General features: G+C 55.6%; 59 protein-coding genes and 2 tRNA genes (2 of these 61 only partly in view). 44 read left to right on the plus strand and 17 right to left on the minus strand.

Features of this window, described 5'->3' with window-relative positions; translation table 11 throughout:
• From H586_RS0100570 to H586_RS0100615, 9 genes are all read right to left on the minus strand, one after another.
• Window positions 1-1,090: the 5' portion of a chemotaxis protein CheA gene (locus tag H586_RS0100570; protein WP_027181127.1), read on the minus strand. Its footprint begins 1,040 nt before the window's first position; only the first 1,090 of its 2,130 coding nucleotides appear in the window; its start codon is at window positions 1,088-1,090; its stop codon lies off the left edge, out of view.
• Window positions 1,091-1,105: 15 nt separating this feature from the next.
• On the minus strand, window positions 1,106-1,468 hold the full coding sequence (locus H586_RS0100575; protein WP_011368008.1) for a response regulator: 363 nt from the start codon (window positions 1,466-1,468) through the stop codon (window positions 1,106-1,108).
• A 46-nt stretch (window positions 1,469-1,514) separates the two neighbouring features.
• Window positions 1,515-3,233 carry a methyl-accepting chemotaxis protein gene (locus H586_RS0100580; protein WP_027181128.1) on the minus strand — a complete coding sequence of 573 codons (1,719 nt, stop codon included), beginning with the start codon at window positions 3,231-3,233 and terminating at the stop codon, window positions 1,515-1,517.
• Window positions 3,234-3,413: 180 nt separating this feature from the next.
• Window positions 3,414-4,772 carry a DNA repair protein RadA gene (gene radA / locus H586_RS0100590; protein WP_027181129.1) on the minus strand — a complete coding sequence of 453 codons (1,359 nt, stop codon included), beginning with the start codon at window positions 4,770-4,772 and terminating at the stop codon, window positions 3,414-3,416.
• 15 nt (window positions 4,773-4,787) lie between these two features.
• Window positions 4,788-5,558 carry a DUF3426 domain-containing protein gene (locus tag H586_RS0100595; RefSeq protein ID WP_027181130.1) on the minus strand — a complete coding sequence of 257 codons (771 nt, stop codon included), beginning with the start codon at window positions 5,556-5,558 and terminating at the stop codon, window positions 4,788-4,790.
• A 32-nt stretch (window positions 5,559-5,590) separates the two neighbouring features.
• Window positions 5,591-6,121, minus strand: a complete 531-nt coding sequence (gene hpt / locus H586_RS0100600) for a hypoxanthine phosphoribosyltransferase (protein WP_011368012.1) — start codon at window positions 6,119-6,121, stop codon at window positions 5,591-5,593.
• A gap of 21 nt (window positions 6,122-6,142) precedes the next feature.
• Window positions 6,143-6,604, minus strand: a complete 462-nt coding sequence (locus H586_RS0100605; protein WP_011368013.1) for an N-acetyltransferase — start codon at window positions 6,602-6,604, stop codon at window positions 6,143-6,145.
• A 10-nt stretch (window positions 6,605-6,614) separates the two neighbouring features.
• On the minus strand, window positions 6,615-7,094 hold the full coding sequence (locus H586_RS0100610) for a TlpA family protein disulfide reductase (protein WP_011368014.1): 480 nt from the start codon (window positions 7,092-7,094) through the stop codon (window positions 6,615-6,617).
• A 12-nt stretch (window positions 7,095-7,106) separates the two neighbouring features.
• Window positions 7,107-9,539 (minus strand): homocysteine S-methyltransferase family protein, encoded by a 2,433-nt coding sequence (locus tag H586_RS0100615; RefSeq protein ID WP_027181131.1) that lies wholly within the window; start codon window positions 9,537-9,539, stop codon window positions 7,107-7,109.
• A 214-nt stretch (window positions 9,540-9,753) separates the two neighbouring features.
• On the opposite strand from H586_RS0100615, the gene H586_RS0100620 reads away from it, so the two are divergent.
• From H586_RS0100620 to H586_RS17715, 42 genes are all read left to right on the plus strand, one after another.
• A complete protein-coding gene (locus H586_RS0100620) occupies window positions 9,754-10,836 on the plus strand; it encodes a sigma-70 family RNA polymerase sigma factor (RefSeq protein ID WP_011368016.1) in 1,083 nt (360 codons plus the stop codon).
• A 27-nt stretch (window positions 10,837-10,863) separates the two neighbouring features.
• Window positions 10,864-12,564 carry a tetratricopeptide repeat protein gene (locus H586_RS17695; RefSeq protein WP_011368017.1) on the plus strand — a complete coding sequence of 567 codons (1,701 nt, stop codon included), beginning with the start codon at window positions 10,864-10,866 and terminating at the stop codon, window positions 12,562-12,564.
• On the plus strand, window positions 12,561-13,394 hold the full coding sequence (locus tag H586_RS0100630; RefSeq protein WP_027181132.1) for a hypothetical protein: 834 nt from the start codon (window positions 12,561-12,563) through the stop codon (window positions 13,392-13,394). The genes H586_RS17695 and H586_RS0100630 overlap by 4 nt, the downstream gene beginning before the upstream one ends.
• Window positions 13,395-13,428: 34 nt before the next feature.
• Complete coding sequence (locus H586_RS0100635) at window positions 13,429-13,842, plus strand: hypothetical protein (protein ID WP_155891327.1); 414 nt, start codon at window positions 13,429-13,431, stop codon at window positions 13,840-13,842.
• 15 nt (window positions 13,843-13,857) lie between these two features.
• Window positions 13,858-14,298 carry a ribose 5-phosphate isomerase B gene (gene rpiB / locus H586_RS0100640; RefSeq protein WP_011368020.1) on the plus strand — a complete coding sequence of 147 codons (441 nt, stop codon included), beginning with the start codon at window positions 13,858-13,860 and terminating at the stop codon, window positions 14,296-14,298.
• 32 nt (window positions 14,299-14,330) lie between these two features.
• On the plus strand, window positions 14,331-15,788 hold the full coding sequence (gene cysS / locus H586_RS0100645) for a cysteine--tRNA ligase (RefSeq protein WP_027181134.1): 1,458 nt from the start codon (window positions 14,331-14,333) through the stop codon (window positions 15,786-15,788).
• A gap of 1 nt (window position 15,789) precedes the next feature.
• Complete coding sequence (locus tag H586_RS0100650) at window positions 15,790-17,241, plus strand: M48 family metallopeptidase (RefSeq protein WP_011368022.1); 1,452 nt, start codon at window positions 15,790-15,792, stop codon at window positions 17,239-17,241.
• Between the two features lie 11 nt (window positions 17,242-17,252).
• Window positions 17,253-17,804 (plus strand): macro domain-containing protein, encoded by a 552-nt coding sequence (locus H586_RS0100655; RefSeq protein WP_011368023.1) that lies wholly within the window; start codon window positions 17,253-17,255, stop codon window positions 17,802-17,804.
• Window positions 17,805-17,816: 12 nt separating this feature from the next.
• Complete coding sequence (gene hslV, locus H586_RS17700; RefSeq protein ID WP_011368024.1) at window positions 17,817-18,359, plus strand: ATP-dependent protease subunit HslV; 543 nt, start codon at window positions 17,817-17,819, stop codon at window positions 18,357-18,359.
• Complete coding sequence (gene ispE, locus H586_RS17705) at window positions 18,360-19,343, plus strand: 4-(cytidine 5'-diphospho)-2-C-methyl-D-erythritol kinase (RefSeq protein ID WP_034618397.1); 984 nt, start codon at window positions 18,360-18,362, stop codon at window positions 19,341-19,343.
• Window positions 19,344-19,346: 3 nt separating this feature from the next.
• A tRNA-Gln gene (locus tag H586_RS0100670) sits at window positions 19,347-19,422 on the plus strand.
• Between the two features lie 42 nt (window positions 19,423-19,464).
• Entirely contained in the window at window positions 19,465-20,406 is a 942-nt protein-coding gene (locus tag H586_RS0100675) for a ribose-phosphate diphosphokinase (RefSeq protein ID WP_011368026.1), read from the plus strand.
• 63 nt (window positions 20,407-20,469) lie between these two features.
• Window positions 20,470-21,051: a 50S ribosomal protein L25/general stress protein Ctc gene (locus H586_RS0100680; protein WP_011368027.1), complete on the plus strand. Its 582-nt coding sequence runs from the start codon at window positions 20,470-20,472 to the stop codon at window positions 21,049-21,051.
• Between the two features lie 136 nt (window positions 21,052-21,187).
• Window positions 21,188-21,793 carry an aminoacyl-tRNA hydrolase gene (pth, locus tag H586_RS0100685; protein ID WP_011368028.1) on the plus strand — a complete coding sequence of 202 codons (606 nt, stop codon included), beginning with the start codon at window positions 21,188-21,190 and terminating at the stop codon, window positions 21,791-21,793.
• A 91-nt stretch (window positions 21,794-21,884) separates the two neighbouring features.
• Window positions 21,885-22,400 carry a CarD family transcriptional regulator gene (locus H586_RS0100690; RefSeq protein ID WP_011368029.1) on the plus strand — a complete coding sequence of 172 codons (516 nt, stop codon included), beginning with the start codon at window positions 21,885-21,887 and terminating at the stop codon, window positions 22,398-22,400.
• A 347-nt stretch (window positions 22,401-22,747) separates the two neighbouring features.
• The gene (gene rho / locus H586_RS0100695) at window positions 22,748-23,998 is read left to right on the plus strand and encodes a transcription termination factor Rho (RefSeq protein ID WP_027181135.1); all 1,251 of its coding nucleotides are present in this window, start codon (window positions 22,748-22,750) and stop codon (window positions 23,996-23,998) included.
• A gap of 1,383 nt (window positions 23,999-25,381) precedes the next feature.
• Window positions 25,382-26,350, plus strand: a complete 969-nt coding sequence (hysB, locus tag H586_RS0100715; protein WP_267878609.1) for a NiFeSe hydrogenase small subunit — start codon at window positions 25,382-25,384, stop codon at window positions 26,348-26,350.
• A gap of 32 nt (window positions 26,351-26,382) precedes the next feature.
• Window positions 26,383-27,849, plus strand: coding sequence for a NiFeSe hydrogenase large subunit HysA (gene hysA / locus H586_RS0100720; protein WP_011368032.1), 1,467 nt, complete (start codon window positions 26,383-26,385; stop codon window positions 27,847-27,849).
• Window positions 27,850-28,042: 193 nt separating this feature from the next.
• A complete protein-coding gene (gene hysD / locus H586_RS0100725; protein ID WP_011368033.1) occupies window positions 28,043-28,513 on the plus strand; it encodes a NiFeSe hydrogenase maturation protease in 471 nt (156 codons plus the stop codon).
• A gap of 375 nt (window positions 28,514-28,888) precedes the next feature.
• Window positions 28,889-29,842 (plus strand): hydrogenase small subunit, encoded by a 954-nt coding sequence (locus H586_RS0100730; protein ID WP_011368034.1) that lies wholly within the window; start codon window positions 28,889-28,891, stop codon window positions 29,840-29,842.
• 56 nt (window positions 29,843-29,898) lie between these two features.
• The gene (locus H586_RS0100735) at window positions 29,899-31,605 is read left to right on the plus strand and encodes a nickel-dependent hydrogenase large subunit (protein ID WP_027181137.1); all 1,707 of its coding nucleotides are present in this window, start codon (window positions 29,899-29,901) and stop codon (window positions 31,603-31,605) included.
• Between the two features lie 76 nt (window positions 31,606-31,681).
• On the plus strand, window positions 31,682-32,173 hold the full coding sequence (locus tag H586_RS0100740) for a HyaD/HybD family hydrogenase maturation endopeptidase (RefSeq protein WP_011368036.1): 492 nt from the start codon (window positions 31,682-31,684) through the stop codon (window positions 32,171-32,173).
• An 18-nt stretch (window positions 32,174-32,191) separates the two neighbouring features.
• Window positions 32,192-32,443, plus strand: coding sequence for a HypC/HybG/HupF family hydrogenase formation chaperone (locus H586_RS0100745; protein WP_011368037.1), 252 nt, complete (start codon window positions 32,192-32,194; stop codon window positions 32,441-32,443).
• 2 nt (window positions 32,444-32,445) lie between these two features.
• Complete coding sequence (locus H586_RS0100750; protein ID WP_027181138.1) at window positions 32,446-33,024, plus strand: arylesterase; 579 nt, start codon at window positions 32,446-32,448, stop codon at window positions 33,022-33,024.
• 109 nt (window positions 33,025-33,133) lie between these two features.
• Entirely contained in the window at window positions 33,134-35,938 is a 2,805-nt protein-coding gene (ileS, locus tag H586_RS0100755; RefSeq protein ID WP_027181139.1) for an isoleucine--tRNA ligase, read from the plus strand.
• A 60-nt stretch (window positions 35,939-35,998) separates the two neighbouring features.
• Complete coding sequence (lspA, locus tag H586_RS0100760; protein WP_011368040.1) at window positions 35,999-36,469, plus strand: signal peptidase II; 471 nt, start codon at window positions 35,999-36,001, stop codon at window positions 36,467-36,469.
• Between the two features lie 23 nt (window positions 36,470-36,492).
• Entirely contained in the window at window positions 36,493-36,741 is a 249-nt protein-coding gene (locus H586_RS0100765) for a PLD nuclease N-terminal domain-containing protein (RefSeq protein ID WP_051363801.1), read from the plus strand.
• Window positions 36,731-37,237 carry a hypothetical protein gene (locus H586_RS0100770; RefSeq protein ID WP_027181141.1) on the plus strand — a complete coding sequence of 169 codons (507 nt, stop codon included), beginning with the start codon at window positions 36,731-36,733 and terminating at the stop codon, window positions 37,235-37,237. Before H586_RS0100765 ends, H586_RS0100770 begins: the two co-directional genes overlap by 11 nt.
• 104 nt (window positions 37,238-37,341) lie before the next feature.
• Window positions 37,342-38,349, plus strand: a complete 1,008-nt coding sequence (ybgF, locus tag H586_RS19800; RefSeq protein WP_051363802.1) for a tol-pal system protein YbgF — start codon at window positions 37,342-37,344, stop codon at window positions 38,347-38,349.
• 32 nt (window positions 38,350-38,381) lie between these two features.
• Window positions 38,382-38,822, plus strand: a complete 441-nt coding sequence (locus H586_RS0100780; RefSeq protein ID WP_011368044.1) for an NIL domain-containing protein — start codon at window positions 38,382-38,384, stop codon at window positions 38,820-38,822.
• A gap of 9 nt (window positions 38,823-38,831) precedes the next feature.
• Entirely contained in the window at window positions 38,832-39,371 is a 540-nt protein-coding gene (locus tag H586_RS0100785; RefSeq protein ID WP_027181142.1) for a PilZ domain-containing protein, read from the plus strand.
• A gap of 37 nt (window positions 39,372-39,408) precedes the next feature.
• Window positions 39,409-40,137 (plus strand): protein phosphatase CheZ, encoded by a 729-nt coding sequence (locus tag H586_RS0100790; RefSeq protein WP_011368046.1) that lies wholly within the window; start codon window positions 39,409-39,411, stop codon window positions 40,135-40,137.
• Between the two features lie 526 nt (window positions 40,138-40,663).
• Window positions 40,664-41,557, plus strand: a complete 894-nt coding sequence (locus H586_RS0100795; RefSeq protein WP_027181143.1) for an NAD(P)/FAD-dependent oxidoreductase — start codon at window positions 40,664-40,666, stop codon at window positions 41,555-41,557.
• 74 nt (window positions 41,558-41,631) lie between these two features.
• A tRNA-Ile gene (locus H586_RS0100800) sits at window positions 41,632-41,707 on the plus strand.
• Between the two features lie 535 nt (window positions 41,708-42,242).
• Entirely contained in the window at window positions 42,243-43,001 is a 759-nt protein-coding gene (locus tag H586_RS0100805) for a DUF3450 domain-containing protein (protein ID WP_234702921.1), read from the plus strand.
• Complete coding sequence (locus H586_RS0100810) at window positions 42,998-44,422, plus strand: MotA/TolQ/ExbB proton channel family protein (protein ID WP_027181145.1); 1,425 nt, start codon at window positions 42,998-43,000, stop codon at window positions 44,420-44,422. The genes H586_RS0100805 and H586_RS0100810 overlap by 4 nt, the downstream gene beginning before the upstream one ends.
• A complete protein-coding gene (locus tag H586_RS0100815) occupies window positions 44,409-45,035 on the plus strand; it encodes a MotA/TolQ/ExbB proton channel family protein (RefSeq protein ID WP_011368050.1) in 627 nt (208 codons plus the stop codon). Before H586_RS0100810 ends, H586_RS0100815 begins: the two co-directional genes overlap by 14 nt.
• A 2-nt stretch (window positions 45,036-45,037) precedes the next feature.
• On the plus strand, window positions 45,038-45,448 hold the full coding sequence (locus H586_RS0100820) for an ExbD/TolR family protein (RefSeq protein ID WP_011368051.1): 411 nt from the start codon (window positions 45,038-45,040) through the stop codon (window positions 45,446-45,448).
• A complete protein-coding gene (locus H586_RS0100825; protein ID WP_027181146.1) occupies window positions 45,445-46,104 on the plus strand; it encodes an energy transducer TonB in 660 nt (219 codons plus the stop codon). Before H586_RS0100820 ends, H586_RS0100825 begins: the two co-directional genes overlap by 4 nt.
• Window positions 46,101-47,270 carry a tetratricopeptide repeat protein gene (locus H586_RS0100830; RefSeq protein WP_027181147.1) on the plus strand — a complete coding sequence of 390 codons (1,170 nt, stop codon included), beginning with the start codon at window positions 46,101-46,103 and terminating at the stop codon, window positions 47,268-47,270. The genes H586_RS0100825 and H586_RS0100830 overlap by 4 nt, the downstream gene beginning before the upstream one ends.
• A gap of 346 nt (window positions 47,271-47,616) precedes the next feature.
• Window positions 47,617-49,302 (plus strand): methyl-accepting chemotaxis protein, encoded by a 1,686-nt coding sequence (locus tag H586_RS0100835; protein WP_011368054.1) that lies wholly within the window; start codon window positions 47,617-47,619, stop codon window positions 49,300-49,302.
• A 62-nt stretch (window positions 49,303-49,364) separates the two neighbouring features.
• Window positions 49,365-49,808, plus strand: coding sequence for a DUF1499 domain-containing protein (locus H586_RS17715; protein ID WP_049753826.1), 444 nt, complete (start codon window positions 49,365-49,367; stop codon window positions 49,806-49,808).
• A 14-nt stretch (window positions 49,809-49,822) separates the two neighbouring features.
• Here the strand turns inward: H586_RS17715 and H586_RS0100845 are convergent, their stop codons facing one another.
• On the minus strand, window positions 49,823-50,782 hold the full coding sequence (locus H586_RS0100845; protein ID WP_027181148.1) for a zinc metalloprotease HtpX: 960 nt from the start codon (window positions 50,780-50,782) through the stop codon (window positions 49,823-49,825).
• Window positions 50,783-50,935: 153 nt separating this feature from the next.
• On the opposite strand from H586_RS0100845, the gene H586_RS0100850 reads away from it, so the two are divergent.
• Window positions 50,936-52,297, plus strand: a complete 1,362-nt coding sequence (locus tag H586_RS0100850) for an MATE family efflux transporter (RefSeq protein ID WP_027181149.1) — start codon at window positions 50,936-50,938, stop codon at window positions 52,295-52,297.
• Window positions 52,298-52,601: 304 nt separating this feature from the next.
• Here H586_RS0100850 and H586_RS0100860 read toward each other — a convergent pair whose 3' ends face one another.
• Window positions 52,602-52,871, minus strand: a complete 270-nt coding sequence (locus H586_RS0100860; protein WP_011368058.1) for an acylphosphatase — start codon at window positions 52,869-52,871, stop codon at window positions 52,602-52,604.
• Window positions 52,872-53,095: 224 nt separating this feature from the next.
• Here H586_RS0100860 and H586_RS0100865 point away from each other — a divergent pair, with 224 nt between their 5' ends.
• The gene (locus H586_RS0100865; RefSeq protein ID WP_155891328.1) at window positions 53,096-53,290 is read left to right on the plus strand and encodes a hypothetical protein; all 195 of its coding nucleotides are present in this window, start codon (window positions 53,096-53,098) and stop codon (window positions 53,288-53,290) included.
• Between the two features lie 60 nt (window positions 53,291-53,350).
• On the opposite strand, the gene ilvC is transcribed toward H586_RS0100865, so the two are convergent.
• The 6 genes from ilvC to H586_RS0100895 form a co-directional block, all read right to left on the minus strand.
• Complete coding sequence (gene ilvC, locus H586_RS0100870; protein ID WP_027181152.1) at window positions 53,351-54,340, minus strand: ketol-acid reductoisomerase; 990 nt, start codon at window positions 54,338-54,340, stop codon at window positions 53,351-53,353.
• A gap of 111 nt (window positions 54,341-54,451) precedes the next feature.
• Window positions 54,452-54,943 carry an acetolactate synthase small subunit gene (gene ilvN / locus H586_RS0100875; RefSeq protein ID WP_011368061.1) on the minus strand — a complete coding sequence of 164 codons (492 nt, stop codon included), beginning with the start codon at window positions 54,941-54,943 and terminating at the stop codon, window positions 54,452-54,454.
• A gap of 9 nt (window positions 54,944-54,952) precedes the next feature.
• Window positions 54,953-56,641 (minus strand): biosynthetic-type acetolactate synthase large subunit, encoded by a 1,689-nt coding sequence (gene ilvB / locus H586_RS0100880; protein WP_011368062.1) that lies wholly within the window; start codon window positions 56,639-56,641, stop codon window positions 54,953-54,955.
• Window positions 56,642-56,872, minus strand: a complete 231-nt coding sequence (locus H586_RS0100885; protein ID WP_011368063.1) for a DUF465 domain-containing protein — start codon at window positions 56,870-56,872, stop codon at window positions 56,642-56,644.
• Window positions 56,853-57,209, minus strand: a complete 357-nt coding sequence (locus H586_RS0100890) for a DUF167 domain-containing protein (RefSeq protein ID WP_027181153.1) — start codon at window positions 57,207-57,209, stop codon at window positions 56,853-56,855. The genes H586_RS0100885 and H586_RS0100890 overlap by 20 nt, the downstream gene beginning before the upstream one ends.
• On the minus strand, window positions 57,202-57,321 hold the final stretch of the coding sequence (locus H586_RS0100895; RefSeq protein WP_011368065.1) for a DivIVA domain-containing protein. Its footprint extends 387 nt past the window's final position; 120 of the gene's 507 nt are visible here — the last part of the coding sequence; its start codon lies off the right edge, out of view; it ends in the stop codon at window positions 57,202-57,204. The genes H586_RS0100890 and H586_RS0100895 overlap by 8 nt, the downstream gene beginning before the upstream one ends.

Consider the following 57,321-nt stretch of genomic DNA (forward strand, 5'->3'; position numbering starts at 1 on the left):
CACGCTCATGCACCATCTGCGCTATCTGAGACTGCACAATAACAAGTTCACCTACAAGATCGACAAGATAGTCAAGCTTGCTTGCGGCAACGCGGATGCTGGAAGCGGCTTCCGAGGAAGCCTCCCGCTTCTGCTGCATGTCCCGCACTGTCTGCTGTTCCTGCAGCGCCGACTCAACACTGTCTTCACTCACCACTCCGGCCTGCTGCAGCAGCTTGCCCATCGGCTGTCTGCTGCTGAGCACCCGCTGCAGGTCTTCAGGCTTCAGGTCACCCCGCTCGACAAGAATTTCACCTATCAGCTTGTACTTCTCGTCGGAATCAATCCTGTCACCGCTGTCCACAACCTGCACGCTCAGCTCGCATTCATCTTCCACAAACATGAACACATCGCGCACTTCCTGCTCTCCGGCAGAGGTATGCAGCAGCATGTCCCACCACAGATAGCAGGATTCCGGATTAAGTTCGGCCAGAGAAGGCAATGCGGAAGTATGTACATATGTGGTCAGCATACCCATATCGCGCAGCTCTTCTATGAGATGCAGCGGATTGTTGCCGGTAAGAAAGATATCGGGGGCTGGTTTGAAGCGTATTCGGTAAGTAAACCTGCGGCTGCCGTCTTCTTCATCAAAGCTGCTGTCTGCAGACTGGGCGGTCTGAGCCGGAGCCGCGTCTGCAGGCTCTTGCTGGTCACCTGCGCCCAGCATCAGCCGGACCTTGGCGGTAAGCGCACTGCCTTTTTCCAGATCCACCTGTGTGCCGCTGCTGGCGCATTGCAGCAGATATGCAATGTGATCGCGGCAGGCCAGCGTCAGATCAAGAATTTCTCTGGACAGCTGCAGTTCATTGTTACGCACTCTGTCGAACATGTTTTCCACGTCGTGCGTGAAGGCGGCTATATCGTCAAAGCCGAACATAGCGCCGGAGCCTTTGATAGTGTGCATGGCACGGAACACCCGGTCCACCAGTTCGGTATCTCCGGGCTGTTCTTCCAGCTCCAGCAGCGCAGACTCAAGTTCTGTCAACAGATCCTGAGCCTCTTCCATAAAAGCCTGACTGTTCACGTCCAGCTGCACACCATCCTCCTGCATGAACTCTGCCGCTGCCTAGCGCAGAACTTTTTTTACCACGGCGAGCAACTGTTCAGGCTTAAAAGGCTTCACAATCCATCCGGTAGCCCCCGCAGCCTTCCCGTCCTGTTTTTTAGCCGCCTGCGATTCGGTGGTAAGCATGATGATGGGAATAAACTTAAACCCTGATTTGGCCCTGATGTTCCTGATCAGTTCTATCCCGTCCATGTTGGGCATGTTCAGGTCGGTAATCACCATCTTCACATCGGGCCTTATTTTGGCGAGCGCATCTTTACCGTCTGAAGCCTCAATAACTTCATACCCTTCATTGCGCAGTGTAAAGCTGACCATCTGCCGCACACTGGCAGAATCATCTACGGTCATGATTGTCGGTGCCATTCTTTTCCCCCTTTTCTCCGGTTCTGTTCTTGCGGCGTGTCACTTTTCAGAACAACTCGATATTGTCGTCATCAGCTTCGTCTGATTGTCCGCCGAAAGCCTTCAGGTGGATATCGCGTTCCTGCTTCATGGTATATCTGTTCATCATCTGATCAAGCTGCGCAGGTCTGCGGACAGATTTCGCGTCCGGCACGGCAGCTTCAATTCTGCGTACCAGCCCCTGCAGCCGTTCCTGCGCTGCAGACAGTTCCTTGCCCACTGTTTTTTCAAACGTGATTCCGCGGACAACGGATGATATGCTGTCAGCAATATCGCCGGCTTCACTGCTTAATGCCGCGGCAAGGTTTTCCGCCTGCATTCCCAGTGCGCGCAAAGAGCCTGTGACTTCTTCCAGCTTGCCTATGGTCTCGTTGATAACCGTCGCATCATGAAATGAGCGGGCCTGACTTTTCAGGCTGTCTGCCGAAGATGAAACCGTGTCAAGCGTTGCCGCAATGACACCTGTCTGGTTGCCCGCATCCTGCGAAAGCCGCTGTATGGAAGAAGCCAGAACCCCCAGCGCCTTGCCTTTGTCACCGGTATGGGCAGCCTTGATGCTGGCATTGAGAGCGATAAGTTCTATCTCGGCGCCCACATCTTCGATGTGTTCCAGAAATCCGGCCATATCAGCCACCGTGGAAGCCACGGAAGACATGGTTTCGCCCATTTCTCCGCCTTGTGCCGCCACGCCGCGCATACGCTCCGCTGTGTCATTGATGGTCTGAGAAATGGAATCCAGAGCACTTCCGGCCACACTGTCGCCGGAAACAGCAGTGTGTGCCACATGCATGACATTGGACGCTATCTGCCCGAGACCGGCGGAAAGCTGCCCCACGGCATCGGAAAAACTGTCCCGCGAGTGCTCAAGCTGCATGGCCTGCAGACGTGCGACATCCATAATCCAGACCAGTTCTTCATCGGGAGAACTGTCCTCCTGCTTTTCAATCACCATGCGGCTCACACTTTCCAGAATCTCATCCACATGCTCCACCTGCTGACGCACGATGTCATGAAACTGCAGCGAAGAGACTATCTGCCCCATGCTGGCTGCAATATCGCTCATCAGTGCATCCACATGCTCCGACCGCTCCTTTGCAGCCTGAGCCGCGTCCTGCAGCAGGTGTACACGATCGGTCATGCCCGATGCAGCCTCAAGCGCACAGGTCTGCTGGTCGCCCAGCATTATCTGCGAACGGACGGAAGCCTCATCTGCCAGAGCATCCAGATTTTTGGCGTACTGCACTATCTGCCCGGAATATTCGACAATTTTTCCGGCAAGTTTTTCAACATCATCGGCAAGGGTATTAAACCCGCGGCCATCCGTGCCCAGGCGTGCACTTTCTATTCTTGTTGATATTCCAAGCATCTGGAGTGTCCGGACAACACGGGCATAACTCTGGATAAGCCTTATCAGCTCATGAAGATTACTGCGTACCCGTACCAGCTCGTCCAGATTACTTTCCGACCCCACACTGCACAGCTCATGCAGCCGTCCCATATCGTCGGCCAGCTGATTGATCACACTGTAAATAGCTTCGCCGGAAACAAGCTCGACAAGCTCGGCGGAACGCTGCCGCACTCCGCCCACAGCATCCGACAGAGACATAATGTTTTCGCCCAGCGCAAGAAATTCATGTTCTCTGCTGCTGATGAGCATGTTCAATTTTTTCCGCACGTCGCCGAGCAGTTGCAGACTTTCTTGGACCAGCTTGCCAGTTCCTGACATGAAAACGCCTCTCAATGCATTCGGGGGCAGCTTTGGACAAAAAACCGCCGGAAAACGACCGTTACCTGACAACTCTTAGCATGTACCAAAAAAAACAGCTGATACATGATATATAGCATACGATGCGGCAACGTGCCGGACAGGTCAAGAATATCTTGGAACAGAAGAAACGCGGAGGCATCAGGCATCCGCGGCGGGGTTGCGGAAAAGTTTTTCCTGCAGCATGCCGATGGTGGTCACACCTGTTCCCCCCTCTTCCGGGCAGAACATGGATGAATAGCCCAGCCTTTTAGCCTGCACCGAACGCACAGACTGCGCTGACACCGGGCGTATCTGACCGTTGAGATCAACCTCGCCCCAGAAGACGCTGCGTGCAGGCAGGGGCACGTCATAAAAGGAAGACAGAATAGCCGCCACAAGCGCAAGGTCCATTCCGGGGTCCTGCACACGCATCCCGCCGCCCACCTTGGCATAGATGTCCACCTGTCCGAAATTGAGGCGCAGGCGTTTTTCCAGCACGGCAAGCAACAGGTGCAGCCTGTTCACATCGAACCCCAGCGCTGTGCGTCTGGGAATGGAAAGATAGCTGCGGGTGACAAGCGCCTGCATTTCAACGGCAAAAGGTCTCTGACCATCTACGGTCATGACCACGGAAGTACCGCTGAGAGAAGGGTCGCGGGCATCCAGAAAAAAAGTTGAAGGGTCGTCCACAAGATCCAGCCCCTGCTGCACCATGCGGAAAACAAGAAGTTCCTGATTGGGGCCGAAACGGTTCTTAAGCACCCGCAGCATACGGAACTGCTGCCTGCGGTCTCCTTCCAGAGAAATAACCGTATCGACCATATGCTCCAGCAGTTTGGGCCCGGCAAGCTGTCCGTCTTTGGTCACATGGCCCACAAAGAGCACGCATGTGCCGCAGGCCCTGCATTTTTCCGCCAGTTCCGTAGAAACTGCCCGCACCTGACTGACACTGCCCGGCAACCCCTCGGCACGGGTCGAGGTAAGCGTCTGCACCGAGTCAACAATGAGCAGATCCGGTGCCGGCTGCTCTTCCAGCATGGGCAAAGCGTCTTCAACCCGTGAAGACGACACGGCCAGCATGGTGTCGTATAAAACACCGAGCCGCTCTGCCCTTCCGCGCAGCTGACCCAGCGACTCTTCCCCCGAAAGATACAGTACGGAACGGCCGGAAGCCGCCACAGCACCGGCAACCTGAAGCAGCAGGGTGGACTTGCCGATTCCCGGCTCTCCGCCCACAAGCAGCGCCGCCCCCGGCACCAGTCCCCTGCCCAGAATACGGTCCAGCTCGGCTATTCCTGTACCGAAAGGTGTATGATGCTGTTCCGTAACGTCTTTAAGCCGTACAGGACGGCTGGCTGCCACAGCGGCATGCCTGCCCGCACGTCCGGCAGGCCGGTTCTTTTCCACCACCACAGACTGCAGGGTGTTCCATTCGCCGCACCGCGGGCACTGTCCTCTCCACTGCGGGGCACCGGCCCCGCACGACGAGCAGACATACGTTTCTTTAAGCTTTACCACAGATGCCGCCTGACTCTAATTGGAAGGAGGGGGATTCTTGGCTTCCACCACCTTGACCAGAAACTCGCGCACAGTCTGGGGAGGATTGTAAAAGGCGACCATAAAAGGCACTTCGCTGCCGGGCTGCACATTGGTGTTATTGGTCAACACCTCAACCTTGTTGGTCAGCGTTGTCTCAAGCTCATTTTCGGAAAGAACCTGCAACTGAAAAAGCGAAGCAGTAACACCGCACAACTGCTGCTTGCTCATGACCGTCTGTCCTGAATCATCAAACAGCAATGCTTCTATTTTGATAAGATCTTTGGGAGAACTGAAGTTGTTGACAACTTTGCCTTCAATGACAGTTATCCGGCCGATTTTTTCATTGGTGATGGTGTACTGCCGCACGCTGCGCAGCGCGATTTTTTTAACCTGTTCCGTGGGAACCGGTTCCGGAGCAGGTTCCTGCGCAACGGGGCGGGAGTCAATGAACGACACAAGCTCCGGCGCAAACAGGTATATTCCGCCAGCCGCGCACGCAAGAAGAACAACAGCGGCCACAATGCCCAGCAACGCGCCGCCCTTCTTTTTCTTATTCACAGGGCCGGGTTCATCCAGATCAAACGATGGCAGCGACGCGGGAGAAGAATCCGTTGCGGAGTCTGAAGGTGCAGTGTCATCTTCCGGCGCATCAATAACCAGAGGAAACAACTCTTTACATACCGTGCAGCGGCATTTAGCTCCCGGTCTGACCAGTTCTTCCGCAAGATTGTATACTGTCTTGCAGTTCGGGCAGGTAACGTGCATCGTTTATCCTGTTACAAGTATATGCCCTGAGGCTAGTTTGCGACATGAGCGTCGTAAATGGCGTCAAGCTCCCTGTACTGTTCGGCGTAATCCATCCCGTACCCGATAATGTACCCTTTATCCAACGCAAATCCGGGGAAGTCCACGGTCACGTCCACCTCGCGGCGCTCGGCCTTGTCCACTATGGCGCACAGCCGGATGCTGGCGGCACCGCGCGCTGCTAGCTGACGGTACAGAAAGTCCACGGTATGGCCGGTATCCACGATGTCTTCGACCACCAGCACATGCTTGCCGTCTATGGACACTTCCAGATCCTTGGTAAAGGAAATGTTTCTGGAACGGGTTGTCGAGTTACCGTAACTTGCTACCCTTACGAAATCAATTTCCGGCCGGACTGTCAAATGCTTGAGCAGGTCGGAAAAAAACATGAAAGCGCCTTTGAGCACGCACACCACGACTAGCGGTTTGTCTTCATACTCAGCATTGATCTGAACAGCCAGTTCGCGCACACGCTCCTGCACCTGCTCGGCGGTATATACAACATCCATTCCGGTTACGGTCATCTTTTTCTGCCCTTTGTTGCGTTACAATTCAATCATCATAGCCACTTCATCGCAGTCGGGAAAGCGCGGACAATTGATGCAGTCCGCCCACACCTTCTGCGGCAGCACGTCTTTGGCCACTTCCGCAAAGCCCTGCTTGCGGAAAAAACCGGCCTGATACGTCAGAGTGAACACCTTGTAAAGCCCGAGCGTCACAGCCTCGCTGACACAGGCTTCGACCAGCCGCCGCCCCCAGCCAAGGCCCTGCATGTCGTCAGCCACCACCAGAGAACGGACTTCCGCCAGTTCATCCCATATGATGGAAAGCGCGCAGCACCCCTTGATGGGGCCTCCGTCGTCCGGGTCGACCACGTAAAATTCACGGATATGATTGTACAGCTGGCTGAGAGAACGCGGCAACAGCAACCCGCCTGCGGCATGGTGCATGAGAAGTGCGTGGATGGCCTTCACATCCTGAATACGGGCTTTACGTAAATACGTCATTGCGCAGCCTTTATTTTACAATGTTCGCGTCAATAAGCTGTCTGAGTTCTTCTTCCGTCATGTAGCCCAGGTGGTCGGAGACCAGCTTGCCCTCAGCGGAATAGACAAGAAGACGGGGAATGCCGGTAACGCCGAAAGTGCCCGCCAGTTCACGGTTGCCCCGGATAACAGGATAATTGATTCCAAAATCCTGAATCATGCGGTCCAGCGCCGAGCGGCTTTCATCCAGCGACACCCCGATAATGGCCACGTCATCCGCCGCATACTGCGAACGCAGTGAGACAAGGCCCGGAATTTCCTCTTTGCAGGGGGGGCACCAGCTGGCAAAAAAATTCACCAGTACGGGTTTTCCGCTCTGCGCGGCAATGGAGTCAAGCAACAGCGCCGACCCGCCTTCCTGCACATCCGCGGCACGGACAGCTCCGGCCCACAGGACAACAAGGCAGCATACCGTCAGCATCGTCCGCATGATCAAAAAAGAACGTCTCATATCTGTAACTCCTCACTGCACTCTGGCTGGAGCTTCCACAAGCCCCCGCGCAATTCTCACCGCTTCCACGGCATCGCGGGAGTATCCCGCTGCGCCGATGGCTTCGGCAAAAGCAGGCGTGACAACAGCCCCGCCCACAAAAACAGGAATGGAAAGCCCGCGTTCGCGCAGCAGCTGTATGGTGTCTTCCATGCGCACCATGGTAGTGGTCATCAGGGCCGAAAGCCCTATCAGCTTCGCGTTATGCTCCACTGCGGCATCTACAATATCCACCGCTTTAACATCTTTGCCCAGATCAACAACATCAAAACCATGGTTGCCCAGCATAAGACAGACAATATTCTTTCCGATGTCATGAATATCGCCTTCCACGGTGGCCATAATGATGACCGGTTTTGTCTCGCCGCCGGAAGCCTCTTCCAGCAGGGGCTTAAGCCTGCCGAAAGCTTTCTGCATGGTTTCTGCAGAACGCAGCAGCTGCGGCAGGTAATACTCCTTGCGCTCGTATTTGTCGCCCACCTCGGTAATGGCCGGAATCAACCTTTCATTAACAAGAGCATACGGTTGTGCGCCTCGGGCCAGTTCGTCTTCCACCAGTTCCAGAATGATGTCGCGTTCTCCGCGTATGACAGCCTCTTCCAGACTGACGGGGCGTTTTTTCTCTTCTCCGCCGCCGGCAATAATGCCGCCGCTGCCGCCTCCTGATGTCCAGCCGGAATAGCCGGCGATAAACCGCTCGGCATTGCTGTCGCGCGCCATAAGCACCTCGGCTGCGGCCAGAGCTTCCCGCAGTCTGACGTTGCCGGGGTGGGCGATACAGGAAGTAAGTCCGGCCCCCACGGCCATGGCAAGAAACGTGGCATTCAGCAGTTCACGCGCAGGCAGACCGAAAGAAATATTTGACAGTCCAATGGTGGTGGGCAGTCCCAGCTCTTCGTTGCAATACCGGATGGTATCGAAACAGTGCCGCGCAGCTTCCGCCTTGGAGGAAACAGCCAGAGCCAGCACATCAACCATAACCAGCCTGCGGGGAATGCCCAGATCATCGGCCTGCAGAAGCAGCTCATCGATGATGGATATACGCTCGGCGGCCGTGACGGGCAGTTTTCGGCCTTTCAGGGGCAGCAGAACAAATGGCGCCCCGTAATCTCTGCACAGCGGTCCCAGGCGTTCCATGCGTCCCGGTTCGCCGCTGATGGAATTGACCAGAGGGGACCCCGCGTATACGGCAAGCGAAGCCTCCACGGCGTCCATATCCGAGCTGTCTATGGAAAGAGGAACCCCGTGAGCTGCAGCGAGGTCAGAGATCAGCTGCGGCAGCAGCACTTTTTCGTCCACCATGGGCGCACCCACGTTCACATCCAGCAAGGGGGCTCCGGCATCAATCTGCTGCTGTGCAAACTGCATGGCCAGTGTAAAATCGCCTGCCTGCAGCTGTGCTGTCAGTTCCTTTTTGCCGGTGGGGTTTATGCGTTCCCCGATTATCCTGCAGGGCTGGTCGTGACCGATACGTAGACAAGCGGCTCTGGTCGTCAGCACAATGCCGGAGCGGCGGCGTTTTTCAACCGCCGGACGGGGCTTGCTGCGCGCCTCACGCGCCAGCGCGGCAATATGATCGGGGGTCGTACCGCAGCACCCGCCGAGACACCGCACACCGGCACGCACAAAATCCGCAGTCTGCGCGGCAAACTCTTCCGGTCCCAGCCGGAACACCGTGTTGCCGTTTTCCAGCTCGGGCAGGCCGGCATTGGGCATGACCAGTACGGGTATGTCTCCCGCGGCAGTCAGTCCGGCCACCACTCCCGCCATCTGCTCCGGTCCTGCGCTGCAGTTGGTGGCAATAAGGTCCACTCCCATGTTCTGCATGGTATGGACAAAAACTTCGGGACGTGTTCCTGTAAGACTCACGCCATCTTCAAAGGTCATGGACACGCCCACAGGCAGATTGCACTCGGCGCGCGCGGCCAGCACCACGGCACGCACTTCGGCAAGATCAAAATGCGTTTCGGCAAGCACAAGGTCTATTCCGCCCTGCACAAGCCCGCGGATCTGTTCACGAAAAATATCAACCAGCTCCGGAAATTCCAGATCGCCGAGCGGCTTTACAAAGTGTCCTGTGGGCCCCACACTGCCCGCCACAAACACGGTGCGTCCGGCCTGACCGGCGGCGGCCTTTGCGGCTCTGGCCATTTCGCGGTTGAATTCCACCACGTTCATGCCCTCGGGCAGCTTGAGGCGTGTTCCCCCGAACGTGTTGGTGGTCAGCACATCCGCCCCTGCGCGTGCGTAGTCCAGATGAACACCCTGCAGCACAGCCGGATTGGAAAGACAGAAGACTTCGGGACTCATGCCGGCGGGCAGCCCCCGCCCCTGCAGCATGGTTCCCATGGCCCCGTCGAAAAACAACAGGGTATCATCACTCAGCGCTCGTCTGAAATCGGGCACGGCGGCTATCTCCTCGCAGAAACTTTTGGTAAAAAAACGGCGCGTCCCGCCGCGGTTTGGCAGTATGAACCGCTTCGGTCTACTGAAAAACATTGAAAAGGACAAACTAAAACTATACCATTCAATGCCCAAGCCTGTTCTTAAGAGCAGGACTTCCCATCAAAGATCATATCCGGCTGATGCCGGTTAAAGCTCCGGATAACACTCTATATCTATGACTCCCGCAAAAGATACCGTAAAAAAGCATACCGCAGCCGCAGCCACGGACAGCAACGCCGCAGAAGATTCCGCGGCGGAAGTCCTGACCGGAGACGACGAAACGACCTATGATATCGAAATTGATCAGGAAGAAGACGATGAAGATATCGATATCGACGAGGGCGATGTCATCGACGTCAGCGATACGGACCTGCCTGCCCCCCTGCCCCCCGGCAACAAGCCCACGCGCGATTCGCTGCATCTGTACCTGCGCGAAATAAGCCGTTTTCCCATGCTCAAGCCCGACGAAGAGTTTGAGCTTGCACGGCGGGTACAGCTGCACAACGACAGTGATGCGGCCTTCCGGCTTGTATCATCGCATCTGCGGCTTGTGGTCAAGATTGCCATGGACTTTCAGCGCCGCTGGATGCAGAACGTGCTCGACCTGATACAGGAAGGCAACGTGGGGCTGATGCGTGCCGTCAACAAATTTGACCCGGACAAGGGCATAAAATTTTCATACTACGCCGCATTCTGGATAAAGGCATATATCCTCAAGTTCATCATGGACAACTGGCGGCTGGTCAAAATAGGCACCACGCAGGCCCAGCGGAAGCTTTTCTACAACCTTAACAAAGAACGCCAGAAGCTTATAGCGCAGGGGTACGACCCCGATGCGGCCATGCTTTCCGAGCGGCTGGACGTCACCACCGAGCAGGTGGTGGAAATGGAGCAGCGGCTTGACGCTTCGGACATGTCGCTTGATGTGCAGGTCGGCGACGAAAACGGCTCGGCTTCGCGCATGGACTTTCTGCCGGCGCTCGGTCCCGGCATTGAAGACACCCTCGCCAACAACGAAATCGCGGCAATGGTGCAGGAACGCATCCGGGATATCGTCCCCCTGCTCAATGACAAGGAGCTGGACATACTCAACTCGCGCCTGCTTTCGGAAGACCCGGTCACCCTGCGCGAAATAGGCGAAAAGTATGATATAACCCGTGAACGGGTCCGCCAGATAGAAGCCCGTTTGCTCCAGAAGATCCGTGACCACCTGTTCAAGGAAATCAAGGATTTCTCTTCGGACTGGATAACCAGATAGCAGAATACACTTACAAGAGAGACTGTCATGTTTTCCTTCAGGCACATCACGCTGGCAACAGCGTTGTGCGCGTCACTCACTGCCGGATGCGCCACAGGACGGTACAACGGCGACACAGCACCGGAACAGACTCCCGCCGGCTGGCAGATGTCTGAAAGTGCACAGCGCACCTATAATTTTCTGCTGCTTAACGAAGCCGTGCGGGAAAACGACGATGCCACGGCTTCGGCTGCCATCTCGCGCCTACTTGAGCTGAACAATTCGCCCGAAATATATCTGGCAGCGGCCAATTATTACCGCCTGCGGGGCGAAGCATCGTTCGCGCGCCCCATCCTGCAGAAAGGCATTGAGCTGCACCCCGACAATCTGGATCTGACACTGGCGCTTGTGGAAGCCTATATGCAGGAAAACAGACCGGATGCCGCTCTGGCCGCTTTGACAGACTTTGTGCACAGGCACAAGGATGACTACGAGGCGCAACAGATACTTGCCATATATCTTCTGGATGCAAAGGAATACGCACAGGCTGCCGACATGCTGGAAGCGGTCCCCGAAGACAGACGCAGCGCGCATTCCTATTACTATCTTGCCAAGGCGCATATAGGCCTGAGCAAATTTGAAGAGGCCGAAGAGGCCCTGCACACGGCGCTTAAAATGGAACCGGATTCAGCCGTCGAAGCATGGGCGGAGCTGGCATATCTTTATGAACTGCAGAAAGATTACCCCGCAGCGGAACAGACGTATGCCCGCATTCTGGAGCTTGGTGACGCCGGCCCCGAAGTATGGCTGCGTCTTGTGGATCTGAACCTCAAGCTTAACCACCCGCAGAAGGCGCTTGAATACACCCGTCAGGGCCCTGACAGCCTGGCCTTCACCCTGCAGGCCGGAACACTCTTTCTGGAGGAAGGCTTTTACGAAGAGGCAGAAGAAATTCTGCTGCCCGTGAGCAACCGCCCTGACAGCCCCGAAGAAATCTGGTTTTATCTGGGAGTGCTTTCGCTGCGCGGTCACGATGATGCCGACGCGGCCATCGCCAACTTTGCCAGAGTGCCTGTTTCAAACAGATACTACAGTCAGGCCCTGCGGTTCCGCGCCGACCTGCTGATAGAACAGGGCGATTACCCTGCGGCACAGCAGCTTATCGACGAAGGGAAACGACGTTTTCCCGACTCGCCGGAATTCTGGCTGATAGAGGCCGGAGCGGCATTTGAACGTGAAGACTTTACCAGTGCGGAACGCATCCTGCGTGAAGCGCTGGGGAACTGGCCCGGAGACCCGCAGTTTCTTTTTGCGCTGGGCAGCCTGTACGACACCCGCGGAGAAAAGCAGAAAGCGCTTGAATTTATGGAACAGGTCATTCTGGCCGACACCGACCATTACCGCGCGCTTAATTATGTGGGCTACACGCTGGCAGAACAGGGACGCGATCTGGACAGGGCGCTCGTGCTCATCGAAAGCGCGCTCAAACTGAGCCCCGGCAGCGCCTACATACTCGACTCACTGGCATGGGTACATTACAAACTCGGCAACAACGCGCTGGCGCTCAAAAATATCCGTCTTGCCGTTGCCGCCGAAGGCGGCGACGACCCGACCATGTGGGAACATTACGGAGACATCGCCGCTCGTGCCGGTCAGCGCAAACTTGCACTGGAAGCCTATCGCAAGGCCATCAGGCTGGGCTCTCCCCAAGCTGATGCCATCAGAAACAAAATCAACGGGCTGCAATGATCCGGCTGCGGCGTTCTTCTCTGCCCCGGCGCCATCACCGCCGCTCTCTGTATGCACTGACCGCACTGCTGCTGTGCTGTGCTGCGGTTTACCTTTCCGGCTGCACCGCCGCCAGAATGCCCGGCCCCGCCGACCCGGCCGAAGCCGCCCGGCGCTGGCAACGTTTCCTGGCGCAATCATCGGTCCGCCAGCAGAACGCTGGCCCCTTCAGCCTGACCGCCAGCCTGCGTTACCGTAATCAGGACTCCGGACACAGGGTGACCATGCGCATGTGGGGTAACGGCCCTGCGCCGCTCAGGCTGGATGTGGAGGCAGGCGTGGGAGCGCTCATCGCGCAGATACGCGAGGAGAAAGGGCTTTTCGTGGCGTACAGCCCGCGTGAAGCAACGGCGCTGGTGCATGAAGGTGACGGCAGCCCTGCTCTTGCTCTGGGCATACCCGTACCCTTCACCATACAGGATATGGTCGCTCTCCTGCAGGGCAGATTCGGAAATTTTTTTGCCGCGGGATACGACAGGACCGAGGTTGTCGCCGACGGAACGATAGCTTACAGTCTGCCCTCGCAAGCCGGCGGTGCTGGCACCCTGCTGCTTGATGCGCTGGCACGGCCGGTACGCTGGACCGGCGCATCCGGCTGGCACGTGGCCTTTTCTCGGTACGAAAATACACCGGATGCATTGCCGGAGCGCATCGACATGATTATCAGTGATACACGGCAGGCTACAATATTTGTAAAATCACGGCAGAAGCACGCTGCCGCCTATACTCCGGCCGAGCTGGCCCTCACGCTGCCGCCGGATACGCACATCAGACCGGTACGGCAACGTTGACGCCGTGCAGTCCTTCAGCTTTTCAGGAGACACAATGTCATCATCCGTACATACAATGGCGGAAACCGTCCGGCACATGACAGGCAATCTCGCCGCCGGCCTGGGGGTTCTTTCCGGCGAACTCCTCTGGCTGGTGCGCGGCAGCATTCATGCGCATGAAATCAGACAGATACAGCGCCGTCTGGATCAGGAACTGAAGGTACTGGGCAGCGCCTGCGAGCATGCGCTGTCTGCAGAAAATGATCTGGAACAGCAGGGTCTGTCCGACAAGACGGCATCGCCAGAAATGGACCTTGCCGCACGGCAGGTGCGCTTTCTGCGCGATGAAATAGACAGACTGAAAGAAAACGCCATGGCAGACAGGGCACGTTTTATAGAAAAACAGCGGCTGAAGTATGAAAAAAGACATCCGGCCGACAACGGGTCAGTCCCGCAGGCAAACCAGTAAAGACAAGGAAACGCAATGGCCAAGCAAGTAATCATCGGCTCCGATCATGCCGGTTTCAGCCTCAAGGAACTTCTTGTTTCTGAACTTACCAAAAGCGGGTACGATGTACACGACATGGGACCGGCAACCGCGGAAAGCTGTGACTATCCGCTTTTTGCGCAGAAAGTATGCGAACGGGTTCTGCAGCAAAAAGCACAGGGAATTCTCATCTGCGGAACCGGCATAGGCATGTCCATGGCTGCCAACCGCATTGACGGCATACGCGCCGCACTCTGTACCACCGAATTCCATGCCAGGGCCACCCGTCTGCACAACAACGCCAATGTTCTCTGTCTGGGCGAACGCGTGACCGGCCCCGGTGTTGCACTTGAGCTTGCCAGGCTTTTTCTTGAAACCGAGTTTGAAGGCGGGCGGCATCAGCGCCGCATCGACCTGTTTGATTCTGCCAGCGCCTGAAAACAGCTGGTTCCTTCCGGAGACGATACAGAATGCAGCTATATAATACACTGACCCGAAAAAAAGAAAAATTTATCCCCCAGCGTGAAGGTAAAGCCAGCGTCTACGTGTGCGGCATCACCGCCTACGACCTCTGCCATCTCGGCCATGCCAGATCTTCTGTGGCTTTTGATGTGCTGGTGCGCTACCTGCGCCATACGGGGCTTGATGTGACTTTTGTCCGCAACTTTACCGACGTGGACGATAAAATCATCAAACGGGCCGGAGAGACAGGACTGACCAGCACCGAAGTGGCGGAAAAATATATGGCGGCCTTCCATGAAGACATGGACAGGCTGGGTTGCCTGCGCGCCGACATAGAACCCCGCTGCACCCAGCACATCGGAGAAATGATAGCCCTGTGCGAAGACCTGATCAGCAAAGGCAAAGCCTACTCCACAGCCTCCGGCGATGTGTACTTCAGGGTCAGAAGCTTTGCGTCCTATGGTAAACTTTCCGGGCGCGATGTGGATGACATGCGCTCCGGAGCACGGGTGGCACCGGGCGAAGAAAAGGAAGATCCGCTGGATTTCGCTTTGTGGAAAAGTGCAAAACCCGGAGAGCCGTACTGGGAAAGCCCCTGGGGCAACGGCCGGCCCGGCTGGCATATCGAATGTTCGGCCATGAGCGAAAAACACCTGCCGCTGCCTCTTGATATCCACGGCGGCGGTCAGGACCTTGTGTTTCCGCATCACGAAAACGAAATAGCCCAGACCGAAGCCGCCACCGGTAAAGAATTTGCACGCTACTGGGTGCATAACGGCTTTGTGCAGGTCAATGCTGAAAAAATGTCAAAATCTCTCGGCAACTTCAGCACCATACGCGATATTCTGCAAGGATACCTGCCGGAAACTTTGCGCTATTTCCTGCTGACCAAGCATTACAGAAGCCCCATAGACTTCACCTTTGACGGTATGGATGAAGCGGAAAAAAACCTGAGGCGCATCTACCAGACGCTGAATCTTGTGGAAAACGAACTGCAGAAGACCAAGTGGTCCGCAGCGCCCCTGCCCGAAGAAGTACTCAGCGAAATGGATGAAACAGAACGCGCGTGGAACGAAGCCATGGAAGATGACCTGAACACAGCCGCAGCGCTGGGGCATATCTTCGGTCTCGTCCGTCTGGTAAACCGCATCATTGAAGACAAGACCATGCGCAAAAGCGCGCAGGCCCGTGATGCACTGCTGCGCATGCAGAGCATGATGGCCCGCTGGGGCGCAGTGCTCGGACTGTTTACCCGGCAGCCGGCAGAGTTTCTGCGCGAAATGAGAGACTGCCGCGCAGCCCGCAGGGACGTTGATACCGCCCGCGTTGAAACGCTGCTTCTCGAACGGCAGGAAGCACGCAAGGCCAAGGACTTTGAACGGTCGGACGCCATCCGCGAAGAGCTGGCGCGTATGGGCGTCGAAGTACAGGACACCCCCGCAGGAGCCGTCTGGGACATAGCCTGATATGGCAGCACCCGAGTTCACCATTCCGCGTTACCGGCGCCCTGTGCGGCGCCGGTACGCGGCTCTGCTAATCGCAGTGCTCTGCCTGAACCTTGTTCTGGCACCGCTTGCTGCCGCTCCGGCGCACGCCTTCGGGTTTGGTGAATTCACTGTCAAAGACGAAATCGAACTGGGCAAAAAGTTCAGAGTTCTTGTAAAATCCCGCCTGCCAATCATTGAAGATCCTGAAATAGCAGATTATGTGCGGGAACTTGTGGCCCGTCTGCAGGCCGTCATTCCGCCTCAGCCTTTTCCTTTTGAAACCAGCGTGGTGCTGGACAATAACATGAACGCATTCGCCACGCCCGGCGGATACGTTTTTGTCTACACCGGTCTGCTGCTCAATCTTGAAAACGAATCGGAAGTTGCGGGGGTGCTGGCCCACGAACTGGCGCACGTGACCCAGCGCCATGTGGCCAAACGCATCGAGGCCGCACAAAAAGTCAGTCTGCTGTCCATGGCCGGACTGCTGGCCGGTTTGCTGCTGGGCAAAGGGGAAGCCAAGGACGCCATGCTTTTCGGCACTGCCGCGGCCACTCAGGCCGCCATGCTCAACTACAGCCGCACAGATGAGCGCGAAGCCGACCAGATGGGTATGCAGTACCTGATCAAGGCGGGTTTTTCACCCTGGGGATTGCCCGGCGCCTTCAAACACATTCAGAACCAGCAGTGGCGCAGCGGCGGCGGTGTGCCGCAATATCTCAGCACACACCCCGACGTACAGCAGCGTATACAGTATCTGAGCAATCAGGTCCGCCTGCTGCCCGCTGCCCAGCGCGAAATCAAAGATGACAACACCCGCTTCCGGCGCATCCAGACCCTTATCAGGGCCCGCTTTGCCGATCAGGAAGCAGCAATGCACTATTTCAACAATTCCGGAACACTGCCGCCGGAACTGGCCCTTATGGGCAAAGGCATTGTCTACGCGCGGCAGAACAAAATCTCCACCGCAGCGGAATTTTTTGATCAGGCAGTCAGCCTTGCGCCTTCAGACGCTCTCGTCCTGCGTGAGGCCGGGCGCTTCCACTATAATAAAGGAGACAGCAAGCGCGCAGCAGGACTGCTGCAGCGGGCAGTGATGAACAACCCGCACGACCTGATGGCGCTGTTTTTCTTTGCACGGCTGCTGGCAGACAACGGACAGGTGGACAAAGCCGTGGAATACTACCGGCAGGTATTACAGAAACTGCCCGAAGATTCAGAAGTTCACTACTACTACGGGCGCATGCTCGGAGAAAACAACCGATTGTTTGAAGGTCATCTGCAGCTGGCATACAGCGCACTCTACGCCAACAACAAACGCAAAGTGGAATTTCACCGCAAGCAGGCGGAAACACTTGCCCGCACAGAGGATGACAAGGCCGAACTGGAACGGTTTGACACCCGTCATGCAGAACGTGCGGAGTTCTGGTAGAGGGCTGCGGCATGCAATGGTCTTCAGCAACAGGCTGTCTGGAAATACTGCAGGGCGATCTGACCCTTTTCAAAGCCGACGCCGTTGTCAATGCGGCCAACAGCCGTCTGGCCGGAGGCGGGGGTGTTGACGGAGCCTTACATGCAGCCGCAGGCCCCGCGCTGCTGGCTGACTGCTCGCGTTGGGTGGCCCGCCACGGACTACTGCCCGCAGGCAAGGCCATGGTCACCCCTGCCCACAGACTGCCGGCCCGCCATGTCATTCATACTGTCGGCCCCGTGTGGCGCGGCGGTAAAAACAATGAAGAGACAACCCTGCGACAGGCGTACGAATCCTGCTTCACCCTGTGCCGCAGCAACGGTTTCGCCCATGTGGCTTTTCCGGCCATAAGCTGCGGAACATACGGGTATCCGGCATCGCCGGCCGCCCGGGTGGCACTGGCGTGTGCCGCACAGGCTCTGGCCTGTCAGGGCGCCCCCGCAAAAATAACCTTCGTGCTGCATACGGCACAAATGTACACAATCTGGTTGAAAGCTGCGCAAGATGCGGCGCCAGACCTGTAAAGCGAGAGACATATGGATCTGAAAGGAACGACTATTCTGGCGGTAAAAGATGACGAAGGTGTTTCCATGGCCGGTGACGGACAGGTTACGCTCGGTCAGGCCATTGTAATGAAACATGGAGCCCGCAAAGTCAGACGCATATATAAAGATAGAATCATCGCCGGATTCGCAGGGTCAACGGCCGATGCGTTCACGTTGTTTGAACGCTTTGAAGCCAAGCTGGAAGAATTTGGCGGCAACCTGCTGCGCGCCAGCGTTGAGATGGCGAAAGACTGGAGAAAAGACAAGTTTCTGCGGAGACTTGAGGCCATGTTGCTCGTTTCGGACGGCACCACCCTGCTTATGCTGAGCGGCACCGGCGACGTCATTGAACCGGACGACGGCGTGGCAGCCATCGGCAGCGGCGGCCCTTATGCTCTGGCCGCGGCACGGGCACTGCAACGCCACACGGCCCTGAGCGCTCAGGAAATTGTGACCAAAGCCATGGCCATTGCGGGCGAGCTGTGTGTTTTCACCAATGACCACCTGACCGTGGAAAACGCGCGGCGGGCATAAATGCTTACCGTTCCGCAACAGACCATCCGCTCGGGGTGCAAGATAAACCTGTTTCTGGAGATAACGGGAGTGCGGCCTGACGGCTACCACGAACTGGTCACGCTGTTCTATCCGCTGTCAGAGCCTTTTGACCTGATGGAAATCAGCCCCGCAACGCATGGAGTGACCGTGCTGAGCGAACGGGCCGACCTGTGCGGCGACAAAAACATCATCTGCAAGGCATGGCACACGTTCGCGGCAGCAGGCGGTACTCCGCCGCCCATGCAGGTACGCCTTGCAAAAGGGGTACCCGACGGCGCCGGACTGGGCGGCGGCAGTGCCAACGCGGCCGCAGTGCTCAAGCTGCTGAACACCGCGGGAGGAGCTCCACGTTTTTCTGACACCGCTCTGGCAAAAATAGCTGCGCAGGTAGGTGCCGATGTGCCCTTTTTTCTGCATAACACGCCGTGCCTTGCAACAGGCGTAGGTGAAAAACTTGTCCCCGCGCCCCTTGACCTTTCCGGGTGGCACCTTGTACTAGTCTGCCCCGGAGTTCAGGTTTCCACTCCATGGGCTTATAACCGGTGGGACACTCTTTACCGGAGCGGGCTGCATCACCCGTGCGGGCAGTTGCCCGCCGCGCACGCACCGGCGGCCTGCGCACAGTTGCAGACAACAGGGCCGGACCGCCCGGTACGGGCCGAAACAGGCTGCGCAGGCAGGAAAAAAAATACCTGCCGCAGCTTGACAACTGAACGGCAAGCCGATAGTAAACCTGTCTCTCGTGCCCTGTGGCTCTTTAACAGCTTTGAAACGGTGGTTTTCTCGGCCTATTCCGAACTGAGACAGCACAAGAACACGCTTCTTGCGCACGGCGCTTCGGCTGCTCTGATGAGCGGCAGCGGTTCCAGTCTGTTCGGCCTTTTCAGGGACAAGGCTCAGGCCGAGGCGGCAATGCTCCACTTCTGTCAAAGAAGCATTGCAGTATACGTCCACCGACTATAATGCAGGGGTGTCGCCAAGTTGGTAAGGCAACGGGTTTTGGTCCCGTCATTCGAGGGTTCAAGTCCTTCCGCCCCTGCCATTTTTTTTGCGTGAACCATAAAAAAGTCCCGGATCTATTACCATGCATGGCGATTTAAAAATTATTACCGGCACCGCCAATCCGGAATTAGCCAGCGCCATATGCAACCACCTCGGCTGCCATCTGACCCCCACGCTGTGCGAAACATTCAGTGACGGTGAAATCAGAATCGAAATAGGCGACAATGTTCGCGGAGATGATGTTTTCATCGTCCAGCCGACTTGCGCTCCTGTCAACGACAACCTGATTCAGCTCAGCCTGATGCTTGACGCTCTGAAAAGAGCCAGTGTCGGACGTGTGACTGCGGTTGTCCCCTACTACGGGTACGCCCGTCAGGACCGCAAGGTCAGCCCGCGCGCTCCCATCAGCGCCAGACTGATGGCGGACCTGCTGGAAGCTGCGGGGATGCACCGGCTTGTCACGGTGGATCTGCACGCGGGACAGATTCAGGGATTTTTCAACTGTCCGGTGGACAACCTGTACGCCGCACCTGTCATTCTTGACTACCTGCGTCAGACTGTCACCAACGACATTGTTATCGTATCGCCCGATGCGGGCGGTGTGGAACGCGCACGCGCCTATGCCAAACGTCTGGGCGCTTCTCTTGCAATCATCGACAAACGACGCGATAAACCAAATCAGGCCGAGGCCATGAACGTTATCGGCGAAGTGAAAGGCAAAACAGCCATTGTCGTTGATGATATGATCGACACAGCCGGCACCATGGTAGCCGCAGGCAATGTTCTGCTTACCAAGGGAGCCAAGGAAGTGATGGCTTGCACAACGCACCCTGTCCTGTCCGGACCGGCCATTGAGCGGCTCTGCGAATCTTCTTTCTCGCAGGTGGTTGTCACCGACACCATTCCGCTCGGGTCCAAACTTCAGGCATGCAGCAAACTGAAGGTACTTTCCGTTGCGGGATTGCTGGCAAAGGCCATCCATAATATCCACACGGAATCGTCCGTCAGCGTGCTTTTTGTGTAGCCTGTAAACACCGTATCACACGCGCAGCCAATAAGCGCGACGTTTTTTGAAAGGAGAGAACTTATGTCCCAGCAGATGACACTGAGCGTCCAGAAGCGTGAAGGACTGGGCAAAGGTGCCAATCGCAAGCTGCGCACCGCCAAAAAGGTTCCCGGCATTTTCTACAATAGCGAGGGCAAAAACATTCCCGTAGCTATTGACGGTACCCAGCTGGAAAAGCTGTACGAAACCGCCGGCAAGACCACGGTCTTCAACCTTGATATCGAAGGCGAAACCGCTCCTTGCCTTATCTGGCAGATCGAACGCCATCCTTACAAGCCTTTCTTCACCCATGTCGATCTGTTCGGCGTGGACATGGAAAAGCCCATCAAGGCACGTATTCCGCTTAAAATCACCGGTGTGGCCAAAGGCACCAAGATCGGCGGCCGCATGGAAGTGTACCGTGACTTTGTTGATGTATTCACCAAGCCCGGTTCCATGCCCAAGGTGATCGACATTAATGTTTCCAACATGGAAATGGGCGATGCCGTTCATGTTGCCGACCTCAAGCTGGAAGACGGACACTGCATATATGACAGCAACTATGTCATCGTGCGTGTATCCGCCCCCCGCGGCGGCAAGGGAGAAGAAGGCGAAGACGCATAAGCGTTGCAGCCTCCTGCGATCAAGTTGCTACTGTGCGGCTCCGTACTACGTGCGGAGCCGCATTCCCTTTTGCCGGAGCAGTTCTGCGTTCTGCTGCTGCCCGTGTGCCTTTCTGTAGACAGTTCGGACAGACACCATGAATTTAGACGGCCTGATTGTCGGCCTTGGCAACCCCGGCAAGGAATATGAAAACACCAGACATAATCTGGGGTTCATGCTGGCGGACGCCCTACTTGATGAAGTAAGGCGCACCGCGCCCCATGCCGTCACATCACTCGGCACGGGCAAAAAAAAATACGACTTGTGGAAGTGTGCCCCGCTTACCGGCGGGTCGTCCTGGCTGGTGGCAAAGCCGCTTACGTTCATGAACAGAAGCGGTGATGCCGTTGCGCACATATGCGGATTTTATCGCATACCACCGGAAAAAATACTGGTGCTGCACGACGAGCTGGATCTGCCGCTGGGCCGCATGAAATTTAAAACGGCAGGAGGACTTGCCGGCCACAACGGGCTGAAGTCCATCGCCGAACGCACCGGAAGCAAAGATTTTCACCGCCTGCGTCTGGGCATAGGCAAGCCCCAGTCCGGTCAGACCACAGGGTATGTGCTGGGCAGGTTCGGCAAAGACGAACAGGCACTGGTGGAAAAAGTGCTGCAGGCAGGAGTGGAAGGCATACGGATTTTTGCTCAGCAGGGAGCCGTGGCCGCCACCCAGTTCATCAACGCTCAAGACATCCAGTAACGGAGCAGCAAATAGCCGTAGACTCTCTCGGCCTGTTAGGGTATTATCAAAAGTCCTTACAGCGGCTAGAGAATCCTTCAAGGAGTACCAAGTGTTTGTTCCCGATCAACTCGTCGTCTATCCTGCTCAGGGCGTGGGTAAAGTAGAACGCCTTGAATCTCAGGTTGTCGGCGGCGCAGAAGCCGAATTCTACATCGTTCGTATTTTAAGCAACAATGTGACCCTGATGGTTCCCGTAAAAAATGCGGTGAACGTCGGACTGCGCGCGCTGTGCTCGGCAGAAGAAGGGCAAAAGATACTTGATAGCCTGCAGGACCGTTCGGACTTTACCGGCTATACCGGCCAGAACTGGAACAGAAGATATCGTGAATATTCTGAAAAGCTGAAAAGCGGCAGTCTTGAGGATGTGGCATACGTGCTCAAGGAACTGCTGCTTATCGGTAAAGACAAAGAGCTTTCTTTCGGTGAACGGCGTCTGCTTGAACAGTCTATGGGGCTGATTACCCTGGAACTGGCTCATGCACTTGACACCACTCAGGAAGACGTAAAAGCGCGTATTGAGGTTTTCTTCGAAGATGTGCTCCATCCCGAGGAAAATCCCGAATAGCTTCTTGCCAAGCCCGCTGCTTTAGGCTAGGCTTTTCAGAATAGGCCATCATTTTGGCTGCCGCACTCTCCACCCGTTCAGGTGGCATGTGCACCGACTCATATTACGAGTTTCCTTTATCCTGTCCTAACCAGATACACCTTGCTTACCATACGGCTCTCCTGACGGAACGCTGTAGTTCGGGCTTTTACCTGAGCACTGCACAATGTGCGGCACTGTATCTGGTGCTTTTCTCACCTTCAGCCCCCCTGCGTCTTGCAATGGAACAGCAAGAAAACACAAAACGAAAATACACTCGCAAGAAGAACACCGTACAGCATCAACCGCCTGCAAACCCGGACAGTCATATGTATTTGTCTGAGCTGAAAACAAAAAGCATGGCGGAACTGATGGAGCTGGCAGACCAGTATAACGTCGAAAATCCGAGTAACCTGCGCAAGCAGGAACTTATTTTCGCCCTGCTGCAGAACTGTGCTTCACAAAACGGTGCCATCTACGGTGAAGGCGTTCTGGAAATTCTGCCCGACGGATTCGGTTTTTTACGCTCGCCCATGTACAGCTACATGCCGGGTCCGGACGACATTTATGTTTCTCCTTCGCAGATCAGAAGATTTACCCTACGCAAAGGTGACATAGTTTCCGGACAGATACGGCCTCCGAAAGAGGGAGAGCGATACTTCGCTCTGCTTAAAGTAACCGAAATCGGATGCCAGCCCCCCGAAAAGGCAAAAAATCTTGTCCTTTTCGACAACCTGACCCCCGTTTACCCTGACAGACAGCTTATTATGGAAAACGGGGACAAAAACTTCTCAGGCAGGGTCATAGACCTTATGGCACCCATCGGGTGCGGGCAGCGCGGCCTTATTGTCGCTCCGCCCAGAACAGGTAAAACCGTCCTGCTCCAGAACCTCGCCAACTCGATCAACGCCAACAATCCTGACGTCTACCTCATTGTCCTGCTTATAGACGAGCGCCCCGAAGAAGTTACCGACATGGAGCGCACCGTCAAAAATGCCGAAGTCATCAGCTCCACATTTGACGAACCGCCCCAGAGGCATGTTCAGGTGTGTGAAATGGTACTGGAAAAGGCAAAGCGTCTGGTCGAACGCAAACGTGACGTCGTGATTCTTCTTGATTCCATAACCCGTCTGGGGCGCGCATATAATGCTGTAACCCCCTCTTCCGGCAGGGTTCTTTCCGGCGGACTAGACGCCAACGCCCTGCAGCGTCCCAAGCGGTTTTTCGGTGCTGCGCGCAATATTGAAGAAGGCGGAAGCCTCACCATCATCGCCACAGCTCTGATCGACACCGGTTCCCGTATGGACGAAGTGATCTTTGAAGAATTCAAAGGCACAGGCAACCTTGATATTTATCTTGATCGCCACCTTTCTGAAAAACGCGTATTCCCGGCCATTGATATCAACAGAACCGGTACGCGCAAAGAAGATCTTCTGCTTTCGGATGAAGTGCTCAACAGAGTGTGGATTCTGCGCAAAATTCTGGCACCCATGAACTCTGTCGACAGTATGGAGTTTTTGCTGGACAAAATGCGGGGTACCAAAAGCAATCGGGACTTTCTTATCGGGATGAATAAATAATACCCGCCTCTTAGCCCGCTCTTATCCAGAGCGGGCTTTTTTTTGGGGTGACTCCGACCTCCGACCGGTAAACCGGCAGTTACGGTCCGGCTGAGCTGCATAACGCCCGCCGGACTTTCGCCTTCATGCCGTTTGCCCGCATCCGGCCGGCAACATAAAACCTTCCCCGCAACAAAGCTGTCCCGCCATAATGCAGGTGCTGTGCATAATCACAACGGCTTCCGCTGCACCGGTCTGCATACATGCCGGCACTTCACCTGCTAGTCTTGCGGTGTCAGGCAAAAGCAGCTTCCATGGCGGAGCATGGACTTTGAACGTAACCAATGAGTTCATAACCAGCCTGTGCCCAACCCCATCCCTGGGGCGCAGGCTGACAAAACGGTTGGCTTTGCTTCGTTGCATACACCTGACCGGACTCCCCACCCTGACCGGACTGTACGCCCTTGCCGCCGCCACTGTCACAATGGCTTCTCTCACCCGCCCGCCTGATTGAACACTTTGCGGTACCGTGCCACTGATTCCCGGACAAAGGGCGGAGGCGCTATGCAGCAGGCCACGTCTGTCATATGCCAACCATTCCGGCATACAACTCGGAAAAAACAACTCAGAGAACGCTGTACTGTGTGGTTAACAAAGCCCTGACACATAATTAATCCTTCACCTGCTCCGGGATATACCAAGTCGCCAGCTTCCTTTCTGCGCTCCGGTATCATTTTCCACGCTGCATTCAAGTTTGTGCCAAAACGTTCTGCCTCCGCCCTGCTGTGCTTTTTTGCCGGTAACGCTCATGGTAGCTGGTTAGTGTGTAAAAGCCCTCCAGAGAGTATGTGTCGCGTTCGACTGCCTGCATAACGATTACCGCCCTTTTTTTATCCGCGACAACCATAAACGCCCTTTTGCGACGGACAGCCTGAAGCATTAAAACACACTATTCCGCACAGGATTCCGGATACTCTGGGCTCCTTTCGGGCAATTGCGGCCGCCAGTGCTGCTGTAACCCGCCGGGCACGCAATATGGGCATCCTGCCGCAGCAGACGTCACACGGCCCAGAATGCCCTGCCTTGCGCTTCGCGAGCTATCTCCCTTGCATTAAAAAGTGTTTGTGCACTCAATCGCAACATATTTATCAGTTTTTCCTGCCTGCAATTCCTGTCTGATGTCACAGCGTGAATTCTTAGTGCTATGTTTTTAAATTTTCGTGCCACAAAGTGCCATGTTTGATCATTCAAACATCACACATCGGCTGACATATCAGAATTCTTGATAAATTTCGCTCTTCTTATTTGCCATTCCGTTGACACAAGTTTTGACTGGATTGTATTTTTCTATCGAATTTGACCGAAGCTATTGGTTACAGCATCGGCTTCATAAACGCCCAAAGTTTGAAGGAGGCAGGGATGAGTCTCAGCAGGCGTAATTTTGTAAAACTGTGCACAGGCACAGTGGCGGGCTTTGGGGTATCCCAGATGTTCCATCCCGCAATTCGCGACGCACTGGCTGATACGCTGAAAGGCGACCGTCCGCCCGTGCTCTGGCTGCAGGGTCAGGGCTGTACCGGGTGCTCGGTCTCGCTGCTCAACAGCGTCCACCCCAGCATCAAGGACGTTCTTCTTGATGTGATCAGTCTTGAGTTCCACCCCACGGTCATGGCGTGGGAAGGTGAACACGCCATCGAACACATGATGAAGATCGCAGAGAAGTACGAAGGCAAGTTCTTTGTGGTTGTTGAAGGTTCCATTCCGCTTGCTGCGGACGGCAAATACTGCATCATCGGCGATATAGACCACAAAGAAATCTCCATCGCCGACGCCATGCGCGACATCGCCGCAAAATCCGCTGCTGTTCTTGCAGTGGGCACCTGTGCAGCCTACGGCGGCATTCCCGCGGCCGAAGGCAACCTGACCGAAGCAGTTTCCGTTCAGCAGTTCTTTGAGCAGGAAGGCATAAAAACTCCTGTTGTCAATATTCCCGGCTGTCCGCCCCACCCCGACTGGATTGTGGGTACGGTCGTAGTCGCGCTTGACGCCATCAAAAAGCACGGCCTGCAGGGCGGTCTGGGCGAAGTTGTCAAGCTGCTCGATGGTGACGGACGCCCCACTCCCTTCTACGGTACAAACATCCACGACAACTGTCCGTACCTGCCGCAGTTTGAAGAATACGTCATGTCTGAAACATTTACTCAGAAAGACGGCTGCCGGTACGAACTGGGATGTAAAGGCCCCTCCACCATGGCAGACTGCTACAAGCGCAAATGGAACAACGGCGTCAACTGGTGCATCAGCAACGCTGTCTGCATCGGCTGTGTGGAACCCGACTTCCCCGACGGCAAGTCCCCGTTCTACGAGTCTTAACAAGCGCTTGACCAACATCAGGAGGAGACCACATGTCTGGTTGCACGAATAAAATGGCAGCCGGTGGCGTGAGTGGCAAAACTAAAATTGCCATCGACCCGGTTACCAGAATCGAAGGCCACCTGAAGGCCGAAGTCGTCGTGGAAGGGGGCAAAGTCGTTGACGCCCACATTTCCGGCGGCATGTTCCGAGGCTTTGAGAACATTCTGCGCGGGCGCGATCCGCGCGATGCGTCTCAGATTGTACAGCGTATCTGCGGCGTATGCCCCACTGCACACTCGACCGCTTCGGTCATGGCTCTGGATAAGGCTTTCGGTGTAAAGGTGACCACAAACGGCCGCCTGACCAGAAACCTGATTCTGGGTGCCAACTACATGCAGTCGCATATTCTGCATTTCTATCATCTGGCCGCACTGGACTTTGTGCAGGGGCCGGAAACCGCACCTTTTGTCCCCCGCTTCAAAAATCCCGACCTGCGCCTGCCTTCCGCTGTGAATCAGGTGGCTGTCGACCAGTATCTTGAAGCACTTGAAGTCCGCCGCATCTGCCACGAAATGGTGGCCATTTTCGGCGGCAGAATGCCTCACGTACAGGGTCAGGTTGTAGGCGGCACCACAGAAATTCCCACCAAGGAAGCTCTTGTCGAATACGCAGCCCGCTTCAAAAAAGTACGCAAATTCGTGGAAGAAAAATACGTTCCCGTTGTGTACCTTGTGGGCAGCGTCTACAAAGACCTTTTCGCTTTCGGTCAGGGCTACAAGAACTGCGTCGCTTTCGGCGTGTTCCCGCTCAATGACGAAGGCACCGAATTCGCCCTGAAGCCCGGCGTATACATGGATGGTGAGGACAAGCCCTTTGATGCCCGCCTCATCAAGGAATACGTCAAATACAGCTGGTTCGACGACAGCACAACCGGCCTGCACTACACTGAAGGCCAGACCATACCTGACCCCGAAAAGCCCGGCGCATACAGCTTCGTCAAGGCTCCCCGCTACAACGGCAAGCCCTGTGAAGTGGGCCCGCTGGCCCGTATGTGGGTGGCCAACCCCGAACTGAGCCCCATGGGCCAGAAGATGCTCAAGGAACACTACGGCATCGACGCCAAGCGCTTCCGCGATATCGGTGCCGAAGCCGCCTTTTCGCTGATGGGCCGCCACGTGGCCCGCGCAGAAGAAACCTGGCTGACCACCAACTACATAGAGCGCTGGCTCAAGGAAGTGGTGCCGGGAGCTGAAACCTACGTGCCTTCCGAAATTCCCGAACAGGCCGAAGGAACGGGCTTCACCGAAGCTCCCCGCGGTTCGCTGCTGCACTACATCGACATCAAGGATTCGGTGATCAGCAACTACCAGATAGTCTCTGCCACACTGTGGAACTGCAACCCCCGTGACGACATGGGCAACCGCGGTCCCGTGGAAGAAGCTCTCATAGGCACCCCCGTGCCGGATCTGGAAAACCCGGTGAACATCGCGCGGCTCATACGCGCGTTTGACCCGTGACTGGGCTGCGCCGTGCACGTGCTGCACGCAGAGTCCGGTAAGGTTTCCGTAGTCGAATTCTAGTCGGATACGCACCTTGCTTCGTAAGGGGCCTTCGGGCCCCTTTTCTGTTACCCCGCTGCGGCGTCCGCAGGCTTGCCATGTGGCCGCCGGAAAAGCTACAACCGGCAAAACACAAGACGAAGGAGCACACATGCCCCGACTGCTGGTACTGGGAATCGGCAACAACCTGCTTACTGACGACGGTGTCGGTGTTTTTGCGGCTGAAGCACTTCTGAAAGAAAGCTGGCCCGAGAATGTCACCATCATGGACGGCGGCACTTTTACGCAGGATATTTTCTACCTGTTCGAAGGATACGACAGGCTGCTGGTGCTTGATGTGATCCATGCCGGCCATCCCCCCGGAACAATTTACCGGCTCACCGAAGACGACCTGATTCAGAAGGACAGCCAGCGGCTTTCCATACATGACGTTGACCTCATAGATTCGCTGAAAATGGCGGAACTGCGAGGCAAACGCCCGCGCCTGCAGGTTGTCGGCATGGAACCCAAAGACATCACCACATGGAATATCGGACTTTCGGAACCATGCAGAAACAGTTTTGAAAATTTTCTTGACGCCGCAAGGCAGGACATACGCGCCATAATTGAAGAGATGGGCTGATACGCCCGCTACCTGACTTTACAGGCTGTTTTCCCAGAGAAAACAGCCTTTTTCTTTTACCGGCTGGTTACCCGCACAGTGTAGCTACCCATCGGTAACACGCTTTTTTCCGCCATCATCCGCTTTTCCGATACAACGCCGATGCTGAATACGCAGATTCAATTTGAAACAAAAATCAGAACCATGTTATCGCTTTAGCGAAAAGCATCTTTCGTGAATCACACAGAGGCGCTTTTCCGCGGTCCGGCCTCCGGCACACAGTGCGCCACAGGGACGCAAGGAGGCATCGGAGCGAATCTGCAAATGATTGCAACGCAATCAGGGCAATAGTGCTCCTGCAGATCTGATCCTTTCATTGCAGTAAGGAGGTTTCGTATGAAGTTTTCTGTGGGTCTCGGCAAAGAGGGCGCAGAAGAGCGGTTGGCAAGCCGCGGCGTATCACGTCGTGACTTCCTTAAATTCTGTTCCACCGTGGCCGTGGCCATGGGCATGGGGCCGGCTTTTGCGCCGGAAGTGGCCCGCGCCCTGACATCGGGTAAACGGCCTTCGGTGGTGTACCTGCACAATGCCGAATGCACAGGCTGCTCGGAGTCTGTGCTGCGCGCATTCAACCCCTACATCGACGAACTGCTGCTGGACACCATTTCGCTGGACTATCACGAAACCATAATGGCAGCTGCAGGCCATGCCGCCGAAGAAGCGCTGCATCAGGCAGTACACGCTCCCGACGGATTCGTCGCCATTGTGGAAGGAGCCCTGCCGGTCAAGGACAACGGCATATACGGTATGGTCGGCGGCAGAACCATGCTTGACATATGCTCCGACATCCTGCCCAGGGCAAAGGCCGTCATAGCCTACGGCACCTGTGCCACGTTCGGCGGTGTGCAGGCGGCCGCCCCCAACCCCACCGGCGCAAAAGGCATCAACGATGCACTGGCCGAGTTGGGTGTCAATGCCGTCAATATCTCCGGCTGCCCGCCCAACCCCTTTAACCTTGTGGGCACCATCGTCCACTACCTCCACCATGGCACCATTCCCGAACTTGATTCTCAAAACCGCCCCCTCATGTTCTTCGGCAAATCGGTGCATGAGCAATGCCCGCGCCTGAAGCATTTCGACGCCGGAGAATTCGCTCCGTCCTTCGATTCAGAAGAAGCCCGCAAAGGGTGGTGTCTGTACGAACTGGGCTGCAAGGGTCCCATGACCATGAATAACTGCCCCAAAATCAAGTTCAACCAGACCAACTGGCCTGTTGATGCCGGCCACCCCTGCATCGGCTGCAGCGAACCTGATTTCTGGGATGCCATGAGCCCGTTCTACGAAATGTAGCGCAGGCCGGTACCGAAACGAATTGAACGCACTATAGCTTCAGAAGAGGAATCAATATGAGCGGTTGCAGAGCAAAAACAGCCCCCGCCGGAATTCCGGTCACGCCCAAGAGCGACTACAGCGGTCCCATTGTAGTGGACCCGATTACACGCATCGAAGGGCACCTGCGCATTGAGGTGGAGGTTGAAAACGGCCGTATTAAAAATGCCTGGAGCAGTTCACAGCTGTTCCGCGGACTCGAAATAATCCTCAAAGGACGCGACCCTCGCGACGCACAGCACTTCACTCAGCGCTCATGCGGTGTTTGCACCTATGTCCATGCCCTTGCCTCCACCCGCTGCGTGGACAACGCCGTGGGAGTGCGCATTCCCAAAAACGCAACGCTGATCCGCAACATGGTGCTGGCCGCGCAGTATATGCATGATCATATCGTGCACTTCTATCATCTGCATGCGCTGGACTGGGTGGATGTAACCAACGCACTTAAAGCCGACCCCGCTAAAGCCGCCAAGCTGGCGAACACCATCTCGCCGCGCAAAACCACGGCCGCTGACCTTAAAGCCGTACAGGAACGCCTGACCAAGTTTGTAGAAAGCGGCCAGCTCGGCCCCTTCACCAATGCCTACTTCCTCGGCGGGCATCCGTCTTACTATCTTGAGCCCGAAGTGGACCTCATTGCCACTGCCCACTATCTGGAGGCCCTGCGTCTGCAGGTGAAAGCCGCCAGGGCCATGGCTGTGTTCGGTGCCAAAAACCCGCACACCCAGTTCACCGACGTAGGCGGTGTGACCTGCTATGCCGCACTGACCCCCGAACGCATTGCAGAGTTCACTGCTCTGTGGAAAGAAACAAAAGCATTCATCGACGAAGTATACATTCCGGACCTGCTGGCAGTGGCCGGTTCGTACAAAGACTGGTCGGCCATCGGCGGTACCAGCAACTTCCTCACCTTCGGCGAGTTCCCCACAGATGAATACGACCTGAACAGCCGTTTCTTCCCGCAGGGAGCCATCTTCAACCGCGACCTCTCGGCGGTGAAGGATTTCGACCCTTCGAGCATCATGGAGCATGTGCGCTACAGCTGGTATGAAGGCGACAAAGCGCACCACCCCTATGAAGGCGTGACCGAACCCAAATACACCGGCCTGCGGGGCGAAAACGACCGCTACTCGTGGATGAAAGCCCCCCGCTATCTTGAAGAGCCCATGGAAACGGGCCCGCTTGCACAGGTGCTTACCGCCTATGCCCGCGGCCACAAAGAAACAAAAGCGCTTGTTGACATGGTGCTGGGCAAACTGGGCGTGGGACCGGAAGCTCTCTTCTCCACGCTGGGACGCACCGCCGCACGAGGCATTGAAACCGCCATCATCGCCGAAAAAACAGGTCAGATGATCAACGAGTTGAAAGACAACATTGCCTCGGGTGACACGACGATCTACGAACCGTGGGAAATGCCCGACGAAGCGGAAGGTGTCGGATTTGTCACCGCACCGCGCGGCGCTCTGTCGCATTGGATCAAAATCCGTGAAGGCAAAATTGAAAACTTCCAGCTCGTGGTTCCTTCCACGTGGTCGCTGGGCCCGCGCTGTGCCAACGGCAAGCTGAGCCCTGTGGAAGAAGCGCTGGTGGGCACCCCCGTTGCCGACCCCAAACGTCCTGTGGAAATCCTGCGTACCGTGCATTCGTTTGACCCCTGCATCGCCTGCGGCGTGCACGTCATCGATTCGCAGACCAACGGGGTGCATAAGTTCAAAGTGCTGTAATTTTGCAGCGAAACAGCAAAATGAGAGGGAGCCCGGCCTTGCGCTGGACTCCCTTTTTTCCCTATAGTGGATGTGTATGGAGCAGACAAAACGCATACTTGTTCTGGGCGTCGGCAACATATTGTACACCGACGAAGGGCTGGGAGTCCGCGCAGTGGAATCCCTCATGGACCGTTATGAGTTTTCAGACAACATTACTCTTATGGATGGCGGCACACTGGGCATCAAGCTTATGGACGCCATCATGAGCTGCGAACAGCTGATTGTGGTTGACGCCGTACTGGGCGGCGATGCTCCGGGCTCAGTCTACCGGCTGACCGGCGAAGACCTGCGCAAAAGTCTCGGCTTCAATGATTCCATGCATCAGACCGACCTTGTGGATACGCTTATATACTGCGAAATTGCGGGCAACCGGCCGCAGGCAGTTGTCATAGGCATGGAGCCGTATGACTACCAATCCATGGGAACGGAGCTTTCAGCCACTGTGGCAGAACGCCTGCCCGCAATGTGCGAGATTGTGCTCAAAGAGGTTTCCGATCATGGCGGCAGGTGGTCCGCCAGAACATAACAGAAGGGGGAAGACCGCATGTGTCTGGCAATTCCTGCGGAAGTGAACGAGCTGCTTGACGGAGACATGGCCAAGTGCCGTGTGGGCAAAAGCGACACCTTTGTTAATGTTTCCACAATGCTGCTTGAAGAACCCGCAGCTGTGGGAGATTTTCTCATCGTCCATGCAGGATTTGCCCTGCGCAAGCTGGACCCCGCAGAAGCACAGGAGAGCCTGCGTCTGCTCCGGCAGATGGCCAACATCGAAGAAGGAACTCCCGGAGGCTTTTAGCCGTGCTTCCGCCTTTTACCATCCTTGCTCTGGGAGACAGCCTGACTGAAGGTTACGGCCTTCCGGCGGGATGTGCTGTTCCCGATGTTCTCCGGCAGCTGCTGGAAAAATCAGGTACCCGCGTCCGCATTGTGAATCTGGGGCTTTCCGGCGATACAACAGCAGGCGGCCTCAGAAGACTGCGGGCATGGCTTTCGCGACACCCGGCTCCCCATGCCGCCATGGTGGAGCTGGGTGTCAACGATACATTCATGGGACTGGAATACGAAGAAATTGAAGACAACCTTGATGCCATCCTGCAGATATTGACAGCTCAGGATATTCCGGTCCTTCTTACCTCCATGCCGTTACTTTTTCCCGCACATGAAGAAGACCGAAAGGCGTTTGACGCCATCTATTCAAATCTCGCCGCGCGTCACCGTGTCATGCTTCACCCCTTTTTTCCCGAGGGCGTTGCGGCAAATCCTGCTCTGAGCCTGCCCGACGGCATTCACCCTGCCCCCGCAGGCGCACATGCCATCGCCGAACATCTTCTGCCTGCCGTACAAAAACTGCTGTGCAACGCCGCCGGCAGAGCCTGACAACTCCGCACCGGTGTATGCCTGCACCCTTGACTTTACATCACGCTTGCACCATGTTTCGGAGTTTACAACGTTCCGTATCCGATGCTTCCTGAGGAGAAGATTTTATATGAGCGATTATAAAAAAACCCTGCATCTGCCTGTCACCAAATTTCCCATGAAGGCAAATCTGACCCAGAAAGAGCCTGAAATGCTCAAGCGCTGGGAACAAACCGATGCGTACCGGATCATGTACTCCACCGGAGCCACCAAGGAGCCGTTCGTGCTCCATGACGGCCCGCCCTACGCCAACGGCAACATCCATCTGGGACATGCGCTCAATAAAATCATCAAAGATATCATTATAAAATCCCGCAACATGCAGGGGCATCCTTCTCAGTATGTTCCCGGGTGGGACTGCCATGGTCTGCCCATCGAACATAAGGTGGAGCAGCAGCTGGGCGAAAAAAAGAAAACGCTTCCGGCCCATGCAGTGCGCAGAGAATGCCGGAAATACGCCACCAAATATCTTGATATCCAGCGCAAAGAATTTAAAAGGCTCGGCGTGATGGGTCAGTGGGACAACCCCTATCTGACCATGACTCCGGCTTACGAGGCAGCCACCGCGCGCGAACTTGTGCGCTTTATGGAAAAAGGTTCGGTGGTGCGCAGCAAAAAACCCATTTACTGGTGCTGCTCCTGCGAAACGGCCCTCGCGGAAGCCGAGGTTGAATACCACGACCACACCTCGCCTTCGATCTTTGTCCGTTTCCCCATGCCTGACGCCCGTGTGGCCGAAATTCTGGGTACCGACCCGGCATCAACATCCATTGTCATCTGGACCACTACCCCGTGGACAATTCCGGACAACATGGCCGTGGCCGTACACCCCGAATTTGAATACGCCGTGGTAAAGAACGACGGACAGCACTATGTGCTGGCTGCTGAGCTTGCCGCTTCCTGTGCGGAAACCTTTGGCTGGGAAAACCCGCAGACAGTGCGCACCGTAACCGGTGCGGCGCTGGAAGGGCTGGTTGCCCGCCACCCCATTTACAATCGTGAATCTCCCGTGGTGCTTGCAGATTATGTAACGCTTGATTCCGGTACAGGCTGTGTGCACACGGCACCTGGTCACGGCCGCGAAGACTACGAAACCGGCTTGCGCTACGGTCTGGAAATATACTCGCCCATGAACGACGAAGGGCGTTTTCTTGATTCCGTAGAATTTTTCGCCGGACTCAATGTCTTTGAGGCTAATCCCAAAGTCATTGAAAAACTTGCGGAACTGGGCAACCTGCTTGCTCAGGCAAAAATCAAGCATTCGTATCCTCACTGCTGGCGCTGTAAGCAGCCTGTCATCTTCCGCGCCACCACCCAGTGGTTCATTTCCATGGAAGCCAACGGCCTGCGCGAAAAAGCGCTGAAAGCCATCCGCAACGATGTGGACTGGATTCCGGCATGGGGCGAAGAGCGCATCTACAGCATGGTCGAAAACAGGCCCGACTGGTGCATTTCGCGTCAGCGGCTGTGGGGTGTGCCCATCATAGCCCTGCTGTGCGAATCCTGCGATGAGGCATGGTACGACACAGAGTGGGCGGCCGGCATTGTTGAAAAATTTGCCAATCACCCCACGGGCTGCGATTACTGGTTTGAAACAGATCTTTCGCAGATTGTACCCGAAGGACTTGTCTGCCCCAAATGCGGCGGTACACACTGGGCAAAAGTCAAAGACATCCTTGATGTCTGGTTTGACTCCGGCACCAGCTTTGCAGCCGTGGTGGAACAACGCGAAGAATGCTCATTCCCTGCAGACATGTATCTGGAAGGCTCAGACCAGCACCGGGGCTGGTTCCACAGCTCGCTGCTGGCATCCGTGGGCACCCGCGGTATTCCTCCTTACAAAGCCGTCCTAACGCACGGCTACGTTGTGGACGGTGAAGGGCGCAAGATGTCGAAATCCATCGGCAACGGCATTGCCCCTCAGGAAATCATTGATAAGTACGGGGCAGAGATACTGCGTATGTGGGTATCATCCGCCGATTACCGCGAAGATGTACGGATATCCGAAGAAATCCTGAGCAGACTGGTGGATGCCTACCGCAGAATCCGCAATACCTGCCGCTATCTGCTGGGCAACCTTTCGGACCTGAGCGCTGCAGACCTGCTGCCTGTGGGCCAGCTGGAGAGCCTTGACCGCTTTGCGCTGGATATAGCCATGCGTGCCCACAAACGGGTGCAGGCAGCCTATAACGACTACGAATTCCATAAGGTGTACCATACGCTGCACAATCTCTGCGTCAGCGACCTTTCGGCTTTCTACCTTGATATACTCAAGGACCGGCTTTACTCATCCAAAGCCGACTCGAAAGAACGCCGCTCGGCACAGACCGCAGTGTACCACATTCTCATGCTGCTCATCCGCGACATGGCACCGGTGCTCAGCTTCACCGCCGAAGAAGTGTACAGCTACATTCCCGAAGCACTGCGTCCCGAAGCCGTGACAGTGTTTGCACTGCGCGAAGACGACATTCCGCCCATGGAAATGCCCGCGGCGGAACGTGAAGACTGGGAAACGTTTCTGGCTGTCCGCGCCGAAGTGACTAAAGCCATGGAACCGGTCCGCAAATCCGGCGAAATTGGCCATCCGCTGGATGCCCACGTGACCCTGTTCATGGATGATGCGCTTGCGGCAAAACTGAAGGCGACCGGTGCGGACCTGCGGGCCTGCTTCATCGTTTCTAAAGTTACCGTCGCACCTCTGGCACAGGCTCCTGAGCAGGCCTACACGTCGGAAGAACTGAACGGCCTGCGCATATCCATTGCCAAGGCACCCGGACAAAAATGCGAACGGTGCTGGATATGGAGCGAAGAACTGGGCAGCAGCAGCGAACACCCGTCGTTGTGCCCCCGGTGCACCGGCGTACTCTGCGCCTGATACTGATCATTGCGCGGGCCCGCACTGCGGGTCCGCGCTATCTCCATACAGAGGAAAGCCATGCGTCCACGTTTTTTCGTCGTGTACCTCATCGCCGCACTTGTCATTGCCGTTGACCAGTGGACAAAGCAATGGGCAGCCTCCACCATCCCTCCGCTCATCGGCTATACAGTTATTCCCGGTTTTTTCGACCTCGTAAACGTGCGTAACCGCGGCGCTGCTTTCGGCTTTTTAAACAGAAGCGACATAGAATGGCAGTTCTGGCTCTTTTTCGCCGCTGCCGTCACAGCCGTCCTCGCCATCATTGCCATGACACGCTCCGCCAAAAGCAATCCCTACCTGTTTACAGGGTTCGGGCTTATCATGGGGGGAGCCATCGGCAACCTCATTGACAGAATCCGCTTCCGCGCCGTTATCGACTTTCTTGATTTCCACATAGGCGGGTATCACTGGCCCGCATTCAACGTGGCGGATATGGGCATCTGCGTCGGAGCATTTTTTGTCTGCCTGGCAGTGTACAAACACAAATAACCTGCGACCGGAGAAATTCAGTCATGCTCCCACTGGTTGACCTTGTACTGCAAACTGATAATCTTCCGCTGATGATGCTGCTGCTTGCCGCACCTATCATTCCCAACCTGTGGTGCATCTGGCATGCCTATTCAAATGAATTTCCCTCTCCGGCCGAGCGGGTTCTCTGGATGGGAATAGGTGTTTTCGTTCCGGTGCTCGGCGGGTTGTCGTACTTGTTATTCGGCTGGCGCCGCAGCAGAAAACCCCGGACAGGACCTGATGAACAGTAAAGCGATCGCGTATGCTGCCTGTTTCGTATTGCTGACCATGCAGGGGTGCACCCCCGCGCAACGCAGTGATGTGGAATACCTGCAGGCATATATGGATGCCACCAACGCTTCACTGCGCGATGCGGCCGAGCAGGCTGTCCGGCTGAATGAAGCCCTGAGCAGACGTCTGGCCGAAACAGAGCAGGAGCGGCATGCAATTAAAGCCGAGCTGGAACAACAGCAGGAGCAGTTGCGACGCGTCAAGCTGGCCATCAAACGGGCCAAACGCATGTCACGCCGCAAAACGGCCGAACTGCAAAACGAAACCGAAGCCCTGCGGGGTCGTCAGGAACAGCTGGAACTGAACATCCGCAGGCTTGCCCTCAACCTTTCCCGTGAACTGGATCCCTATTCTGACTCGGGCGACTTTTCGCAGGTGGAATCACCCCCTGCCCCTAAAGCGGGACCTGCCGCACTTTCCACCTCATCCACAGTGCCGGAAACGGACAAGCCCTGAGCAAAACGTAAAAGCTCTTTACTGCTTGCCCATATAAGCCCCTGTGCAGTATAAACCGGCAGACGCATAGATAGTAAACAGAAGCAACTGAACAGGATATTTCTATGAAAAATATAGCAAAAGCCCTGTGTGCCACTGCTGCAGTCATTGCCTTGGGCGGCTGCGTGCAGCAAAAAGATCTCGACCTGCTGGAAGTACGCATAGCACAGCAGGAACGCCATGTGGATTCACTGACCAGAGAACTGAACAATGCATCAAGACAGATCGACTCCGTCCAGCCCAGTCAGGCTGACCTGTGGGCGCAGGTGCAGACCATGCGCAACGATGTCGCGTTGCTTCAGGGCCAGATGGATGCGTTGCTGAATACTGAAGACAGCCTGCCGGAAGCCATGGCCCAGATAAAAGAACTGCGGGCAGACGCAGACAGAATGGAACTGGCTTTGCGGCAGATAGAGTCAGAATTCGGGCTTGAGCTTGAAGTGCTCAAACGCCCCGCTCCGGCGGCTCCTTCTGCCAACGCCACCCGGCACAACGCCACAGTGCAAAATGCCACCCGCACGCTGCCGGCCGCCAACGCCACCATGGCAATACCTGAAAATGATCCCGTTGCCGCGGCAGTTACCACGCTGCCGGTAGCAACCACACGCGGCAAAACTCCCGGCAACGCCACAGGCGGTGCCCCGGCACAGATACAGCCCCCGCAGGGCAACACAACGGCACAGACTGCGCCGAAGGCGGATCCCGCCGATATGCTGTATGAGCAGGCTCTCGCCTCGTTCAAAGAGCGGAACTACCAGGCTGCGCAACGTCAATGGAAAGAATTTGCCACGGCTTTTCCCGCGCATGCCATGGTTGCCAACGCCGTATTCTGGCAGGGTGAATGCTTTTACCAGATGGAAGATTACGCGCGTGCCGTTCTGGCCTATCAGGACGTTGTGACCAAACACGCTGACAGCAGCAAATATTTGCCGGCCATGCTCAAACAGGGAATTTCACTGATCAGGCTGGGCAAAACCAAAGCCGGAAAAATCAGGCTGGAAGAAATCATCAAAAAGCATCCGGGGACGCCTGAAGCCAAACGGGCCGCAACGGTGCTGAAAGAAACCAAATAGAGACACGCCGCCCGCATGGCAAGGAAGCAACCATGAATGACACTCAAAAAGCATACAGAAAAAATATCCACCTCACCTTTCCGCCGCAGGTTTCCAAAGAGCCTGTGGTTTGCAACCTGACACGGTTGTTCGACCTGACTTTCAACATCCTGAAAGCGCAGATAACCCCCCGCAAGGAAGGATATCTCACCCTGGAGCTGGTCGGCAGTCAGGAAAACTGCGGCAAAGCCATCGCCTACCTCAAAGAACACGAAATTGCTGTCTCCCCCGTGGACCAGAGAATTTCACGCGATGAAGATTCCTGTATGCACTGCGGCATGTGTACCGCCATCTGCCCTGTGGACGCCCTGCATATGGACTGGGTTGCCCGTACTGTAACTTTTGACACCGAACGCTGTACTGCCTGCGGACTGTGCACCAAGGTATGTCCTGTGCGCGCCATGCATGTGGAAGTGGAAAACGGCCCCTGGTAGACAACTCTCATGGAAAAACGTTCGTATTCCCGCGTTGCGGCAAGCATCTCCGGCAGGTTCCGGCTTATGTCCGGCACCGACGATCAGCCGCTTTATTCGGGCTGGTCCGGGGCTTCCGCCAAAGATGCGGAACAGGCGCTGCAGCAGGCAAAATTGCCAGATGCCATGGTTCAGTTTCTGGCAACCATGGATGCCAAACTGGATGCCATACTGGGGCAGATGCAGCGCGACACCCTGCGGGAGGATTTTCCTTTCCGCCTGCGCGTCAGTCAGATAAGCGGTGCGGGAATCCGTTTTTTCACGCAGGAAGAACTGCACGAAGGTTCGCTTCTTGAGGTGGTGCTGTTTCTCAGACAGTATCCGCTTTCGGTGGCATCCGCCGCCGGACGCATAACCCGCTGTTCAACGCACGCCGACGCGCTTTCAGACAATGCACAGAATGAATACGCGCTGGAATTCACAGTTATCAATGATTCCGAGCTGGAACAGGTAATAGGATTTGTTTTTGATCAGGAACGGCGCATTATCCGCCAGCACAGATGGGAATGACCGCGCACCTGCCAGCCGACAAACACAGGAGTTTGCCATGCGCACTCAGGAAGCCATCCTTGAACAGGTAATGCAGAATGTTACCGCCCAGGTAGCTGACAGCATCAAAGACGCAATAGCACAGACAATTCAGAACGAGCTGACAACAAATCTTACAAGAGCTCTGCTTGAGGGTGAGTTCTATAAAAAACTCAACTCAGACATGCGCAGCGGGCTGCAGAATATCTATCAGGAAATTTCCCACGCAGCCAAAGATAAAAGTGTCGCTCCTCCAAGCGAAGCACAGACCGACAAACTTTTCTCTGAAGCTTCCGAACAGTTGGACGAAATTCTGACAACAACCGAGCAGGCAACAGACGATATAATGGATGTTGTCGAGCAGCAGCTTGAAAGGCAGGCGGAAGCAAGCGCCCTGCTTGATGCTCTGGAGAAAGAAGCCCCCGGGGACTCCATAACGCAGTTACGTGCCATTAACAGCGAACTGGCAGACAATCTTACTACCATTCTGACAGCACTGAGCTTTCAGGACATTACGGGACAGCGCATCAAAAAAATAATCACGGCTCTGCAGCGCATAGAAAGTACTGTATTCGAACTTTATATGTCCACAGGGCTTATTATGAAGGCGTACAGTGAAACCCCCGATAAAGAGATTGAAGAACTGGAACAGGAAGCACGGCAGAAAATGTCGGAACTCAAAGGTCCCACAAGAGACGTTTCACAAAGCGATATAGACGACATGCTTGCCCAGTTGGGTATGGACTGATCATTTTCACATGCTGTCTCGTTCCTTCTGAACTACCGGCACCCCGCGCTCACAGCGCGGGGTGTTTTATCTGCAGCCCGCAATCACAGCCTGCACCAACCGCCCGCACCGTACCCGATCAGCAATTCATGCCACCTGCCTGCGCCTCTGCATAGACACAAAGCACTTGTGTCTCCGGAAGGCCGTAAGGCACACAAGCCTTATTCCGCAATTTGTGACGGCCGTTGCTCTTGGTTACCCTGCGCACCTGCCCGGCTTCCGCCATCGGTACACAAAAGCAGCAGCCTTAGGTTCCTGTCATCCATCGTGGCAGATATGCAAAAAGGTCTGACGGATATCCCCATTTGCAAAAACTCTGCAAAAAAAGCCGCAGCCAAATCACAGCCGGCACGGGGCAGCCGGCATCTCTGGCCAGGCTCCTCCGTCACGGCCCCCCCGGCTTTTAAATTTTACCCTTGCCAGCCACAGATATGATTCCCATATTAGATAATGTGTTTTTTCCAACCCTCACACGGAGGCTGTGATCATGCATACCCCCCTAGTCATCATCGGTTCCGGCCCTGCCGGACTGTCTTCCGCCATCTACACCTGCAGATCCGGCATTGATACTATCGTATTCGGCTCAAAGCCCAAAGTTGCCGGAGATTATGAGATAGACAACTATTTCGGATTTGAAGAAACAATTTCCGGCAAAGAACTGCTGGGAAAAGGGCGGGCGCAGGCCGAGCGTTTCGGTGCCCGCTTTAAAGAAGACAGGGTGCTCTCTGTACATCATAACGAAAGCGGAGGCTTTCATATAAAAACTGAGCACGAAGAATTTGACGCATGCGCGGTCATTCTGGCCACCGGCGTGGGCAGAGTCCGTCCGGGCATAAGCAACCTGAAAGATTACGAGGGCAAAGGAGTATCCTACTGCGTAAGTTGTGACGGTTTTTTTTATAAAAACCGAAAAGTTATCGTAGTCGGAGAAGGCATCTACGCCGCCAATCAGGCTCTTGAACTCTTGTCGTATACGCCCCACGTAACCATAATCACGCAAGGGAAAAAATCGTCCATCACTCCGGAATTCCAGCAACGCCTTAGTGCTGCCGGCATAACCGTTTCAGAACAAAAAATCGAAACCCTTTCCGGCTCTCCGGCACTGTCATCCGTTACCTTGTCGGACGGGACAAGCCTTGAGGCCGAAGGTATTTTCATTGCCATGGGCGAAGCTTCTTCACTTGATTTTGCTTATACTCTGGGGCTGGAACGCAGCGGCGTCTTTCTGGTGGCAGACAAAGAACAAAAAACCAACATTCCCGGAATATACGCTGCAGGCGACTGCACAGGCGGTTTTTTGCAAATTGCAGTAGCAGTTGGCGAAGGAGCCACTGCTGCACGCTCGGCCATTGCTCACATCAAAGAAAATTGCAAAGGCTGAAAGCAAACAGGCACCATAACATATTGACACCCCTCGTGGCTGGTGATATCTAGCTCAGCTCGTTGGACGCAAAAGGGCCTATAGCTCAGTTGGCAGAGCCTCCGGCTCATAACCGGCAGGTCGCAGGTTCAAATCCTGCTGGGCCCACCACGAACGTAAAGGTTACGACATAGTCGTAACCTTTTTTCTTGTCTGCACCGGACACCGCCAACCCGCCACCGCCATCAGCTATAGTTGCACCGACTCCACGCTGTCCCCTCACTCGTACAGGCGCAAGACCTGAAACTGAAGACGAACCCTGATCCCATTAACATCGTTGCGAATTTGTGGACACCATGAGCTTCTGCCACGCAGTTGCAATCAGATGCAGCAATGACTCCTGCCGGAGCGCAGAATTCATGCCTACCCTGCGACACAAACTCAAAAAGCCTGCCGTACTGCAAAGCCCCCTCAATCGACGCTGACGGTGAACTGCTGCCCGATGACCAGGCTACATTTTTGCCGATTCTTTGCGCGCAAAACAGCATCTCCTTATAAAAACATCACTTTCATCATAACCTACCAACTATCCATTTTTTTATTTTGCATCTTGCACAATCATTTTTTCTGCGGTATTCGTAGCTCACTTTTATAGATAATGAGTTTCAGAATCAAAATCAAAAAGGATCTGTACCCGGTGAAGTTAATGAAACCAAATTGTTATCTTACATCTGCCGCACTCCTGCTTCTTATGCCGTTATCGGTCTTGGCAGCTTCCCCTGCTGCTGATGTCATTGCCGAAACAGCCAAAGCAATACAGGCGGAATCAGCGGCACAGGCAGATTATTCCCGCTGGGCAGATCAAAAAGAAGCACTCGGCGCTGAAATCCGTGATCTGAAAGCCACAGACACATGGCTCGATTTTCAGAATGAGAAATACGCAGCCTATATCAATAAGCAGCATGAAGTAATTGCCGAACTCCAGCGAAGAAAACAGGAAGCCCGACGCATTCAGATGGAGCTGGAGCCTTTTCTGGAAACCATTGTCGATGACCTTGCCCTATTCATACAAAGCGACCTGCCCTTTCTGGCAGAAGAGCGGGCGGCAAGAGTGGCCTTTTTGCGCGACAGTCTGGGCGACTACAGGCTGGAGCTCAGCGAAAAGCTACGAAGAGTTTTTGAAGCTCTGCACGTTGAAGCAGAATACGGACGCACAATTGAAGTAGCTGCGCAGGAACTGACCATTGAAGGAGAGCCGAGGCAGGTTTCGCTTTTCCGCCTGGGCAGAACAGCACTCTACTACACCACGGGTGACGGTGCCCGGGCAGGCATGTGGAATGCTGCGACGCAGACATGGCAATCTCTCGATCAGGATACCGCCCGCACCCTGCACAAAGCTGAAGAAATGGCGGCGCGCAAACGTGCAGTTGAGCTTCTGCAACTACCCATCGGAAAGGTACAATGAAATACAAAATACTCACACTGGTTACACTGCTGATAACCGCCAGCGTGCCGGCACACGCCCAGTGGTCCGGTGCGGTGGCTGAAACCCGCAAACTGGCTGCGGAAACCCGCTCAGAGGCAGCCAAAACCCGCGACCTGATAACATCGGAAAAAAAAGCTGTGGTGAACGAAAAAGCGCAGCTTGAAAAAGTGATTGCCGCCAAGCACAAGCAGCACGAAGAGCTTAAAGCCAGATACGAAGCTTTGCTGCAGCAGGAAGCCCGACTGAAAGAGGAGCTGGCGCAGCAGGCCCATGAACTGAAAACCATTGACGGCACCATCCGCACTTCAGCCAAGCAGGCCAGAGACTATTTTCACGAAAGCCTCACAACACCTGAATTTCCGCATCGTGAACCGGTGCTGAGCGCCATCCTGACTCCGGAAACCTTTCCCGGACTTGAAGGCATAAAAAATCTGCTGCGGCTTTATATGGAAGAGATGTCCGCCTCAGGACGTGTACAGCTTCGCGAAGGGTCTTTTGTCAATGCTGACGGACGCACAGAAACCGCCCGACTGCTGCGTATAGGCACATTCACAGCTGCCTTTAAAAAACAGGACGGCACTGCCGGATTTCTGCGTCCCCTGCATGAAGGTTCGTTACTGGGCGCTGTTCCGGGAAATCCCGGCTGGACGCTGGGACGCGGAATGCGGGCGTACTTTGAAGGCGAAAGCGATACCTTTCCGGTAGATATTTCCAACGGAGCGGCGCTGGCCAGGCTGGAGCAGGACCAGAAAGGAATATACGAGTGGCTCCAGACAGGCGGCCTACTGGTATGGCCCATCATTCTGGTGGGCATCATCGCGCTGGGCCTTGTTATTGAACGTTTTTACACACTGGGCAGGCTGCGCGGAAATTCTGACAGAAACATGCAGACCATACTGTCCATGATTCGTGCCAGAAAATGGCATGAGTGTCAGGAATTCTGCGCGAGGGCTTCCAATTTTCCCACATGCCGTATCATAGGACATACTCTGGGATATATGGGGGCAACCCGCGAGATTATTGAAAACGCTTATCAGGAAGCAATGCTCAAAGAGTTGCCTGTTCTGGAACGCTTTCTGCCCACACTCAGCGTGCTGGCAGCGGTGGCGCCGCTTCTGGGGCTTCTGGGTACCGTCACCGGCATGATCAACACCTTTCAGACAATCACACTGTACGGTACCGGCGACCCGCGCATGATGTCGGGCGGTATTTCAGAAGCATTGATCACCACTCAGCTGGGACTGGCCGTGGCCGTGCCCATCATGATTCTGCATCACATTCTGGAACGGCGGGTAGATGCTCTGATGGGCGACATGGAAGAAAAAGGAACAAGCTTTACTGTAGCACTGATGCAGCAGGGCCAGATACGACAGGGAGAATCATACGGTGCAGCTGCATGATTATCTTGAACAGGTGCTGGTGTATTTTAATGCCGGAGGGCCGACTATGGTTCCTATCATGGCATTCTCGTTTGCCATCTGGCTTATAATATTACTCAAATCATACTGGTTCATTACCGAAAACCGCTGCGAGGCCGCGCCGGCGGACTGCCTGCGCACCACGCCGCAGGAAAAATGCAGATGCGCCTGCTGGCAACGGGAAATAGCTGATGCGTACATTCAGTCAAAAAGCGACGCCCCCGACCTGAACCGCAAACTGCTGCATAGTCTCTGTGTCAGGCAGCATGCAAAAACAAACAGGCTTATCGCCACGCTTTTTATTCTGGCAGCCATCACCCCCCTGCTGGGTCTGCTCGGCACAGTCTCCGGCATGATATCAACATTTAACGTCATATCCCAGTTCGGCACCGGCAACGCACGGGCCCTTGCCTCCGGCATATCAGAAGCCCTTGTAACCACGCAGAGCGGACTGGTGGCAGCTATTCCCGGTCTGCTCATGGCAGCCATACTGGCCCGCAGGGCAGACAAAATGAAAAAACGTATGGAAATGTTCTGCATAGGACTTCAGTACGAAACCGACAGCCCCATGACCTCAACCCACACGGCCGGTTAACCATGCAAAGCATCCGCTATACCCGTGCCGCCCGCAACAGGCGCAGCGAAGTCAACATGACACCGCTTATTGATATGGTGTTCATCCTGCTGATTTTCTTCATTGTGACCACCAGTTTTGTGCGGGAATCCGGCATAGATGTAAATCGTCCTGCTGCCCAGTCGGCGGAAACCAAAGAAAAAGCGAACGTCATACTGGGGCTGACCAGCGAAGGCAGAATATATGTTGAAGGCAGAACGCTGGATATACGCTCCGTACGGGCGTACATGGAACGGTTTCTGGCGGAAACCCCCGAAGGATCAGTCGTTATTGTAGCCGATAAACAGAGCATGACGGGCAACGCGGTGCAGGTTCTCGACCAGTGCCGTCTGGCCGGAGTGCGCAACATCAGCATTGCGGCCAAAAAAGAATGATTGTCAGGCCCATACGACACACCGGCAGACTGATTGCCGGAGCGGCAGGTGCCGTTTTCATGGTGGGACTGCTGCATGTGGGTATCCTGCAGCTTAACCGTGGCGGCGAGACAACCCATCCTGAAGAAATACACGGTGCCATCAGGTTGGCACAGCAGACAGACGAGCCGCCTGTCCCCGAAGAGCGGGCGAAAACCATAAAGGAAACCCCGCCGCCGGAAAAACTCCCCAGAACATTTTCATCGAAACAGACTTCGCGGCCGCAACGCCCCGCCATGACGCAGGCTCCGTCTTTTTCCGCAGAGCTGCATCCGTCCGTGAAAGGCGGCATGGTCATGCCCGCGCTGTCCGTGGCCGGAGCAACCTTTACCCTTGCCGAAGTGGATACGCCGCCGCGGGTGGTACGCACCGTACCCCTAAAGTACCCGCTTGTGGCCAAACGCAGCAACATTGAAGGCTATGTGATCGTAAACATGCTTGTGACTGCCGAGGGCAAACCCGAGCAACTGAGCATACAGGCCGCTTCTCCGGCAGGTATTTTTGAAGAATCTGCTCTTGAGGCAGCCCGGCAGTCGCGTTTCACTCCCGGAAAGCTCAACGGGCAGGCTGTTGACACATGGGTTCAGCAACCGTTTGAATTTAAAGTGACGCAATGAAATACGCCATACTTGTATCATCTGTTTTACTGCTGCTCTGCATCAGCATAAAGACGTCCCGGGCAGACGCATTGCCCGCCGAAGCCAGAAAACCTCTGCACACAGCGCAGCAGTATATCCAGAAAGAACGCTACAACGAGGCGGCTGCTGTTCTTGAGGATTATTTAGCCACTGCCGCAGACCCTGCCCCGCCGGAAGCATATCTGCTGCTTGGCGGGGCGTACAGCCATGCAGAAAAAACCATGCAGGCTCTGGAAATATGCAAAAAAGGTCTGCGGAATTTTCCGGAAAATGCCATGCTGCACCACAATGCAGGAATCGCCGCATATTCGCTCAAGCGCTATGCCGAAGCCGCATTACATCTTGAAAAAAGCTGCACCCTGCAAAAAAAACCACAAGCGGCACTGCTTCTGCAGACAGGATATGCCTATTATCAGGCCGAACACTACAAGGATGCAGCACGCGTACTGCAACTGTTGCTGGACAGATATACACCGCATCAGAAGCAATGGGTAAACCTGGCGGTACATGCCCACCTTAACGCAGGGGCAGCCCGGAAGGCGGAAGAAATCATACTTTCCGAAATCGGGGCAGAAAGCATCACTCCGGACTACCTGAAGCTGCTTGCCAATATTTACCTTGAGCAGGAAAAAACAGCCAGTGCCGCTGCCGCCATGGAACTGTATTCGCGTCTCACAACCATGTCCGCTCAGGACTTCAGCTGGCTGAGGTCGCTTTACCGCTATCTGAACGCGCCCCTGCTGGAGCTTCACACGCTCAGCCGTACCGGCGCACAGGCCGGTTCGCCCCAGACGGCTCTGCAGACGGCAAAGCTGTATGCAGAGGCAGGCAGAGCGCTTCAGGCTGTGGCTCTGCTGCAAAAACACGCCGGTCAGAATGCCCTTATGGAACAGGGAAAAATTCTGTACAACGCCAGAAAGTTTGCCGATGCCCGCACAGCCCTGCAAAAAGTGACTGACCCCGACCTGCAGCAACAGGCCAGATTCTATCTTGCTCTTTGCGCATGGGAACAGCAGCAATGGAGTTCCGCGCGCAGCAGTCTGCAGCAGATCAGCAGACAGTCACCGTTTGCAGCACAGGCCCGTCCGTATCTGAACATTCTTGACGAGCTGGACAAAGCAAAAGAACTGCAGCCATCATCATAAACGCCGCTCTGCCGTGCTGCAGCAATGTCATGCGCAGCCATGCGCATGCTGCTCTGTTGTCTCCCTGCCCTCCCTATATCGCCTCTTCGCCGCGCCCCGGCCTGCGTACGGCAACGGCTGCCTTCTTGCCGCCGTTTCCGGCGCGGGCCGCTTTCCACAATCCTCCGGCACCATCTCCGCCCTGCAATCCGCTGCCGCAATCTGCCCCGTACCGGCGATTGCCGGCATGCGGCAAAACTTTATCAATGAAATAACAGCCGATTCATACATAATTACCGCTACAACAGTCATTCTGCTCACAACAGCGTCTTATCCGGATGCATCCAGACAGGCAGAGAGGTCCGCCATGCTCAACAAGCTTAGTATCCGTTCCATTATCCTGTTCACCGTGCTGCTGGGCCCAGTGGTGCTGACAGTGCTGCTGGCGGGACAACGCCTGAACGATATCAAAGAAAGTTCCAGACAGGCCATTCTGAGTCAGAGCCGTGCCATAGTACAGCTGGCGGAAGATACCCGTAATGAAATGGCGCACAAGCTCAATGACGGTATTCTGAAACCGCTGGACAGCTTGCCTGCGGACAAGGTGCTGAGCGCGGTACCTGTTGTGACAGCCATGCGCATTGCCCAGCAGAGTTCACAGAAAGCCAACTATACATTCCGCGCTCCCAAAATATCACCACGAAACCCCGCCAACGAACCGACTCCGGCAGAGCTGAAAGCGCTCAGCGCCATGAAGCGGGACAATCTCAATGAATACATTATCACGGAACCGGACAGGATTCTGTATTTCCGCCCTGTACGCCTGACAGAAGAATGCATGTACTGCCACGGCGAACCGAAAGGCACCCGCGACGTGACAGGCGGGATCAAGGAAGGCTGGAAAACAGGAGATATCCACGGCGCATTTGTCGTCATCAGCTCTCTGGACGAAGCCAACAGAGACATGGCGCGGGCGCGGATGAGCGTTGCAGGCTGGGCGGGCGGCGTTCTGGCCGTTATCCTCAGCATAACATGGCTTATGCTGAAGCGCAGGGTCATATCACCTCTCAACAACCTGCAGAGTATAACAGAAGAGATGGCACAGGGCCGCTTTGACAAAACGATCCGGTCCACAGCCAGAGATGAGTTCGCCATGCTTACAGAATCGCTGGGCAAAATGCAGTCTCGCGTGGCCATGACAGTACAGGGAGTCAAGGTCACGGCATCGCAGGTGGCGGACGGCAGCAGACACCTTTCCGAATCAAGCCGTTCCATGTCCGAAGGGGCGGTAAGTCAGGCGGCATCCATGGAAGAAATATCGTCTTCCATGGAAGAGATGGCCTCGAATATCAAGCAGAACGCCCAGAATGCCCGTGAAACCGAAACCATATCGTTGCAGGCGGCACAGCAGGCGGAACAGGGGGGCACAGCCGTGCTGCGCACGGTGGAAGCAATGAAAGAGATAGCACAAAAAATCACAGTGATTGAAGAGATAGCCCGGCAGACCAATCTGCTGGCACTTAACGCGGCCATAGAAGCTGCGCGCGCCGGTGAGCACGGCAAAGGCTTTGCCGTTGTGGCACAGGAAGTACGCAAGCTGGCAGAACGCTCCGGCAGCTCCGCTGCCGAAATCAACAGCCTGTCAGCATCCAGTCTGGAAGTGGCAGACTCCGCACTGGCCATGCTGCGCAAAATTACCCCCGATATCCAGAAGACATCGGGGCTGGTGCAGGAAATTGCTGCAGCCTGTGCGGAACAGAATATCGGCGCAGAGCAGATAAACAAGGCTATCCAGCAGCTGGACGCCGTGGTACAGCAGAATGCAGCCACTTCGGAACAGGTAGCCAGCACTTCCCGGCAACTGGCCGCCGGAGCTGACGAACTGCAACGGAATATCGACTTTTTTCAGGTAAGCGAACACAGCGCGGGCCATGGCAGCGACTCCGCGGCGCTCAGCCCCGTCAGGCAGGCAGGCCCGGGCAAAAAGCGCTCAGGCCGGAAAAATTCCGGCGGGCAGAAAAAACATGCAGCAGATGAATTTACCAAGTTCTGAACCGCAGGCGCGTGGCAACACTACCTGCCGGCGGCAACTGCACCAGCGTAAAAGGCGGCCTCATGGTCAGTCCCCGAAGAATACTGACGTTCATCCTGCTTATGGCAGCCGCGACAGCATGTTCCGCTGCGCCGCCTCAGGAATCATCCATGCTGCCGCAGTGTCCTGACCGTCCCAACTGCGTCAGTTCCCTGCAGCAGGGCACAAGCCACGCCGTGCCTCCCATGGCGTTGCACGGCACCACAGAAGCTGCAATGGAGACTGCGGAACAGATCCTGCGGCAGATGGGCGCGGCATCAGTCAGCAAAACAGAAAACGGAATCCATGCTGTCTTTCGCAGCAGAATTTTCGGCTTCAAAGACGACATGCATATTGTCGCTGATTCCTCGCAAGGACTTCTGCATATCAGGTCCGCTTCGCGAACCGGTTATTATGATTTCGGCGTCAACCGGCGGCGGGCACTGGATTTTGCCGCACGCTATGCCGACGCCACCCGCAGGCCCTGACCCTGAAACGCGGCTCAGTACCATATTCCACCCAACCGCCATCTGGGGCGCAGTATCTGCCGGACCGGCACCTGCACCGGCTGCGTGTACCGGACATAGAGCGGCACCTGTGCGCTGCCGCCCTGCGTGTGCATCCGGGCTGCAACAGCCATCAGCCTGTTCACCCGCTCATGCGTGGGCGGATGAGTCCGTAAAAAAGAAGGTTCTTCCACTCTTCTGCCCGGTGCCAGCATACGCTCCCAAAGTCCGGCCCCGGAACGCTCCAGACGCTGCAGCGCCATGGCCAGTCCCTGCGGGTCGCCGCTGAGCCGTGCAGCCATGGCGTCGGCATCAAACTCGCGCGTCCGCGACAACGCAAGCTGAAGCAACATGGCCATATGGGGCGCAAGAATAAGCAGCACCACCAGCAGCCACGAAACAGTGACCTCTCCGGCAAGCAGCAGCGGAATGTTGAGCAGCAACAGAATCTTGCCCGCAGTGGAAAACAACGCCGTCACCCTGCTGACAACATCGGCAAGAGTCATCACACGGGTGTCCGCACCCGCGATATGTGACACCTCATGCGCCAGCACGGCAATCAGTTCGCGCATGGTGAGGTTACGCAGCAAAGCGTCGGAAACAGCTATGGCTGCATGCTTTCCGCTGCCGACGGTAAAGGCATTAAGCACCGTGCTAGGTATATGATACAGCACCGGCAGATGCTCCAGCCCCGCCCTGCGGCTGAGTTCTGCCAGAGCATGGTACACTGCGGGCGCATGTTCACTGCGCAGTGGTCTTGCCCTGTACATGCGCAGCAGAATGGCAGGCGACACAGACGGCAGCCACAACAGGGCCGCGCCTGCCGCGGCGACAGCCCACACGGCGCCTCCGTCGCCCAGCAGTATCCATCCTGTCAACGCCAGCAGAGCAAGCATCCCTGCCACCAGCAGCACTGTCTGTATCAGATTCCCGTGGCGGACCCCCTCGTGTAACATGATTTTCTCCATATCGCTGTCAGTCAGATCACATCATGAGCTATAACAGCAACCTGTCTTGTCAATGCGCGCCGGAGTGCTTTTGTTCCCCGGCAAAGTACGCTATGAGTTCCTAACCACGTGCGCAGATTGTGCATTCATACAGGAGCCGCCATGTCCCAGACCCTATCCACCGCAACACAGCAACACCCGTTCAGAACAAAACCAGCCAGAACATTTCTGTCACTGGCTGTGCCGGTGCTGTTCTCGCTGGTGGCAGAACCGCTGACAGGTCTTGCAGACACGGCCTTTGTAGCCAGACTGGGCGAAGCGCCGCTGGCCGCACTTGGCGTGGGCACCATGACCCTCTCGGCCATTTTCTGGGCATTCAATTTTCTGAGCATAGGAACACAGACAGAAGTGGCACAGGCTCTTGGCGGCGGTAACAGAGAAAAAGCGGCAGACACATGCGGAGCCGCCCTGCTCCTTTCATGCTCACTCGGCGTGGTCACGGCTCTGGCGGCGCTCCCTTTTCTGCATCCGATCGTAACTTTCATGGGGGCCGACGAAACCATGGCTCCGCTGGCAGCAGAATACATCCGCCTGCGCCTTGTGGGTGCTCCGGCCCTGCTTGTGACTCTGGCCGGCATCGGAGCGCTGCGGGGGCTGCAGGACATGCGCACACCGTTCTGGGTAGCCTGCATTGTCAATATAATGAACATCTTGCTGGACTGGCTGCTTATATTCGGTATCGGGCCTTTTCCCGCGCTTGGCGTTTCCGGTGCGGCACTGGCCACATCGTGCAGCCAGTGGGCCGGCGCGGCATGGACGCTGGCCGTGGTGTGGAAAAGGCTGCGTCCTTCATGGCACATCCAGCTGCACGACATAAAAAAGCTGTTCACCATCGGCGGCGATCTTTTTGTACGCTCAGGAATGGTCATTCTGTTTCTGCTGCTGGGCACCAGAGCAGCCACCGCGGCAGGTACTGACGCCGGAGCGGCGCATCAGGCCATAAGACAGTTTTTCATCTTCACGGCATTGTTTCTGGATACCTTTGCCATTACCGGACAAAGCCTCATCGGTCTTTTTTTCGGCCAGCGCGATATTGCCGCATCGCGTCTGGTCGCCTCTTTTGTCTGCCGCTGGAGCCTGTGGACAGGTTGTCTGCTTTCTGTAGTGATGCTTGCAGGACAAAAAGGCATCGCATGGCTGCTGGTGCCCGCATCTGTGCTGGAGACATTTATTCCCGCATGGGTGGTGGCGGCGCTTATCCAGCCGGTGAACGCACTCTCTTTTGCCACCGACGGCATCCACTGGGGCACAGGTGATTTCCGCTTCATCCGCAACGCCATGGTTGCGGCTTCCACCACGGCCATTGCCGCTCTTATCTGCATCACCTACCTGCAACCTGCCGCCATGCTCAACTGGGTATGGGGCATTACCGGACTGTGGACTACAGTCCGTGCCGGATTCGGCCTGTACCGCATCTGGCCCGGATCCCCGTCAGCCCCGCTGGGGCGCAGCAGCCCGCTGTAGCGGTGTCCTGTACCCCCGTACCCCGCCTGCTCATTCCTGTGCACACTGCGATTCTCTTTTACGTCTACCGGATATCACTATGAGCATACTCCAGATAAAACATTGCACCGCCTGCGGTAAAAAAACCTATCACAGATTTTATGACGCGCTGAAAAACAGATACGTATGCCGGTCATACTGGGAATGCCTGGACTGCCGGACACGCTCGGAACAGCCGCATGACAAAGGCTTCAGTTCAGGATGCCGCATGGCACCCGATACCGGAAAATGAAGCGGGATGCCGAAGCATCCCGCAGGAACCGGATTATCTCATTTCAAACCCGTCATACACCGTGTCGTAGTCAATCCATGCAGCCTTCACATCAAGAATGCCGGTTGCCGGACCGCCCTGTTTCAGCAGAACTTTCAACTTTTCAAGCCCGCCGTCATTCCCCTGAGCCAGCAGCTCGGCACGGCCGGTTTCAATCCTGCGTACCCAGCCGTTCAGCCCCAGAACAACGGCATGATCATATACCCATGCAAGAAAGTACCCCTGCTCAACATTACCAGTTACGATAAGATGCAGGCTCTTCATATGGTACCTCTCTTTTCTGCACATTACGATGAGTCACCAACGCACCGCACAGCTGCAAGGCTTGTTTTTAGTATAGCCACGCATTAAAAATCAGGCAAGATCACTACCATGGAGTATGTGCCGGTGGCAGACTCTTGCGTGGCACGCCGTGCTGGTATATCTGGGCGGGACAACGCTGAACCGATGCCCGCAAGGAGGCTCCCATTACATTCAAGGAAACAGTAATGCTTGCCATTAAGATGGCAGGTAAGCAGAAAAAAGAATTTGTGGTAGGCAAGGAGGACGGGCGCTGGCTGATTGCGGACATAGGTGACCCGTCTTCGGATCAGCTTTCGCCCAGCATCATTGTCACCGGAGAAGGCATAAAGTACCCGGACGACGAGTATCTTTTTACACGGCTTGTGGCCGAAGGTGCCTGAGCTGACGCCCGGAAAAACAAGGCCGCCCTTGCGGGCGGCCTTTAACAACAATGCCGGCTGCTATTTTTTAAGCCAGGGCATCATGGAACGCAGGCGCGCCCCCACTTCTTCAATGGGGTGCTCGGCCTCGATGCGCCGGCGGGCCGTGAAGGTAGGATAGTTTGCCTTGCACTCAAGGATGAAATCCCGTGCAAAACGGCCTTCCTGAATATCCTTCAGCGCAGCCTTCATTTCTTTTTTGGTTTCTTCAGTCACAATGCGGCGGCCGGTCACATAGTCACCGTATTCTGCCGTATCGCTTATGGAATGCCGCATTTTGGCAAGACCGCCTTCGTAGATAAGATCCACGATAAGCTTTGTCTCGTGCAGGCACTCGAAGTAGGCGATTTCAGGCTGATAGCCTGCTTCCACCAGAGTTTCAAAACCAGCCTGAATCAGAGCGCTGATACCACCGCACAAAACCGCCTGTTCGCCGAAGAGGTCGGTTTCCGTTTCTTCACGGAAGGTGGTTTCAATGACGCCGGAACGTGTTCCGCCTACGCCCATGGCATAGGCAAGGGCTTTCTCCATGGCCTGTCCGCTGGCATCTTGGTGGATGGCCACAAGACAGGGAACGCCGCCACCTTCGGTATAGGTACGGCGGACAAGATGGCCCGGCCCCTTGGGAGCGATCATGAACACATCGACATCCTTGGGCGGTACAATCTGGTTGAAATGGATATTAAAGCCATGAGCGAACACCAGCGACTTGCCGGCGGCCAGATGCGGCTTGATATCATTTTCATACACAGAAGCCTGATACTGGTCGGGGAGTAGAATCATGATCAGGTCGGCTTGTGCGGCAGCCTCTGCTGCGCTAAGGGGCTGGAAACCATGCTCCTTTGCCAGCTCGAAGTTGGGGCCGCCGGGGCGCTGGCCGACGATCACGTTCACGCCGGAATCACGCAGGTTCTGCGCATGCGCATGGCCCTGACTGCCGTAGCCTATGATGGCCACGGTCTTGCCCTTGAGCACTTCCAGGTTTGCATCCTGTTCGTAATAGACCTTCATTTCTACTCCCTGCTGTAGCTTGTACAGCTTCCCAAAGGTTAGTGGTTACCTATAAAAAAACCCACCTGAGAGGCTCAAGCGCCCGTCAGGTGGGTTGCCGCAAAAATGCAGTTAAACCTGTTCCGGTTGCATGGAGCGCTTCATAGCCACGGTACCAGTTCTGGCTATCTCCTTGATGCCGAATCTGGTTAGCAGCTGAATCACTGCCTGAATTTTACCATGATCGCCGGTCGCTTCCAGCGTCAGATCATGCAAACTCACATCGACCACCTTGCAACGGAAAATATCGGCAATGCGCAGAACTTCCGCCCTGCGCGTTTCCTCGGCGTTAACCTTTAAAATAACCATCTCCCGCTCTACGGCGGCTATATCTTCGAAGTCAACAACTTTTATAACTGTCACCAGCTTTCGCAGCTGTTTAACAATCTGCTCGATAATCTGATCATCACCGCTGGTGCTGATGGTCATCAAAGATACACCGGCTTCAAGAGTCGGGGCAACGTTAAGCGATTCAATGTTGAACCCCCTGCCGCTGAACAGCCCGGCCACCCGGGAAAGAACGCCCGGCTCGTTTTCCACCAGAACGGAAAGTACATGACGCATGGAAGTCTCCTACACAAGCAGCATCTCGTCCAGCGCCGCACCGGCCGGAACCATGGGATAGACATTTTCCTCGCGCTCCACGCGCACATCAACAATAGCCGGAGCCGGGCTTTGCAGGGCCTGCCGCAACACCGGCTCAAGATCAGCCTGTGCTGTGATGCGGTACCCTTCCGCTCCGTAGGCTTCAGCCAGTTTCACAAAATCAGGCTGGGCCTCCATGCAGGTTGAACAGTAATTACGCTGATAGAACAACTCCTGCCACTGGCGCACCATACCCAGATAGCCGTTGTTCAGAATAATTATTTTAACCGGCAGCTTGTTACAAACCGCTGTGGCCAGTTCCTGAATATTCATCTGAATGGAACCGTCGCCCGCAAAATCAATCACCAGATGCCCCGGAAACGCCATCTGCGCACCTATAGCCGCCGGAAAACCGTATCCCATGGTGCCTAGTCCGCCGGAAGTCAGCAGCGTGCGCGGTTTACGGTATTTGAAAAACTGTGCGGCCCACATCTGGTTCTGCCCCACCTCGGTGGTGACAATACACTCGCCTCTGGTGATACCGAAAACAGTTTCCACAACCTGCTGCGGTTTAATACCTTCAGAAGGCACATACCCCAGAGGATGACTCTGCGCCCAATCGTGCACCGTGGCAAGCCACTCAGTCCAGCGGGGTACGGGAATGTTCTCTTCAAAGCGGGCCGAAAGAATCTCGCGCATGCCAGCAAGCGCCATACGGCAGTCGCCCACCACAGGCACCTCTACGCCCACATTTTTTCTGATGGATGTGGGGTCGATGTCTATGTGGATAATCTTGGCACCGGCGGCAAAAGCCGAAAGCTTTCCTGTCACTCTGTCGTCAAAGCGCGCACCGGCGGCAATAAGCACGTCACAGCTATTCACCGCCTTGTTGGCGGCAAAGGTGCCGTGCATACCCAGCATGCCCAGAAAGAGCGGGTCGTCACCGGGAAAAGAACCAAGCCCCATCAGACTTGAAGTTACCGGAATCTGCAACGTGCGGGCCAGCCAGCCAAGCTCTTCGCTGGCATCGGACCCCACAACCCCGCCACCGGCGAACAGCAGCGGCCGTCTGGCAGAAAGAACCAGTTCCGCCGCTCTGCGCAGCTGGTTAAGATTCGGTCTGTATGTCGGGTTGTAGCTGCGCAGCTTGACTTCTTCAGGAATCTGAAACTCTGCACGGGCTACCATGATATCTTTTGGCAGGTCGACAAGAACGGGACCCGGCCTGCCGGAACGGGCAAGATAAAAAGCTTCGCGGATAATACGCGGCAAGTCGCTCAGTTCCTTCACCAGATAATTATGCTTGGTGCAGGGACGCGTAATGCCCACTATATCCACTTCCTGAAAAGCGTCATTGCCTATCAGCGCACGCGGCACCTGTCCGGTTAGCACCACCAGAGGAATGGAGTCGCAGTACGCTGTAGCGATTCCGGTCACGGTATTGGTGGCGCCGGGTCCCGAAGTGACCAGACAGACCCCCACTCGACCGGAAGCACGGGCATAACCGTCCGCGGCATGTACTGCGGCCTGTTCGTGGCGCACCAGCACATGACGCAGGTCATGCCGGGGAAGTTCGTCGTAAATGTCGATCACGGCCCCGCCGGGGTAGCCGAAAATGACATCAACGCCTTCCTTTTTAAGACACTCCAACAGGATCCGGGCCCCGCTCGACTCCATCTAGTTCTCCTTACTGCGGTAGCTTTCAAGGATGGTCAGAAGCTTTGTCTTCCCTTCAAGCTTCTGTTTTTTAAGTTCTTTCACATGTGTCTGTTCACTGGGTGTCAGGAACGGTTTGTTGTCCAGTTTCTCGATCTGCTTTTCGTAAAGCACATGATCTTCCCACAAGGCTTTGAGCTCAGGATCCCGGGACGACAATTTCTCCAACAGTTCAAGGTCTCGCGTTTCCATGAAACTCATCTCCTTCGGCTATGTTGGGTTGCTCCTGATGCCCTGTTTCCGGCACATCCAGAACAGGCATCGTATCCCTTTCGATCAACAAGACTTTTTTTCTGGAGCTTACCCCCGATTCAAGTCGCACCCTGTTCTGTTTCACACCGCAGAGCTGCGCCACAAACCGGATAAGCTCTTTGTTCGCCTTGTTGTCCACAGCGGGCGCGCTCAGCCTTATGCGCACCCTGCCGTCATAAAGTCCTGCTATACCGCTGAGTTTTGCCCCCGGCTGCGCCCATACTTTCAGGCGCCATAAACCTTGTGCCGCAGGGCAAAGATACTCCTTGTCATTCATCACCGTTTCCGGCGGGCTGCTGAGCCTCATCCGGCACGGAACGGGGCTGCTGTTCGGCAAGCGAAAGCTCCAGCAGATGCAGATGGGCATCAATGACTGACCGGACTTTCAT

It is taken from the genome of Oleidesulfovibrio alaskensis DSM 16109, assembly GCF_000482745.1.
GTDB lineage: Bacteria > Desulfobacterota > Desulfovibrionia > Desulfovibrionales > Desulfovibrionaceae > Oleidesulfovibrio > Oleidesulfovibrio alaskensis.

Coding starts and splice junctions, on each gene's coding strand:
- H586_RS0100675 (WP_011368026.1), top strand. CDS start 19,465: ATGCATGGCGATTTAAAAATTATTACCGGCACCGCCAATCCGGAATTA.
- H586_RS0100795 (WP_027181143.1), top strand. CDS start 40,664: ATGCATACCCCCCTAGTCATCATCGGTTCCGGCCCTGCCGGACTGTCT.
- H586_RS0100765 (WP_051363801.1), top strand. CDS start 36,493: ATGCTCCCACTGGTTGACCTTGTACTGCAAACTGATAATCTTCCGCTG.
- H586_RS0100580 (WP_027181128.1), bottom strand. CDS start 3,233: ATGTCAGGAACTGGCAAGCTGGTCCAAGAAAGTCTGCAACTGCTCGGC.
- lspA (WP_011368040.1), top strand. CDS start 35,999: ATGCGTCCACGTTTTTTCGTCGTGTACCTCATCGCCGCACTTGTCATT.
- H586_RS0100770 (WP_027181141.1), top strand. CDS start 36,731: ATGAACAGTAAAGCGATCGCGTATGCTGCCTGTTTCGTATTGCTGACC.
- H586_RS0100680 (WP_011368027.1), top strand. CDS start 20,470: ATGTCCCAGCAGATGACACTGAGCGTCCAGAAGCGTGAAGGACTGGGC.
- cysS (WP_027181134.1), top strand. CDS start 14,331: ATGCAGCTATATAATACACTGACCCGAAAAAAAGAAAAATTTATCCCC.
- hysA (WP_011368032.1), top strand. CDS start 26,383: ATGTCTGGTTGCACGAATAAAATGGCAGCCGGTGGCGTGAGTGGCAAA.
- H586_RS0100865 (WP_155891328.1), top strand. CDS start 53,096: ATGCTTGCCATTAAGATGGCAGGTAAGCAGAAAAAAGAATTTGTGGTA.
- H586_RS0100635 (WP_155891327.1), top strand. CDS start 13,429: ATGTCATCATCCGTACATACAATGGCGGAAACCGTCCGGCACATGACA.
- H586_RS0100845 (WP_027181148.1), bottom strand. CDS start 50,782: ATGTTACACGAGGGGGTCCGCCACGGGAATCTGATACAGACAGTGCTG.
- ilvC (WP_027181152.1), bottom strand. CDS start 54,340: ATGAAGGTCTATTACGAACAGGATGCAAACCTGGAAGTGCTCAAGGGC.
- hpt (WP_011368012.1), bottom strand. CDS start 6,121: ATGACCGTAACCGGAATGGATGTTGTATATACCGCCGAGCAGGTGCAG.
- H586_RS0100850 (WP_027181149.1), top strand. CDS start 50,936: ATGTCCCAGACCCTATCCACCGCAACACAGCAACACCCGTTCAGAACA.
- H586_RS0100575 (WP_011368008.1), bottom strand. CDS start 1,468: ATGGCACCGACAATCATGACCGTAGATGATTCTGCCAGTGTGCGGCAG.
- H586_RS0100890 (WP_027181153.1), bottom strand. CDS start 57,209: ATGAATGACAAGGAGTATCTTTGCCCTGCGGCACAAGGTTTATGGCGC.
- H586_RS0100630 (WP_027181132.1), top strand. CDS start 12,561: ATGATCCGGCTGCGGCGTTCTTCTCTGCCCCGGCGCCATCACCGCCGC.
- rho (WP_027181135.1), top strand. CDS start 22,748: ATGTATTTGTCTGAGCTGAAAACAAAAAGCATGGCGGAACTGATGGAG.
- H586_RS17695 (WP_011368017.1), top strand. CDS start 10,864: ATGTTTTCCTTCAGGCACATCACGCTGGCAACAGCGTTGTGCGCGTCA.
- ybgF (WP_051363802.1), top strand. CDS start 37,342: ATGAAAAATATAGCAAAAGCCCTGTGTGCCACTGCTGCAGTCATTGCC.
- H586_RS0100860 (WP_011368058.1), bottom strand. CDS start 52,871: ATGAAGAGCCTGCATCTTATCGTAACTGGTAATGTTGAGCAGGGGTAC.
- hysD (WP_011368033.1), top strand. CDS start 28,043: ATGCCCCGACTGCTGGTACTGGGAATCGGCAACAACCTGCTTACTGAC.
- H586_RS0100620 (WP_011368016.1), top strand. CDS start 9,754: ATGACTCCCGCAAAAGATACCGTAAAAAAGCATACCGCAGCCGCAGCC.
- H586_RS0100785 (WP_027181142.1), top strand. CDS start 38,832: ATGGAAAAACGTTCGTATTCCCGCGTTGCGGCAAGCATCTCCGGCAGG.
- H586_RS0100835 (WP_011368054.1), top strand. CDS start 47,617: ATGCTCAACAAGCTTAGTATCCGTTCCATTATCCTGTTCACCGTGCTG.
- H586_RS0100735 (WP_027181137.1), top strand. CDS start 29,899: ATGAGCGGTTGCAGAGCAAAAACAGCCCCCGCCGGAATTCCGGTCACG.
- H586_RS0100805 (WP_234702921.1), top strand. CDS start 42,243: ATGAAACCAAATTGTTATCTTACATCTGCCGCACTCCTGCTTCTTATG.
- H586_RS0100650 (WP_011368022.1), top strand. CDS start 15,790: ATGGCAGCACCCGAGTTCACCATTCCGCGTTACCGGCGCCCTGTGCGG.
- H586_RS0100740 (WP_011368036.1), top strand. CDS start 31,682: ATGGAGCAGACAAAACGCATACTTGTTCTGGGCGTCGGCAACATATTG.
- H586_RS0100790 (WP_011368046.1), top strand. CDS start 39,409: ATGCGCACTCAGGAAGCCATCCTTGAACAGGTAATGCAGAATGTTACC.
- H586_RS0100605 (WP_011368013.1), bottom strand. CDS start 6,604: ATGACGTATTTACGTAAAGCCCGTATTCAGGATGTGAAGGCCATCCAC.
- H586_RS0100730 (WP_011368034.1), top strand. CDS start 28,889: ATGAAGTTTTCTGTGGGTCTCGGCAAAGAGGGCGCAGAAGAGCGGTTG.
- H586_RS0100885 (WP_011368063.1), bottom strand. CDS start 56,872: ATGGAAACGCGAGACCTTGAACTGTTGGAGAAATTGTCGTCCCGGGAT.
- H586_RS0100780 (WP_011368044.1), top strand. CDS start 38,382: ATGAATGACACTCAAAAAGCATACAGAAAAAATATCCACCTCACCTTT.
- hslV (WP_011368024.1), top strand. CDS start 17,817: ATGGATCTGAAAGGAACGACTATTCTGGCGGTAAAAGATGACGAAGGT.
- H586_RS0100655 (WP_011368023.1), top strand. CDS start 17,253: ATGCAATGGTCTTCAGCAACAGGCTGTCTGGAAATACTGCAGGGCGAT.
- H586_RS0100745 (WP_011368037.1), top strand. CDS start 32,192: ATGTGTCTGGCAATTCCTGCGGAAGTGAACGAGCTGCTTGACGGAGAC.
- ispE (WP_034618397.1), top strand. CDS start 18,360: ATGCTTACCGTTCCGCAACAGACCATCCGCTCGGGGTGCAAGATAAAC.
- ilvB (WP_011368062.1), bottom strand. CDS start 56,641: ATGGAGTCGAGCGGGGCCCGGATCCTGTTGGAGTGTCTTAAAAAGGAA.
- H586_RS0100595 (WP_027181130.1), bottom strand. CDS start 5,558: ATGCACGTTACCTGCCCGAACTGCAAGACAGTATACAATCTTGCGGAA.
- pth (WP_011368028.1), top strand. CDS start 21,188: ATGAATTTAGACGGCCTGATTGTCGGCCTTGGCAACCCCGGCAAGGAA.
- H586_RS0100810 (WP_027181145.1), top strand. CDS start 42,998: ATGAAATACAAAATACTCACACTGGTTACACTGCTGATAACCGCCAGC.
- H586_RS0100830 (WP_027181147.1), top strand. CDS start 46,101: ATGAAATACGCCATACTTGTATCATCTGTTTTACTGCTGCTCTGCATC.
- H586_RS0100610 (WP_011368014.1), bottom strand. CDS start 7,094: ATGAGACGTTCTTTTTTGATCATGCGGACGATGCTGACGGTATGCTGC.
- H586_RS0100825 (WP_027181146.1), top strand. CDS start 45,445: ATGATTGTCAGGCCCATACGACACACCGGCAGACTGATTGCCGGAGCG.
- rpiB (WP_011368020.1), top strand. CDS start 13,858: ATGGCCAAGCAAGTAATCATCGGCTCCGATCATGCCGGTTTCAGCCTC.
- ilvN (WP_011368061.1), bottom strand. CDS start 54,943: ATGCGTCATGTACTTTCCGTTCTGGTGGAAAACGAGCCGGGCGTTCTT.
- H586_RS17715 (WP_049753826.1), top strand. CDS start 49,365: ATGGTCAGTCCCCGAAGAATACTGACGTTCATCCTGCTTATGGCAGCC.
- ileS (WP_027181139.1), top strand. CDS start 33,134: ATGAGCGATTATAAAAAAACCCTGCATCTGCCTGTCACCAAATTTCCC.
- H586_RS0100820 (WP_011368051.1), top strand. CDS start 45,038: ATGCAAAGCATCCGCTATACCCGTGCCGCCCGCAACAGGCGCAGCGAA.